The organism is Rhizobium sp. Root1204 (assembly GCF_001424965.1).
Lineage (GTDB): Bacteria > Pseudomonadota > Alphaproteobacteria > Rhizobiales > Rhizobiaceae > Pararhizobium.
Genome location: NZ_LMCZ01000043.1, coordinates 1 through 57275 on the forward strand (window position 1 = coordinate 1; position 57275 = coordinate 57275).

A 57275-nucleotide genomic window follows, 5' to 3' on the forward strand; every position below is an offset into this window, starting at 1 on the left:
CCAAGCGCCGCCAGATGATGGCGGAAGCCTTCGCTATCTCCGAAGAGGAAGTGCACTGAAACGGGGCACATCGCGTGTCACACTGAAACGGGGCACATCGCGTGTCACCTACTTCTACTTACCTGAGGCACCCGATGTGCCCCGGCCGATCCTGCCGACCCCAAAGCCGGCAGACATTGCAGATGCTCCAAGCCACGGGCGAAAAGCTGCCGCGTGACTGAAAAACCGTGTCCATCGTTCCGCACTTCCATCCTCAAAAAGGAGACGACCATGCTGCCGATCTGCGGGCCTGAAGAAATACCGCTCCATCCCGTTCTGTTCGAGGCGCTGTGCCGCGCCACCGCAAAGAGGATGGATATCCCCTCCATCTGTCGCGTCCGTCGCTGCAGCCGCCAGGAGGAATGCACGGGTAAGCTGAAACCGCGCGAAATCCCGCCTTGTTTCCGCGGTCCTGGGGATGTCAATGTGCTCTTGCCTTCCTGCATAGCCGGTGCCGACGATGCCTGGTTCCGCGCGTTCGTCCTTGAGTGAATCCTGTGCCGGGAAGATTATTTCGGCCGCGTCCGCCCGCCCGAGGCGGTTCGCAGCCTGCTTGCCCTTGACGAGCAGTGGCCGGTCTCCATCTATGTCGAGGAGCAGGAGGAAACACCGGCCGCTGCAAGCCCTCGCATGAATGTAACGCGCGATCTGCTCGATGCGATGCATGCCTGCGTGGAACGGCGGCATGCGACACCGGTGAAAAAGGCGGATCTCTAGGAGGAGACTGACATGCCCTATGTCGATGGATTTATCGTTGCCGTCCCGAAGGACAATATCGAGGCCTACAAGGAATTGGCCCGCACAGCGGGTACTGTCTGGAAGGAATATGGAGCGCTCTCCTATGTCGAATGCATCGGCGACGATGTGCCGTATGGAGAGCTCACCTCCTTTCCCCGTGCCGTTCAGGCGGCCGATGACGAGGTGGTGATCTTTTCCTGGATTACCTATCCCTCACGCGAGGAGCGCGACGAGATCAACAAGAAGGTCATGGCCGATCCGCGCCTCAGCATGGACAATTTTTCCATGCCGTTCGATGGCAAGCGGATGATCTATGGAGGCTTCAAAAGTTTTCTGGAACTGTAACGCAGCAAACCGGCAACCCCTCAACCCGCGCGATGCTGCGGCATGGAAAGGATTTTATGCCCCAGACCATCATCAGCCTGCCGACGCGCGGCGCCGGCCTCTACGAGTTTACCGGCGAGGCGCAGGATTTCGTGCGGCGCGCCGGTGTGGAGGAGGGGCTGTTGACCGTGTTCGTGCGCCACACGTCCTGCTCGCTGCTGATCCAGGAAAATGCCGATCCGGATGTTAGGCGCGATCTCACCCAGTTCTTCAAGCGCCTTGTGCCGCCGTCCAGCGATTCGTCGATGGCCTGGATTATCCACACCGCCGAGGGCCCGGACGATATGCCGGCCCATATCAAGGCGGCGCTGACGCAGGTGTCGATCGGCATTCCCGTCGGGCAGGGCCGCCTGATGCTCGGCACCTGGCAGGGCCTTTATCTGTTCGAACACCGCGACCGCCCCCACCGCCGCGAGGTGGTGCTGCATCTGAGCGGATGAAAGCGGTGAAGATGTTGCAATTCCGGGAACAAAAACAGCCGTTTGGGCGTTGCATGGTTTCGATTAAGGCGGGGATCGCACCGCTCATACAGGCAAAGGGAAGAGACATTGACCGACGCGCAGACCATTGCCAGCCGCTTCATGCAGGCCCTCAATGAACGGGACTTCGAGACGATCGGCACATTTCTCGACGAGGACGTGGCGCTCGATACCCTGACGGGCCAGCGCACCATCGGGGCGGGTCCGTTGCGTATGGGGGTGATGACCTATTTCCGCCATTTCGACGAAAGTTTCAGCGACATGGTGCTGATGCACGATGCTCTTGGCCAGCGTGTCGCCGTCGATGCCACTGCGCGCGGCCATTACCGCGAAACGATGCCGGGTTTCCCGCAAGCCAGCGGCCAGTCCTATTCGATCCCGAGCGTCTTCGTGTTCGAGTTCGATAATGGCGCCGTCACTCGGCTCAGCCATTATCGCAATATCCGCGTCTTTGAAGAGATGCTCGCCCGCTAAGGCTGCTTTGCGCCTTCTTCCTGCCATTTCAACACGTTCTTGCTTCGGCTGAACCCCGGATGAACGGCAGATTCGGGTTCCGTTCAGCCGCGCCGGATTAGGGTCTCGTCAATGCCCGGAACAACAGGCGGGCGGACGTCTTACGGTTTTAGACCCATAAGGAGAAACAGTCATGAAACAGATTTTTGCAAAGCTGGCCCTTGCCGGCATGATCGGTCTGACCGGCTTTGGTGCCACCCTCGCACCGGCTGCCGCCGACACCCTGACGCTTGGCATTCATTCCGGCGGTGTCGTCGATGTGCAGTACCGTGATCACGGCCGCTACGGCGACGAGCGTGATTGGGATCGCGATCGCCGCTATCGCCCAGGCTGGGGCCATGAGCGCCGTGGCCGCTGCGACCCCTGGCTTGCCAAGGAAAAGGCCCGTGATTTCGGCATGCGCCGCGCCCGTGTGGTCGACGTTTCGCCCCGCCGGGTTATCGTTGAAGGCATGCGCCGCGGCAATTACCGCAGCATCGTTTTCGCCAATGCCCGCGGTTGCCCGGTGATTGGCCGCTAACCACAGCCGGTCGCTCCAATTCTTTCCGTCATGTCTCCCCCGGCCGGCGGAAAGTTTCACCCCTCGCGGTTTTCCGCGGGGGTGTTTTTGTTTTGGGGGCGAAAACCTTATCTCTTGTTTTCCAAACTATGTGCATAAAAAAACCCCGCCGGAGCGGGGTTCGATTGTCCACGGGCCTTGGCGATACGTTATTATTGCTTGATCGCGAAGGTGACGTTGACGGTGACGTTATAGCTGTTTTCTCCCGTGGCGATCGGCACGGCGTCACCGGCATATTCCTTTGCCATGGCGCGCATCATCGGCATCGGTTCGGGCCGGGATGAGTTCTCTGAAATTTCAACGATACGGCCAATCGAGACGCCGGCTGCTTCCGACAGGACCTTGGCCTTGGCGACGGCATCGGTCACCGCAGACTTGCGGGCTTCGGTGATCGTTGCTTCCGGCTTGTCATTGGAAAACTGGATCGAGCCGCCCTGATTGACGCCGAGCGTCACGGACTGGTCGATGATTTCACCGAGCTTGGCGAGGTCACGCACCTTGATGGTCAGCGAATTGGCGACCTGGTAACCGGTCAAAACCGGCTGGCGATTGCCGCCGTCGCTATTGTCCGGATACTGGTATTGCGGATTGACGGCGAAACCGGAGGTCTGCAGGTCTCGATCGGCAATGCCGCCGGCTTTCAGCGCGTTCAAGACATCGGCCATCGCCTTGTTGTTGGCGTCGAGCGCTTCCATGGCGGTCTTTGCATCCTTGACGACGCTGAACGACAGGATCGCCATATCAGGCGCAATGCTTGCTCGGCCTTCGCCGGAAACGGTGATCACGGCTTCACGCGGCGTGTTGTCCTGCGCAAAGGCGGATGCGCCGGCAATCCCCGCAAAAGCGGCAGCCAGAACGACGGTCTTGAGGCGGCGGGGGAAATAGGTGGATGTCATGGATGGGTTCTCTCCAGTTGTGTTTCGTCCCTGTCACCTTATTGATGATTGATTGTGTAGGGATTGCGGCAACGTCTTGTGGGAAAACCAGTTTTCCGCTAGAGCCAGTCCCACCGCGGTCTGCCATTGGCCCGCGGGATCCGGACATGTCCGGCGGGGCCTGTAGCTCAATGGTTAGAGCCGGCGGCTCATAACCGCTTGGTTGGGGGTTCGAGTCCCTCCGGGCCCACCATTTCTTTGTCGATACCGCGTGCAAGCAAACCGGGCCGCGTTTCTGCGGCACCAGTCGCTGTTTCTCGAATGTCAGATTGCCACCTGCTCGCCGAGTTCCACGACGCGGTTGGCCGGGAGTTTGAAGTAGGCCGATGGATCGATACCGAAGTCTGCCAGCGCGATATAGAGCCGTTCCTGCCAGACGGGCAGGTCCGTGTTCGGCGTGCTGATGAGGTTGCGCCGCCCGAGATAGAACGAGGTCTGCATGATCTCGAACTTGAAGCCCTTCTTTTTACAGAGGACGAGAGCTTTCGCCACGTTCGGCTCGTCCATGAAGCCGAAGTGGATATCGACCCGCAGGAACCGCTCGGAAAGCTGCGTGATGTCCACGCGCTGACTGTCGGGAACATGCGGTTTGTCCTGCGTCCAGATCGTCAGGATGACGTTTTGCTCATGGAGGACATGGTTGTGCTTGATATTATGGAGCAAGACGGCCGGCGTCCTGTCCGGCACGCTTGTCAGGAACACGGCGGTGCCGGGGACGGTGACGGGCGCGTGCTCCGACGGGCGTTCGATCGACTTGATGAAAATGTCCAATGGCATGTCGTTCTTGGCCGTCTTCTCCCGCAGGATGCGCGAGCCGCGTGTCCAGGTCCACATGACCGCCATGATGGCGAGCGCAAGGGCTACGGGAACCCAGCCGCCGTCGTGAATTTTGAGGAGGTTCGCTCCGAGGAATACGGCTTCGAGGATCAGAAGCGGCAAAAGGACAGCGGCTGCCTTGATGGTGGACCAGCCCCAGATGGAGCGAAGAAACTGGAACGACATAAGCGTTGTGACGACCATCGCGCCGGTGACGGATATGCCATAGGCCGTTGCAAGCGATTCTGAATCGCCGAACGAGAAGATCAGCACGATGACGCCGATGAACAGCAGCAGGTTCACGGCCGGGACGTAAATCTGTCCGGTGTTCGTTTCCGAGGTGAACTTGATCGCCAGCCGCGGCAGGAAACCGAGATGGACGGCCTGCCGGGCAAGCGAAAACGCGCCGGTGATGACCGCCTGGCTGGCGATGATGGTCGCCATGGTGGCGAGGATGACAACAGGCAGCAGCGCCCATTTCGGGTACATGAGGTAGAACGGGTTTTCGATGGCTTGCGGGTTGGCCAGCACGAAGGCGCCTTGTCCGAGATAGTTCAGCGCCAGCGCCGGGAAGACCAGGATGAACCAGGCCACCTGGATTGGCTTGCGGCCGAAATGCCCGAGATCGGCGTAGAGGGCTTCGGCCCCCGTCACGGTCAGGAAAACCGCGCCGAGGACGATCAGGCCGGCAAAACCGGCATGGCTGATGAACCACAGAGCGTTGATCGGGTTCAGCGCCTGGAGGATCGTCCAGTCGTCGCCGATATGGATCAGGCCGCCCCACGCCATGACCAGGAACCAGACGGCGGTGATCGGGCCGAAGAGCTTGGAGACTGCGGCCGTGCCCTTGGATTGCACGAGGAACAGACCGGCCATGATCGCCGCCGATACCGGCAGGACGTAACCCGCGAACGCAGGTGTCACCAGTTTCAGGCCTTCCAGCGCCGACATGACTGACAGTGCCGGCGTGATCATGGCATCGCCGATGAACAGCGCCGCACCGATGATGCCCGCGAAAAACAGGATGGGAGTGAAATTGCCGGTTTTCTTCATCAGCAGTGCCAGCAGCGACAGCGTACCGCCTTCGCCATCGTTGTCGGCACGCAGAAGGAAGAGAACGTACTTGAAGGTGACGATGATCGTCAGCGTCCAGACCATCAGTGAGATCAGCCCCAGCACCTCGTTTTCATGGACCCCGTCCGCAGCAAAAGGTCTCAACGCCTCGCGGAAGGCATAGAGCGGACTGGTGCCGATATCGCCGTAGACAACGCCGATCGAGCCGAGCAGCAGAACAAGGAATTTGCGCGTCTCGGAGGTGCCGTCAGGGGCTGCGGTAGACGATGTCATGCGATATTGGCTTTCTGGGCGTTTGCGGGCCTTCTGGCCCTTTGACGGCAATATGGTGCAATGCAGCGTCCGTCGCAAACCCCGGATATGATTGTTCATCGTTTCACGGTTAATTGGGCAGCTTTCTGTGAAAACCGGCAGTTTCGCAGTGCGGTTGATGCCGCGTTCCTCTTGCCGTCTCAAGTCAGATCTCGGCTATGGGCTGATCGCGGTTATCCGCGGTTCGGGTCAAGATCACGATTGAAGTATCCTATCCAGGAGGATAGGATATAGGTATGAGCGAAGATAATCACGAACACAGACACGAGACCCACTCCGATATCGTCAAGCGGCTCAAGCGCGTCGAGGGACATTTGAAAAGCGTGATCGCTATGATCGAAGGCGGCCGCTCTTGCGTGGACATTGCGCAGCAGCTTCATGCGGTAGAAAAGGCGATCACCAATGCCAAACGGACGCTGATCCACGATCATCTTGATCACTGTCTCGAAGATACCGTCGGCTCGCTCGGCCGCGAGCAGAGGCAGGCAATGGCCGAGTTCAAGACCATCGCCAAGTATCTTTGAGGATGATTCGTCACCGCAATTTTCAATCCTGATCGAAGCGCGACCGGTGCAGGCATGGGCGGCAGCGGCGATCCAACACGAGATGCAGGGATGACCTGATGCTTTCCGTTCTGAAGAACCGCACCTACCGCCATCTCTTCCTCGCCCAGGTCATTGCCCTGCTCGGCACGGGGCTCGCCACCGTTGCCCTCGGTCTGCAGGCCTTCGAATTCGCAGACGGCAACGCGGGCGCCGTCCTTGGCACGGCGCTGGCGATCAAGATGATCGCCTATGTCGTGGTCGCGCCGGTCGCCACGGCGTTTACCGAGCAACTTCCGCGACGTGCGATGCTGGTCACGCTCGATCTGATCCGCGCCGGGGTGGCCGTCTGTCTTCCGTTCATCACCGGGGTGTGGCAAGCCTATCTGCTAATTTTCGTGCTGCAGGCGGCATCGGCAGCCTTCACGCCGACATTCCAGGCGACCATCCCCGACGTGCTGCCGGACGAAGATGATTACACAAATGCGCTCTCGCTTTCGCGGCTGGCCTACGATCTTGAAAAAGTCGGAAGTCCGCTACTGGCAGCTGCGCTGCTGATGCTGATGAACTATCACAATCTCTATCTTGGGACCGTCGTCGGCTTTTTGGCCTCGGCAAGCCTTGTCGTCTCGGTTCTGTTGCCCGATCCGAAGCCCGCGGAGCCGCGCAGCATCTATGAGCGGACGACGCGTGGTATTCGCCTCTACTTGACAGTCCCACGCTTGAAGGGCCTTTTCGCGCTCAACCTTGCGGTTGCTGCGGGTGGCTCAATGGTGTTTGTCAATACGGTCGTTCTGGTCCAGAGCGTGCTGGCGCTCGGGGAGCGTTACACAGCGATCGCGTTGGCGGCCTTCGGGCTGGGATCGATGCTTGCCGCGTTGCTTCTGCCGCGCCTGCTGAAAAAGGCCGACGACCGTCGGACGATGCTGGCGGGAACGGTGGTGCTCGTCGCCGCCCTCGTGGTTGGGATGTTGACGACGTCCTATGCCGGTATTGTCGTCGTGTGGGCCGTGATCGGCATCGGCTATTCTCTCGTTTTGACACCGTCAGGGCGGATCCTTCGGCGTTCCGCGTCGCCCGAGGATCGGCCTGCATTGTTTGCGGCACAATTCGCCCTTTCCCATGGATGCTGGCTGATTACCTATCCATTGGCGGGATGGCTGGGAGCGACGGCAGGCCTCACAGCAACATACGCGGCCCTTGCCGTCCTAACGGGATTTGGAGCCGTTCTCGCCGCTTGGCTTTGGCCGGCCGCAGAGGAAGACGAACGGCACCTTCATTCGGACCTCCACGCCGACCATCCGCATATCGCGGGAGCGAAGATTGTTGTGGGCGGGCACGAACACGCCCACCCTACGCGCAAGGACCGATATCACGGCTGACCGCGTCTTGCGGACAGTTCACGACCTCTTTTCCATCACAAATGCCGCGACGTATTCGGCGCGGCAGGCCATCGGCTGACGCGATGCTGATACATCCGTTTCAGGTCGGACGTGCATCGAGCGCGTGCAGGATGCCACGTAATTCGGCCAGGCCCCGCAGGCGGCCGATCGAGGGGTAGCCGGGAGTGACGGTCTTTTCGAGGTCGTCGAGCATGCGGTGGCCGTGGTCGGAGCGGAAGACGATGGTGTTTTCCGCTGAGCGGCGGCGGTCCTCCGCGACGAGTTCCTTCAGCACCGCCACCATATCGACGTCGCCGTCGAGATGGGCGCTTTCGTGGAAGCTGCGGCCGTCTCCCTCGCGGGTGGTGGCGCGCAGATGGGTGAAATGGATGCGCGCGGCGAAACGGCGGGCAATGGCTGGCAGGTCGTTGTCGGCGCGCACGCCGAGGCTGCCGGTGCAAAAGCACATGCCGTTGGCTGGCGAGGGTACCGCATCGAACAGGGCGGCGTAGTCGTCAGCGGTCGAGGCGATGCGCGGCAGGCCGAAGAGCGGGCGTGGCGGATCGTCCGGATGCAGGGTCAGTTTGACGCCCCGTGCTTCGGCCGCAGGTGTGACGGCTTCCAGGAACTCGATCAGGTGCTGGCGAAAACGGTTTGCATCGACGCCGCTATAGGCGGCGAGCCGTTCGCGAAAGCCGGGGACCGTCATCGGTTCGGTGGTTGAGCCGGGCAGGGCGGAGGTGATGATGCGGGTGATCTCGGCCATTTCGGCTTCGGGCATCGCATCAAACACGGTTTTGGCGCGCAGGCGGTCTTCTTCTGAATAATCGTTTTCAGCGCCGGGGCGCTTGAGGACGAACAGATCGAAGGCGGCGAAGCGTTCATGATCGAAGCGCATGGCGGTGGCGCCGGTGGGGGTGATGAAATCAAGCTCCGTGCGCGTCCAGTCGACCACCGGCATGAAATTGTAGCAGATGATCTTGATGCCGCAGGCAGCGACGGCCTCGAGGCTGGCAATCCATGCTTCGATTTCGGCCTTGGCCTTGGCCCCGGTGCGCTTGACGGCATCGGGGATGGGGATGCTCTCGACCACGGACCACGTGAGCGGCGAGCGCCCAGGGGGCGTGGTTTCGATCAAAGTCTGGCGCTCGCGGACTTCGCTTTCCGTCCAGGCGCGGCCGATCGGTACCTGATGCAACGCCGAGACGATATTTGTCGCCCCGGTCTGGCGCACATCGTCCAGCGTTACCGGCGCATCCGGCCCGAACCATCTCCATCCCTGACGCATGCCTGCTTCTTCCTCCGGTTCATTCAGTCGTTTTGTTCAGCAAAAATAATTGGGGTGCATGACCCGCAATTCGGCAACGTCGGGAATGACGGCGCTCAAATGGTGCATCATGGCGGCCCGGGCGCTTTCGACGTCATGGGCGGCGATGGCATTGCGGATCGTCACATGCTCTTCGATCACGCTCTCCATGCGGCCGAGCGCCGGCAGGGTCAGACGCCGGGCACGGTCGATCTGGATTTTGACGGTTTTCAGAATGGCCCAGATACCGGGATAGCCGGCAATACCGGCGATCGCCTCGTGAAAGGCTTCGTCCTGTTCGTGAAACAGGGACGTTTCGTTATGGGCGGCATGGACGCGTTGACGGGCGATGATGGCGTCGAGCTTGGCAATGTCGGCGAGGGTCGCAATTGCTGTTGCCGATTCCACCGTTGTTCCCTCCAGCGACTTGCGGATGACCACAGCCTCGGGAATGGCGGCGACCGGAACCAGCGACACGAAGGTGCCGGACTGGGGGAATATGTCGACAAGTCCGGCTTCCGCCAATCGCAGCAGCGCCTCGCGCACCGGTGTGCGGCTGACGCCGAATTCCTCGGCGATCTTTTTCTCCTGCAACGGCATGCCGGGCGGCATCTGCAGCGATGTGATCGCTAAATGCAGCCGCTCATAGATTGCCGAACCGGCCGTGACGCGCCGGAGCTTTGCAGTTGCCGGTTCTGCAAGGAAGGGCGCGACGGCGGTGTTTCGTGGCGATGATGGCATGAGGTTTCTCGAGGCGTTGACACTGTCGTGAATACTAGTATATCAGTTTGCTCACGTTGCCAAGACGTGAAGCGGGAGGAGCGACAAGGAATGGCATTGCACCCCGACAGGCTGTTTCCTGCCGATCCCGGTATACGGGCTATCGCAAGGCAGCTTTACGAAACCGTTGCAGGACTGCCGATCGTATCGCCGCATGGCCATACGGACCCGTCCTGGTATGCGGAAGACAAGCCGTTTCCAGACCCGGCAGCACTGTTCATCACCCCGGACCATTATGCGACGCGCATGCTTTATTCGCAGGGTGTGCGGCTGGAGGATCTGGGTGTCCCCCGGCGTGACGGGGCGGCGGTCGAGACGGATCCCCGCAAAATATGGCGGTTGTTTGCCGCGCATTTTCATCTTTTTGCCGGAACGCCGACGCGCATCTGGTTCGAGCATTCGATGGAGACTGTGTTCGGGATCACCGAGCGCCTGTCGCCAAAGACGGCAGACGCCTTGTTCGACCGGATCGAGGCGGCGATCCCGACGCCGGAGATGCGGCCGCGCGCCCTGTTTGATCGGTTCGGTATTGAGGTGATTGCAACAACGGACGGTGCGCTGGAAGATCTCAGGCATCACGACGCCGTGCGCAATTCGGGATGGCATGGCCGCGTGGTGCCGACATACAGGCCGGATGCGGTGGTCGATCCGCAGGTGCTCGGATTTGCCGGAAACCTCGACCGATTTTTGGCGATGACCGGTGAGGCCGCGACGTGGTCAGGTTACCTGAATGCGCACCGGGCGCGGCGTGAATTCTTCAAACGGCGCGGAGCAACGGCGACGGATCACGGTCATGCCACCGCGCGGACCGAGAATCTGTCTTCCGACGATGCGGCCCGGCTGTTTGATAAAGTGCTTGCCGGCAAGGCGGATGCCGGCGAGGCGGACGCCTTCCGTGGCCAGATGCTGACGGAAATGGCGCGGATGAGCAGGGATGACGGGCTGGTCATGCAGATCCATCCGGGCTCCTACCGCAACCACAATCCGTCGCTATTTGCGGATTTCGGTCCCGACAAGGGCGCGGATATTCCGCAGTCAACCAACTATGTGCAGGCGTTGAAGCCGCTGCTCGACGCTGTTGGTAACGACCCGGCGCTGACGGTGATCCTCTTCACGCTCGACGAAACCGCCTATTCGCGCGAACTGGCGCCACTTGCCGGCCATTATCCAGCCCTGAAGCTCGGACCCGCCTGGTGGTTCTTCGACAGCCCGGAAGGCATGCGCCGCTACCGCGAGACGACGACCGAAACCGCCGGGTTCTACAATACGGTTGGCTTCAACGACGACACTCGCGCCTATCTGTCGATCCCGGCCCGCCACGACATGGCGCGGCGGGTGGACTGCGCCTATCTCGCCCGTCTCGTGGCGGACCACCGCATCGATGAAGACGAGGCTTCCACTCTGGCGCATGAACTCGCCTACGGGTTGGCAAAGAGGGCCTACCGACTGTGACCATCTGGCAGACGGGCGGCTGAGGAGGCGTCCGCTGCACAACAAGGGAGGAGAACGACATGAACGTTACACGCAGGACCTTTGTCGGCGGAGTTGCCGGCCTGACCGGCCTGGGGCTTTTGCCCGGCCGTCTTTTTGCGCAGCTGAAGGCTCCGGCAAGCCCCGTCACCATCACGGTGGTGGATGTCGCCGGCAATCTTGCCCTGACGCAGGGCATGCTCGAGGCCTATGCCGCGGCAAAGCCGGAATGGGTATCGAGCTTCGCCTTCACCAAGGCACCGGCACCGGAACTGCCGGCCAAGATCAAGGCGCAGCAGGCCGCCGGCAAGGTCGATATCGATCTCGTTCTGACGGGCACCGACGTGCTCGCGGCCGGTCTCGACCAGAGCCTTTGGGTCGATCTTGCCGCCCATAAGGGCGACCTGCCCAATCTGGAAAGTATCCTCCTGCCGCAAGCGTTCAAGATGCAGGCGCTCGCCAAGGAGCAGGGCGTCGTCGTCACCTATTATCCATCGGGCCCGCTGATCGAATATATGCCGAACCGGGTTCCGGCACCGCCGAAGACAGCGGCGGAACTGCTGGAATGGTCGAAGGCCAATCCGAAGAAGTTCATGTATGCTCGCCCGGCCAATTCCGGCCCCGGCCGCACGTTCCTGATGGGGCTTCCCTATATTCTCGGCGACAGCGATCCGCGCGATCCGGTCAAGGGCTGGACGAAGACCTGGGAATATCTGAAGGCTCTGGGTGAAAACGTCGAATATTATGGTACCGGCACGACCCAGACAATGAAGGAACTCGGCGAAGGCACCCGCGATATCGTCGTCTCGACGACCGGCTGGGATATCAACCCGCGCGCGCTCGGCATCGTTCCGGCCGAGGCCAAGGTCGGCAAGCTCGATGGCTTTCATTGGGTGACGGATGCGCATTATGCGGTCATTCCGAAGGGCGTTTCGGATGAGAAGGTCGCCGTTCTGCTCGACATCATCAACTTCATGCTGCAACCGCAGCAGCAGGCGATCGCCTACGACCAGGGCTATTTCTATCCGGGCCCGGCAGTCAAGGACGTGACGATCGAGATGGCGCCGCAGGAAAGCCAGGATGCCATCAAGGAATTCGGCCGCCCGGAATATGCCGACTGGATCGCCAACAATCCGCTGGAAGTGCCGCTTGAGCCGGCGCAGATCGTCGATGCGTTCCGTATCTGGGACGAACAGATCGGCGCATCCAAGGGCTGAGCCTGACAGAGCCTGAAACGGCGGCGGTTTTGCCGCCGTTTCAAATTGCCTATCGACGTGGAGGAACGACCTTGAATTTGCCGGTTCAGAACGCAGCGGCGGTGCTTTCGCCCAAACAGTCGGCCCGCCTCGAGCTGGATGGCCTGCGCCGATCGTTCGGTGCCTATACCGCGCTCGATGGCATCGATCTTGCAATCGAGCCTGGCGAGTTCATCGCGCTTCTCGGGCCGTCCGGTTGCGGCAAATCGACGGCGCTGAATTGCGTGGCCGGGCTTCTTGCCCTGTCGGGCGGCGAAATAAGGCTGGGCGGCTACCGCATCGATCAGCTGGAGCCGGAAAAGCGCGGGTTCGGAATGGTGTTCCAGAGCTACGCGCTGTTTCCGCATATGAGTGTGCGCCGCAATGTCGGGTTCGGGCTGACCATGCAGGGCATTCGCGGCAGCGAGGCCGACCGGCGCATCGAGCAGGCCTTGGCGCTGGTGAGGCTGGAAAGCCAGATCGACAAGCTGCCGGGGCAACTCTCCGGCGGACAACAGCAGCGTGTGGCGATTGCCCGCGCCATCGTCATCCGGCCGCCGGTCGTGCTGATGGACGAGCCGCTATCCAATCTTGATGCCAAGCTGAGGCTGGAGATGCGCGCCGAAATCCGCGGCATCCATGACCAGATCGGCTCGACAACCATTTATGTGACGCACGACCAGGACGAGGCGCTGTCGCTTGCCGACCGGATCGTCGTCATGAGCCAGGGGCGGATCATGCAGATCGGCTCGCCGCAGGATCTCTACCAGCGGCCCAATCATATCGACGTCGCCGATTTCATGGGTTTTCGCACGCGCATTGCCGGTCGGGTGACTGGCATATCCGGTGACGAAGCCCGCATCGAGGTGGCCGGGGCGCAGCTGACGGGCACGATGCGCGAGCCGCTTGCCGTTGGGGATCAGGCCGTGCTGTCGGTGCGGCCGGAGGATCTTGTTGCCGTCGAGGATGGCAACGGCATGCCCGCTACGGTCGTCAACATGGAATATCGCGGCCGTGCCTTTTTCGGGCTGGCCAAGTCGGCTGACGGTTCCGATCTCTATTTCCGCGCCGAACAGGCTCTGCCACGCGGTGCATCCGCAACCCTGCAACCAGCGCAAGGCCGGGCGCTATTGTTCAAGGGGAAGGGCGCATGAGCACGCCGTCGCTTCGCTATCGGCTTGCCGCGCGCGGTTTCGATGGCACGACACTGCTGGTCCTGCCGGGGCTCGCCGTCATGCTCGGGCTGTTCATCTACCCGTTTTTCTATGGCCTTGCCGATTCGGTGATGCCGAAGGAGGGCGCCTGGTATGCCAATTATGTGGCCTTCTTCAGCGACCCCTTCCAGTACCGCACGATTGCCTCGACGCTCTGGCTGGCGCTGCCGGTGACGATCGTCAATCTCGCCTTTGCCGTGCCGATTGCCTTCAGGGTCCGGCTGATGACGCGGCAACGGCTGTTGACGACAATCCTCGTCCTGCCGATCACGCTTGGCACGGTATTCGTTGCCGACGGACTTCTGACGTTTCTCGGGCCGCAGGGCTGGTTCAACCGCGTGCTGGTACTTGTCGGCTTGCTGGATGCGCCGGTGAAGCTCACCAACAACTATTGGGGTGTGTTTGCCTCGCTGGTGATCACCGGTTTCCCCTTCGCTTTCCTGTTGACGCTGTCCTACGTGACGGGCATTGACCCGGCGATCGAACAGGCGGCGGCAACGCTTGGTGCCAATGCCCGCCAGCGGTTCATGAAAGTCTTCCTGCCGCTGCTGGTGCCGGGGCTGGCGGTGACCTTCTGCCTGGCCTTTGTCCAGGCCTTCGCCGTCTTTCCCTCAGCCGTCCTGCTCGGAGCGCCAGCCGGCCCGACGCGGGTGATCTCTATTGCCGCCTATCAGGCCGCCTTCGAGCAATATGATCATTCGCTGGGAACGGCGATCGCCATGGTCATGGGCGCGGTGGAACTGGTCGTCGTGCTGATCGTGCTCGGCGCACGCTCGATGTTTTATCGCGGCCCGACCGGGGGGACAAAGGGATGATGACCATGACAAAGCCTGTGCCTCATCACGCATTTTTCCGGGAGATGCCGCTATGATCCGCGATCAGGGCCTCGTGTCGAAAATCTGGCGTTTTGCCGTCTGGGCAGTCGCGGGGCTGTTCATTATCAACCTTATCGGCGTAATCGCCGCCGTGGTGGTCAATTCCTTTGCCACCCGCTGGCTTGGCACCTGGCTGCCGGTTGGCCTGACGACGAAATGGTATTTTAGCGCCTGGAAGGAATTCCAGCTGTCGAGCGTCGTGTTCGTGACATTCCAGATCGTCTTCACCGTGGTCCTCATCTCCGGAATCCTCGGCGTCACCACGGCTTACGCGCTGGCGCGGCGGGACTTTCCGGGCAAGCGTCTTGTCGTGCTGCTATTTCTGCTGCCCTTGCTCATTCCGCCGCTAACCTATGGCATCCCATTGGCGACGGTGCTCTACCAGATCGGCCTCGGCGGTTCCTTCTGGGGCGTCGTGCTGATCAATCTCGTGCCCTCGCTGCCCTTCGTCGTTCTGGTGATGATCCCGTTCATCGAGCAGATCGACCCGCGCATCGAGGCCGCGGCCCGTGTCTTTGGCGCAGGCACCGGCAGCCTGTTTCTGCGCATCCTCCTGCCGCTTCTGTTGCCCGGCATGCTGGCGGCATTGCTTCTGGTTCTGGTGCGGACCATCGCCATGTTCGAGCTGACCTTCCTGATTGCCGGACCGACAAGCCAGACGCTGGTCGTGTCGCTCTACTACGCGGTCTTTGCCGCCGGTGTCCGGGCCGGGCAATCGATCGACGCCATGGCGGTGATCTATATGGTGACGACCCTGTTCTGGCTGATCCTCGCCTTGCAGTTCGTCAACCCGTCGCAGATTGTCGCCCGTGCCAAACAGCAGCCTGCATCATGACCAGATTGTCGAACCAAACACTTCCGGACCTGCCGGCTGCTATTGTAAAGCCCGGGTATGACCGGGCGAAGGTATCCATCGGCATTGTCCATCTCGGGATAGGTGCTTTCCACCGGGCGCATCAGGCGGTGTTTACCGATGACGTTTTGGCACGCGATCCATCCTGGGGAATTTGCGGGGTTTCGTTGCGCAGTGCGGAGACCCGTGACGCGCTGACGCCGCAGGACGGGCTCTATACGTTGAAGGTTCAGGACGGTGAGGGCGAAACGCTGCGCATCATCGGCAGTGTCCTCGAGACCCTTGTCGCGCCGGAGGACCCGCAGGCCGTTCTGCAACGGATGGCTGACCCGGCGACCCGCATTGTCTCGCTGACGGTCACGGAAAAAGGCTATTGCCACAATCCGGCGACCGGCACGCTGGATGAAAACCATCCCGATATTCAGCATGACCTGCAACATCCGGAAAAACCGAAATCGGCTATCGGCTTCATCGTCGAGGCTTTGGCCCGACGGCGGGCGGCAGGCGTGGAGGCCTTTACGCTTCTGTCCTGCGATAATCTTCCATCGAACGGTCATGTGCTGAAATGTGTTGTCCGCCGCTTCGCCGAACTGCGGGATACGGAACTGGGCGCTTTCGTCGCCGGTATTGCCTCTCCATCCACGATGATCGACCGGATCGTGCCGGCAACGACGGAGGCCGATCGCGCTGCCATTGCAACTGCTCTGGGTGTTGATGATGCCTGGCCGGTGGTGACCGAACCGTTCCGGCAATGGGTGGTGGAGGATCATTTTCCGCTCGAGCGTCCGGCATGGGAGGAAGCCGGCGCTATCTTCATTCCCGAGGTTTCCGCCTTCGAGACTATGAAGCTGCGGCTTCTCAACGGCAGCCACTCGACGCTTGCTTATCTGGGGCTTCTCGCCGGGGCCGAAACGGTTGCCGAGGCCATGGCCTTGCCGGGCATGGAGGCGCTGATCGAGGGCTTGATGCGTGAAGAGGTGTCTCCGACGCTGCCGCCGCTCGCCGGGTTTGATCTGGCGGCCTATCGAGGCGATCTCATTCAGCGCTTCAAAAACCCGGCGCTGCGCCACCGCACCTGGCAGATCGCCATGGATGGGTCGCAAAAGCTGCCGCAACGGTTGCTTGGCACGATCCGCGCCCGTAGGCGGGCAGGGACGTCCTGTGACCGGCTGGTGCTCGGAGTTGCCGCGTGGATGTATTACGCGCGTGGCGTCGATGAAGCCGGAAAGGCGATCGATGTCCGTGATCCGCTGGCTGGGCGCATCAGGGCTTTGTCGCAGGGACTGGATGATCCAGAAGAGATCGTTGCGGCGTTTCTCGGTTTGACTGAGGTCTTCGCCGACGATCTCGGCGGCGACGCTAATTTCCGGGTGGGGCTTGTCGATGGCTTGTCGCGGTTGCTCTCAACAGGGGCGGCGGCGGAGCTGGCTAGATGGCAAAGACCACGCGGGTGAGCTTGTTCTTTGCAGCCGTTGCCACGGCGGGCTGCCATCGGCATCCGGCCTGAGCCTGATCGGTGTGCGAGTGATTCACGAAATAGAGAGTAAATTCAGGGTTGAGTCCTGATTTTTATGTTTACTTTTTGTTGTGTTCTCCGAATTGCTATACTTGATTGCCGCGGTTCTTTGTCATCACAAGTCAGATATTGCGTTTTTCTTCACAATGGATCGGTTCCGTCGAAACTTTAATGAAATAACGCTCTGCTGAATTACGTTTCGGTTAACTACTGCTTTTTACCGCCATTTAGAATTTCGCAGCTACTGTCCATTGCCTGGGGAATACATTTACGCCGGGAAGTACCTGGTGCGGGGCAGGGGATCACTGTGCGTCTATTGAAGAAGCTATTTGCCGACCGGGCGGGCAATTTTGCCGTCATCGGGGCCATCGCCATCGTTCCTATCCTTGGCGCTGCCGGGATGGCTGTGGATTTCAGCCGCGCCATGGAACTCAAGTCGCGCTTGCAGAATGCCGCTGATGCAGCGGTGCTCGGCTCGATCGCCGAAAGATCCGCAGGTGTTGCACAAGCTGTCGGCATGACCAGCGATGGTCCCGTGCCCCTCAGTGAGGCGGAGGCGGAGGCTCTTTTTAAGGCTCAAAGCCAAGCCAAAACCAACTCTATAAAAGAGGATGGCATCGAAAAAGAGAAGATCGAATCCGAGGATATGAAGCTCGATCTCGTCAAGGCAACGGTCGTCAAGGACGGCAAAGATATCAAGGCCAAGCTGGCCTATCAGGCAACGTTGAAGACATCTTTCCTGCGTATTCTCGGCAAGGACAGCCTCTCGGTATCCGGTGGCGCCACCGCCGTTTACCAAACACAGTCCTTCATGGATTTCTACATGCTGCTCGACAACACCCCGTCGATGGGCGTGGCAGCGACACCTGCCGATGTCTTAAAGATGGAAGCCGCGACCAAGAACGTCTCGGATGCTGGCTCTAGAAGCTGCGCTTTCGCCTGCCACATCGTCGCAGAAAACGGCACCATCAATACCAACAGCAACTATTTCGTTGCCAAAAACAACGGTATCGAGATTCGCATCGACGTGGTTGCGAAGGCGGTCAAGGCATTGACAAGCGAGGCAGAGCGCCAGCAGAGCTATCCCAATCAGTTTCGGATGGCCGCGTACACATTCGGTGAAAAAGCGGAGGACGTCAAACTGCTGAAGGTGGCGGACCTGACCAGCGACCTGTCCAAGGTGAGGACAGGAACGAAGGATATCAAGCTGATGAGTATTCCCAAACAGGGGTACAACAATGACCAGCAGACGAGCTTCGACGATGCACTGACCGAGATCAATAAGGAAATCAGTGCGCCGGGCAATGGTACGACGTCTACCAATCCCGAGAAAGTCGTGTTCTTCGTTTCCGACGGGGTAGGCGACAGCAAGAAGCCGCAGGGGTGCACGAAAAGGCTCACGGGTACCCGCTGTCAGGAGCCGATCGACATCACCTACTGTCAGACCTTGAAGGATCGCGGCATCAAGATCGCCGTGCTCTATACGACCTATCTGCCTCTGCCCACCAACTCATGGTACAATAGCTGGATCAAGCCATTCCAGTCGGAAATCGGTACGCGGATGGAGGCCTGTGCCTCGCCGGGTTATTATTTCGAGGTGAGCCCGACCGAAGGAATCGAAAAGGCGATGAAGGCACTGTTCAACAAGATTATACGGACGCCGCGGCTGACAAGCTGAGTGTAGCACTATTCCGGATCGCTAACGAATGGCCATGAGTCCTCGGACCGCGTGGCCATTCTGCATTTCAGCGTGTGCCGCAGACCGAAATGCCGCGTTTTTGCAGTGCAGCATCGCGACACCCTGTACAATTGCGCTCAGGCGCAGTATGAGGCGCGCATGTATTGGCTGGCGACGTGCCGGCCGCGGACTGTGCTTACCCTCATCGACCGAGGCGCGCATGACATCCGAATTCCGAAAGATAAACATATGGTAGAGTTAGACGGCATCGCTCCGGCGATCGCTCAGGCATTGAGCAAGCGCGGTTATTCAGAGTTGACGCCGGTTCAGAAGGCTGTTCTGGGGCCTGAACTCGAGGGTCGCGATGCGCTGGTTTCGGCGCAGACCGGTTCGGGCAAGACCGTTGCCTTCGGCCTGGCGCTCGCCTCGACGCTGCTGGATGGCAAGGACCGGTTCGGCCAGGCAGGCGCGCCGTTGGCGCTCGCCGTCGCTCCGACCCGGGAACTCGCCTTGCAGGTCAAGCGCGAACTGGAATGGCTCTATGAACTCACCGGCGCAACCGTTGCTTCCTGTGTTGGCGGCATGGACATGCGCAGCGAACGGCGCGCGCTCGATCGCGGCGCCCATATCGTTGTCGGCACGCCCGGCCGTCTCTGCGACCATATCCGCCGTAGCGGCCTCGATATGTCGCGCCTGAAGGCCGTCGTTCTCGACGAAGCCGACGAAATGCTCGATCTCGGATTCCGCGAGGACCTCGAGTTCATTCTCGAAGCAGCACCGGCTGAACGCCGTACCTTGATGTTCTCTGCGACCGTGCCGCGCTCGATCGCCAATCTGGCCAAAAGCTACCAGCGTGATGCCGTGCGTATTTCGACGCAGGCCGAGCAGAAGCAGCATCTGGATATCGAATACCGGGCGCTGACCGTTGCTCCGTCCGACCGCGAAAATGCGATCATCAACGTTCTGCGTTTCTACGAGGCGAAGAATGCGCTGGTGTTCTGCTCGACTCGCGCTGCCGTCAATCATCTGACTGCGCGCTTCAACAATCGCGGGTTCTCCGTTGTCGCCATGTCCGGTGAACTCAGCCAGAACGAACGGACGCACGCGCTGCAGGCGATGCGCGATGGACGCGCCCGCGTCTGCATCGCCACCGACGTTGCCGCCCGTGGTATCGATCTGCCCGGCCTCGAACTCGTGGTTCACGCCGATCTGCCGACCAACCCGGAAACCCTGCTGCACCGGTCTGGCCGTACCGGCCGTGCCGGACGCAAGGGTGTGAGCGCACTCATCGTGCCGAACAGCGCGCGCCGCAAGGCTGAACGTCTGCTGCGCGATGCCAATATCAATGCCGACTGGGCAAGGCCGCCATCGGCGGACGAGGTTAGCCGCCGTGACGACGAGCGCGTTCTGGCCGATCCGGCGCTGACCGATCCGGTCACGCCGGATGAGGCCGATTTCATCCGCGAACTTTTGGAAAAGCACGGTGCCGAACAAGTGGCAGCCGCCTTCCTGCGGCAGGCGCGTGCCGGCCGCTCTGCGCCGGAAGATCTGATGGACACGCCGTCCTACACACCATCCGGTGATCGTGGCGATCGTCCGGACCGCGGCGAGCCGCGGGCTCCGCGTGGCGATTTTGGCGACAGCGCCTGGTTTTCGCTGTCGGCAGGCCGCAAGCAGAATGTCGAGCCGCGCTGGCTGATCCCGATGCTGTGCCGCATCGGCAAGATCACCAAGCAGGAAATCGGCGCCATCAAGATGCAGACCGAAGAAACCTATGTCGAGATTGCGCGCGAGTGGGTGGATCGTTTCGTCGAGGCGATCGGTCCGAAGCGGGCGCTGGAAAAAGGCATTACCGTAACGCAGCTCGATGGCGCGCCGGACCTATCCGGCCCGCGTGGTGGATTTGCAGGCAAGAAGCCTTACCCGGCCAAGAACGACTGGAAGGGTGAGGGCAAGCCGAAGCGCAAGTTTGAAGGCAAGCCGGATTTTGCTGGTGCTGACAACCGTTCGGCTGAAAAGACCGACAGCAAGCCCTGGACGAAGAAGGCCGGCAAGCCAGGCTTCGACAAGCCCAAGTTTGATAAACCCAAGTTTGACAAGCCGAAGTTTGACAAGCCGGGCACCGAAGGCGCCAAACGCAAGCCGCACAAGAACAAGGCGAACTGAGGTTCGCTCCCTCTTCTCCCCAGCGGGGAGAAGGTGCCCGAAGGGCGGATGAGGGGGCGGCACCCTCAGAATTCGCGGCCCCCTCATCGCCTCGCATCCGCTCGGCTCTTCTCCCCGCCGGGGAGAAGAGGGGCTTCCTGATTTGCTCCCGTTTATTGACGGGAGTAGATGCCGGATGGGGCGAGGTGGACCCGAGCCCGGGCGCAAACCTGAAGACGTTCAGCCTCCAAGTCGCTCAATCTGCCCCACCAGCGTCGAAGCCAGCCGCGTGCTCGCGCCACAGGCGATCACCAATTGCGGCAGGATCATCCATTCCAGGGTCCAGGCTGCGCCCGAGCGTTCCTGTTCATGCACCATCGATTGATGAATGGCGGACAGCTGCACCGCGTTGAAGCGGGCAAGCGACACCAGCGTTTCGGCAGCCACCGGGTTTTGCTTATGCGGCATGGCCGAGGAGCCGCCGCCGCCGGACAGCGCGATTTCGTCTCCGGCTTGAGCGAGCAGGGCGATATCCTGGCCGAATTTTCCAAGACTGCCCGAGATCAATGACAGGAGATGGGCGAGGTCGGCTATGATTGCGCGCTGGCTCTGCCATTGCGGGGTATCGGACAGTTCGAGGTTTCCAGCCAGAGCCGCCCGAACGGCATCGGCTTTGTCACCAAGCTTATCGAGAGTACCGGCGGCGCCGCCGAACTGGAGGGGAAATGCCGTTGCGTTCAGCCTCTTGCGATAATCGGCAAGCGGCCTTGACCACGCGGCGAGGCGATCGGCGACGGTGATCGGGATCGCTGCCTGCATCCGCGTGTGGGCCATCAGGTGGTTGCTGCCGTAATCGGTGTCGAGCTTGCCGAACATATCCAAGAGTTGCGACAACCGATCAGAAAGGACGGCGCTGGCCGCCTTTAGCCGCAGCATCAGGCTGGTGTCGATGACATCCTGGCTGGTGGCGCCGAAATGGACTTTTTCGGCCGCGTCCCCACCAACAGCCTTGCGCAATTGCCGGACAAGTTCCGGGATCACCACGCCATCGGCGGCGACCGCGTGGCGAAGGGCAAGGACATCAGGCTGGAATGTGGCGCAGGTTCCGGCAATACGGGCGGCTGATTGCTTTGAGACAATCCCGTGTTCGGCTTCTGCCTGCGCCAAGGCTGTCTCGAAGGCCAGCATGGCACGGATATCCGTCTCCGCCGAGAAGAAGGCGGATATTTCTTCGTCGCCGAGATGGCCTGAGAGATAGGGGTGGTCGAAAACCGAGGCGGTCATATCTGTCCTTGGTCCCGGGGTTTTGGCAGGCTGCTGAAAAACCCTGAAGATTGATTTGACGAAAGCGGTACCTCACTCTCCGTCTTCCTCGCCCTTGTGGAGGGGGATTCGGCGACCCGACGCCTGTCGGGTCAAAAGACGCTTTCAGCCCAAGGGCTTGGGCTGACTGGTTCCCTGTGACACCCCTCGGGTCAAGCCCGAGGGTAGGGATGACGGAGGATTTGGCAAACGTATAATTTCCAAAATGATCTGCAAATGCCGAGAAAATGACTTTATCAGCAGCCTGCTAGATGTCGAGGAACACGGTTTCCTTCTCACCCTGCAAATGGATGTCGAACGTATAGACCGATCCTTCGCGTGGCGCGACCAGGGTCGCAACACGGTGACGGTGTTCGATGCGTGCAAGCAGCGGGTCTTCAGCGTTGGCCTCAGCCTCGTCGGCAAAATACATGCGGGTATGCAGGCCGATATTGATGCCGCGGGCAACGATCCAGACAGTGATGTGCGGCGCCATCTTGCGCCCATCCTTGTAGGGCGCGCGGCCGGGCTTGATGGTCTCGAACGTGAACATACCGTCGTCGGCACTGGTCGGGCAGCGGCCCCAGCCGGTGAAATTGGGATCTGCGGTGCCGCGCAGTTCCGAGGGGCTGTTGTAGAGGCCAGCGGCATCGGCCTGCCAGATTTCGACGAGTGCATCCTTCAACGGCACACCGGCGCCGTCGATGACGCAGCCGCGCATGGTGATGCGTTCGCCGAGCGTCTTGTCGTTGACCATCGTGCTGCCGAGATCGGTGTCGTAAACGCCGGTGATGCCGGCAAAGTTCGGGGTGCAGCCGATGTGGACATAGGGGCCGGCCGTTTGCGACGGTGATTCTTTCAGGTAGCCGAGATCCTGGACCATCAGTTGCCCTCCATCCGGTTTTCAAACAGCGTCGAGCGGCGTCCACGCAGGACGATGTCGAATTTGTAGGCGCGTGCATCCATCGGGATGGTGTTGGCCCAGTCGAGCGGTGCGATCAACTGTTCGATGGCGCTTTTGTCGGGAATGGTGGTGACGATCGGACACTTCCAGATCATCGGGTCGCCTTCGAAATACATCTGAGTGATCAGGCGCTGGGCAAAGCCGTGGCCGAAGATCGAGAAATGGATATGGGCCGGACGCCAGTCGTTGACGCCGTTCGGCCAAGGGTATGCGCCCGGCCGGATGGTACGGAAGCGGTAGCTGCCGTCATCAGCCGTGATGGTGCGGCCGCAGCCGCCGAAATTCGGGTCGACCGCGGCGAGATAGCTTTCCTTCTTGTGGCGGTAGCGCCCGCCGGCATTGGCCTGCCAGAATTCAAGCAGCGCGCCGGGTACTGGCTTGCCGCGCTCGTCGAGGACGCGGCCATGGACGATGATGCGCTCGCCGATGGCGCTTTCGCCCGGCTTGGCAAAATTGTGAATGAGATCGTTGTCGAGTTCACCAAGCAGGGAATGGCCAAACACTGGCCCGGTGATTTCGGACATCGTGCCGTCAAGCGATAGCAGCGCCTTTTGCGGCGAGCGCAGTACCGAGGTTTTGTAGCCGGGCGTCAGCGCCGGAGCGTGCCAGGCGCGGTCGCGCTGGAAGAAGGCGCCGGTCTCAGGTTTTTTGTTGGAAAGATCAGACATCGTCCTGCCTCATACCGCCTGTCCGGCGTCCATCTGTTCGAAAACCTGCTTGGCGATCTTGATGGCGCGGTTGGCGGCGGGAACGCCGGCGTAGATCGCCACATGCAACAGCGCTTCGCCGATATCCTCGCGGCTGGCGCCGGTATTGGCGGTGGCACGTACATGCATCGCCACTTCCTCATCATGGCCAAGGGCGGCAAGCAGGGCAATGGTGACCATCGAACGCTCGCGTTTTGTCCAGGTTGGCCGGGACCAGACGTTGCCCCAGGCGGCCTCGGTGATCAGTTCCTGAAACGGCTGGTCGAAATCAGTGGTCGTGGACTGCGCCCGGTCGACGTGACGATCGCCCAGCACGGTGCGGCGGGTGGCGAGGCCCTGGCGGTAACGTTCAGTGGGCGCAGTGGCGTCACTCATGGGCTTTCTCTCCAGACAGGACGGTATCGATAAAGGCGCGCAGCACGGCGGTCAGCATTTCCGGTTGTTCAACGCAGGGGATATGGCCTGCATCCTTGATGACCTCGTAGCGGGCACCGGGGATCAGTTTGGCGGTCGACAGGACAACATCGGGCGGTGTCGAGCCATCCTGATCGCCGACGATGCAGATCGTCGGAACGGCGATGCGCTTGGCTGCCTCGGTGAAATCCGCATCGCGGATCGCGGCACAGGTGCCGGTGTAGCCTGCCACTGGCTGGCGGACCAGCATGTTGCGATAGCCGTGCAACGCGTTGTTTTCCGGGCGCCGGAAGGCGGGGGTGAACCAGCGCTCAAGAATGCTGTCGGTAATGCTGGCGATGCCGTTCTCTTCGATGGCGGCAATGCGGGTGTTCCAAAGGTCCGCCGTGCCGATCCTGTGGGCGGTGTCGCAAAGCGCCAAAGCCCGCACGAGATCAGGCCGGGCAGCATAGAGGCCCTGCGCAATCAGGCCGCCGACCGAGAGGCCGCAAATGACAGCCTGCTTGACGGCGAGGAGATCGAGAAGGCCGGTGAGATCCGCAACATGCAGGTCCATCGAATAGGGCATGTCGCCGACATCCGACAGGCCATGGCCGCGCTTGTCATAGAGAACCATGGCAAAGTCACCCGCGAAACGCACGATCACGTCGCGCCAGATGCGAAAATCCGTGCCGAGCGAATTTGCAAAGACCAGCACCGGTTTGTCATTGGCTGCACCAATGATCTGATAGTGAAGCGTGACGTCGTTGATGCGGGCAAACTGCACGGAAATTCTCCTCGGAAACAGATTGGAACTTTAATCTGGTTCGGTAAAATGACATTTTATTGCCTATCATTAACTCTCAGGTTATGAGTTGTCATGATCGACGCCCGTGTGAAATTCCGCCATTTGCAAACCTTTGTCGAGGTTGCCCGCCAGAAGAGCGTAATGAAGGCGGCCGACCTTCTGCATGTCAGCCAGCCGGCGGTGACCAAGACCATCCGCGAACTGGAAGAGGTTCTCGGCGTGTCCGTGTTCGAGCGCGACGGCCGTGGCATCAAGATCACCCGATATGGCGAGGCCTTTCTGCGGCATGCAGGGGCGGCGCTGACGGCGTTGCGCCAAGGGCTGGATTCCGTCTCGCAGGAACGCTCGGGCGATGGACCGCCGGTGCGGATCGGTGCGCTGCCAACAGTCTCGACGCGGATCATGCCGAAGGCGATGGCGAATTTCCTCAAGGAGGAAACCGGCAGCCGCATCAAGATCGTCACCGGTGAAAACGCGGTGCTTCTGGAGCAGTTGCGCGTCGGCGATCTCGATCTGGTCGTCGGGCGGCTTGCGGCACCTGAACAGATGACCGGGTTCTCCTTCGAACACCTCTATTCCGAGCAGGTCGTCTTCGTGGTGCGCGCCGGTCACCCGCTGTTGTCGGCAAAGCAGTCGGTGTTCGACAATCTTGGCGTCTATCCGGTGCTGATGCCGACGCGTGCCTCGATCATCCGGCCGTTCGTCGAACGGTTCTTGATCACCAACGGCATCGCCAGCCTGCCCAACCAGATCGAAACCGTCTCCGATTCCTTCGGGCGGGCCTTCGTGCGGGCAAGCGATGCCATCTGGATCATTTCGACCGGCGTGGTGGCCGGCGATATCGAGGACGGAATGCTGGCGGCACTACCGATCGATACCAGCGAGACCAAGGGGCCGGTCGGGCTGACCATGCGGGCCAACGCCATTCCCTCGATGCCGCTGGCCATCTTGATGCAGACGATCCGCGAGGCGGCGGCTGAGATTTCCGCTGTTTCGGCTGACCATGCAGAGCGGCGGTAAAACTCCACTGCGATGGGTATTCACTTGATGGTTTTCCTGTACGAAATTACCACCGGCTGATAGTCTGCGTTCAACTTCAAGTTTTGGATTTTATTGGCGTATTAGGGGTCAGAGGCAAAGCATGTCGGAAGTAACGGTAGAGCCTGCCGCAAAAGGCCGGCCGACGGTCTGGACCAAGCCGCTGAGATCGCTTTTGGGGCTTGCCATGGCAGCCCTGCTGATCGCCGTTTCGGGTACGCTTATCACCCTTGGCTATGTGCGGGCGCGCGATTCCGCATTGATCAATGCCGAGGCGGACATGCGGGCCTTTTCCGAGCGTTTGATCGACCGGTTGGGTATTCTTTCCGGCAGGACGACGGCGCTCGTGGGGTTCACTGCTTCGATCGCCAATTCCTTTCTCGTGCCGCCGCCCGAGCGCATGAGCGACAAGATCAAACTGCTGCGCGAAATCATTGCTCAATCGACCAATCTGGATGGCATTTATGCCGGCTATCCCGACGGGGAGTTCATCCAGGCCGTCGACCTGAGCGCCCCGGCGTGGCGCAGAGCGCTCGATGCGCCGGAAACCGCGGCGATTGCGGTTCGCTCCATGCAAACAGAGCCGACGGGTGAGCGCAGCAACCGGCTGATCTTCCTCGACAAAGACGGCAATCAGATGCTGGAGCGGCGCCTCCTGACTACCGGTTTCGATCCAAGAAAACGCCCCTGGTATCAGGCTGCAGTCAATGGCACGAGGCCAGCTGCGATCGGGCCGTATACGATGGTGACAACAGGCGCTCTGGGGATGACCATTTCACAGGCACATCACGGTAATGGCGGTATTGTCATTGGCGCGGATATCGATCTTGGCACAATCACCGAATTCATGGCGCGTGAACGCCTGACCGCGGAAACGGTCGCCTTCGTGATGGACGCCGGTGGAAAGCTGATCATGCATTCCGATCGCGGACTGATGGCCCGCATGACAACGGTGAAGGAAAAGGGGGAAACGGATGTTGCCAAGCCTCTCGATCCGCTGCTTTCAGGCATCAAGGCCAACCTTCCAACAGGCAACGGGGTAAGCTTCGCGGATATCAACGGCCGCACCTACATCATCATGGCGACCTCGGTAAAATCCGTTTTGCTGCTTGCCGGGCACCGGACCGTGGTGGCGGCCCCGCTCGACGAACTGACCGCGACCGCCAACCGCAACCTCTATCAGGGGCTTGCCATCGCGGCTGCCATTGTCGTTCTGGGACTGCTTGCGGCGCTCTTCCTGGCGCGGCTGGTTACACAATCGCTGAGCCAGCTGACCGCTAACGCCAAGCGGTTGCAGGATCTCGATTTCACGGCTCCAAGCAACGTGTTTTCACACGTCACCGAAATCTCGACACTTGGCCGGGCAATGAACCGGGCGCGCGATGCGATCTTCACCTTCGCGCTCTATGTGCCGAAAGAACTGGTGCGCAAGGGCATCGAATCCGGGCAGTTTGCTGGCCGCAGCGCGCGACGCCAGGAGGTGACGGCCTGGTTTACCGATATCTACGACTTCACCACGCTCAGCGAGCAACGCATGCCGGAGGAGGTGGTGGCGCTACTCTCCGACTATTTCGACATCTTCAACGAGACTGTCGGCGAGCATGGGGGCGAGATCATCCAGTTTCTCGGGGACTCGGTCTTTGCCATGTGGAACGCGCCGGTTGCCGATGAGCGCCATGCGGAAAACGCCTGCCGCTGTGCGCTGGCGGTGGAACGAAAACTCAGGGTATTCAATGCTGATCTGAAGGCGCGAGGCCTGCCGGAATTGCGCACCCGCTTTGGCATTCATACAGGCGCGGCGGTTGTGGGGAGTGTCGGCGCCAAAGAGCGGCTGCAATATACCGCGATGGGCGATACCGTGAACGTCGCGTCACGTCTCGAAGGCATGAACAAGGTCTATGGCACGACAATTCTTGCCAGCAGTGCTGTCGTCGCCTTGTGCGACAATACGATTGTCTTTCGTCCGCTGGGGGAGGCGCAAGTAAAAGGCAGGGCGACGGCGCTGCAGTTGTTCGAGGTTGTGGGTGAGAAAACCGAAGCGGACTGTCTGCAGACGCAAGTCGCGCTACAAAGCTGACGATCAATCGTCCGAGTAGCGTTGCTCGCGCCAGGGATCGCCAAGCATGTGGTAGCCGTTCTTCTCCCAGAAGCCGGCCTGATCGCCTACCAGGAATTCAATGCGGCGCAGCCATTTGGCGCTTTTCCAGAAGTAGAGATGCGGGATGACGAGGCGCACCGGGCCGCCATGATTGCGTGTCAGCGGTTCGCCTTCCCAGGCCGTTGCGAGAATTCCGTCTTCGGAGGCGAAATCGGCAAGCGGCAGGTTGGTGGTATAGCCGTCATAGCCGGTCAGCATGACGAAATTGGCCTCCGGTCTAGGCATGACCAGATCGAGCAGATCGTGGGTCGAAACACCTTCCCAACGACTGTCGTAGCGCGACCATGTCGTCACGCAATGAATGTCCGACTGCTTACGGCTTTGTGGTAGCCGCCGGAACGTGTCCCAATCGAGTTTGACAGGATTCTCGACGCCGCCGACGATCTGCAGCGTCCATTCCGCCTCCTGGATACGCGGTTGCTGGCCGAGATCAAGCACCGGCCAGTTGGTGACCAGATGCTGGCCCGGTGGCAGGCGGCCGGTTTCCGGGCGGGTTATCCTGCCGGCCAGAAACTTGCCTTGTTCGGCCCAACGCCGCTTGGAGGCCGTCAGTTTTGTTTCCACGGTTTCATCGGTCATGATCGGACCTCGCAGTTTGCACCCTGCCGGATGGCGTCGCATGGTGGAAGTACAGTTTCAATCTGGAAGCGTGTCAAGCGGGCGGCACAAGCACCGGCGTATTTCGAAACGACGAAGGCCGCGCATCTTTCGATGCGCGGCCTTTGTTAGCCTCTTTCAATCCGGTCAGGCCGGAAGCTGGAAGTAGGCGTTGGCGAACAGCACGACGGCAAGGCCTGCTGCAAGGGCAACATAGGGCAGGATGCCGGCTTTCTTGACGCCGAGATCCTGGCCAACGAGCCCCAGATCTTCCATTGCCCCTGCAGGGAACTTGCCGCCGTCACGGACGAAGTGGCGATAGGCAAAGACCGGCAGGATGAGGGCGGCGAAGATGAAGCCAACCCACAGCGCGTTAGAGTAACCCCAGACCTTGGCACCGGCGCCGAGGAACAGCGCGTTGACGAAGGCGAGAACCGTATTGAGACCGATCAGCCAGGTCGGTGCCTTCCAGGGGCGCGGGATGTGGCTGGAGTCCATGCGGTGGATCCAGCCGGCATTGAGGTTGAGGAAGTTGAAGATGATGTAGCCGACATTGGAGACCGCCAGCACAAAGAAGTAGCCGGCCACGTCGGAGGCGATCGCAAGCAGGATCAGGTTGAAGCCGAAGTCGGTCCACATGGCGCGGGTCGGAGCGCCGTGCTCGTTGACGTGATCGAGGTACTTTGGCAGCCAGCCGTCCTTGGACCCCTGGTAGAGGGTGCGCGACGAACCCGCCATCGCGGTCATGATGGCGAGGAACAGGGCCATGATCATTAGGAGAACGAGGATCTGCGTGATGATCTGGCCGCCATGGACGAGGCTTGCCAGGGCTTCCGCAACACCTGTTCCATCAACGATGCCAGGTGCGAGCATGCCCGCATGGCCAAGAACGCCCTGGAAGGTGAATGGGATGAGGAAGAAAAACAGGCAGCAGAGCAGGCCGGAGTAGAAGATGGCCTTGAACGTGTCAGTCTTCGGGTTCTTTAGTTCACGGGTATAGCAGACGGCCGTTTCGAACCCATAAGTCGACCAGGCGGCGATATAGAGGCCGCCGAGGAACAGTGTCCAGCCGCCATTGCTCCAGACGCCGTCGATACCGGAATAACCGGCCGTCGGCGGCACGAGATTGGTGATATTGGCGCTGTCGATCTGGCCGGAGAAGATGGGATAGAGGCCGATGAGCAGCAGCGGCAAGAGAACGATGATGGCAAGCCATTTCTGGACACTGGCCGTTCCCTGGATGCCGCGATGCTGGATCGCAAAGATGATCAGCATCAGGATACCACCAATGACGAAGGTGGCGTTGAGGTTTGCCTTGGCGAGGAAGGGAATATCGAAGGTGATCAGCGACCAGTTGCGGATCGCCGGGGTGAGGGCGGCGATGGCATCGGTCGACAACAGGGCCGAGATGGCGTCCTGCGGTGTCTTGCCGGCATTGGCAGCCAGCCATTCCGCGACGCGCGGGCTTTCGGCCGTCAGCGTTGCCATGTTGGCGCTGATCCATTCCATCACCGCCGGGCTACCGGCGCCGGGAATGGGGAACAGAGCATTCAGGATATAGCCCGCCGCGATGGCGCAGCCGAGCGACAGAACCGGTGACCAGGCGAACCAGTTGCACCACACCGATAGTGGCGCGATGAATTTCGAATAACGCAGCCAGGCGGTGGCGCCATAGATCGATGCGCCGCCGGATTTGTTGCCGAACATGCCGGCGATTTCGGCATAGGTGAAGGACTGCAGGAAGCCCATGACCATGGAAATGATCCAGACGACGAAGGCGAGTTTGCCCGTCGTGCCGGCAATGCCGCCGATGGAGAAGAGCACCAGCGGCGGTACGCCGGCAGCAACCCAGAATGCCCCTTTCCAGTCCAGCGCGCGGATCAGCCCGGTGCCCGAGGCAGCGGTCGACCCGTCGGTCTCAACGATAGATGCCATAAACAGTCTCCTCGACCAGTTTTGTCTTCAAGCGCGCGTGGCGCGTCCCCTTTATTGATGATGCTGGCTGCGGTTTTTATTGCTTGGCGAAGCCTGCATTGAGCAGTGTCATTCACCGTTCCCGTCACTGAAACTCGTGACCGCAGTTATCTTCATAGTGAATTTTTTTTCTTCTCGGTCAAGTCTCTCTTTACTTTCCAAGGGCTCCCATAGGATAGTTTGGCCATATTGCCGGTGCATAACGTGGCGCTTATAGATCGCTGAACCGACTGTGCCTTCGGGTGGGAGCTGAGATGATTGATTCCGGACGATTTGCCGGCACCTTGATGCCGCCGCGGCCCAGTACGATTCTGCGTCCGGGTATTCCGGCGCTTGCGCCTGGCGTCGAGCGTTACCGGGTCAAGGGACGCGGCACGACCGCGGTCAAGGTGATGGCCGGTGACCGGATCAGCATCAAGGATATCGAGGGCGGCCAGTTGTGCGAGGTGAGCTTCATTGATGCCGCAGGGCGTTTCAATGCGGCCGGTCTCGGGGTTGCGTTTTCGCAGCCTGCCCATGGACTTCAGGAAATCCTTGCTCGGGACGAGGAGAGTGCGCGGCGAACGCTGGGGGCTTTGAAACGGCGCAATGTCGATCCTGCCGGGGCGCAGGCGCTGGTCCTGTTTGGCGAAAGCTCGTCACCCGGGGCCGTGGCGGAATTGACCCTTGTCCTTGATGGATTGCTGATCGTCGCTGCCCCGGCACCGGCGATGGACGCCGAGGCGCAGAATACCGCAACGGCGCTCGAACTGCGCGTGAACCGCTCCAAAATCGAGCGTACCTATGAAGAGATGCTGCCGGAACCGATGGCCGATCCGATCCAGGACCTGCGCATCCAGGCGGCAAGAGCGTCGGCCTATTTCGTGCGCGCCGGCGAGTTCATTCAGGTCATCGACGTTTCCGGCCGGCAATGCACCGATTTCCAGGCGTTTTCGGCCCGCAAGGTCGACAAGGGGCTGGATCTGGCGCTCGACGCGACAGTGACCCGGACGCTGCTTGGCCGCAGCTATCCGACGCCGGGTCTGCCGTCGAAGGCGTTCGACCGGGATTTTGAGCCGCTGGTGGAGATCGTGCAGGATACGGTTGGGCGTCATGACGCCTTCGCGACCGCCTGCAATTCACGCTATTACGACGATATGGGCTATCCGGGGCATGTCAATTGCACCGATAACTTCAACCATGCGCTGGCGCCCTATGGCATTGCACCGCGCAAGGGCTGGGAAGCGCTCAATTATTTCTACAACACCAATGTCGACCACCACAACCAGCTCTATCTTGACGAACCGTGGTCGCGGCCGGGCGATTATGTGCTGATGCGGGCGCTGACCGATCTGGTCTGCGTCTCCTCGTCCTGTCCCGACGATATCGATGCGGCCAATGCCTGGAACCCGACCGATATCCATGTCCGCACCTATGCGGACAAGGAGAAATTCGCCCGCGCCGTCGCCATCCGAATGACCCCCGATGCAGAGCCAGAAATGACCCAGGAAACCGCCTTCCATCCGCGCTTGTCGGCACTGACGCGCAACCATACCGAATATCGCGGCTACTGGCTGCCGAACCGCTTCAACAACGAAGGACCGATCGAGGAATACTGGGCCTGCCGCGAGAAGGCGGTGGTGATGGACCTGTCGCCGCTTCGGAAATTCGAGGTGACCGGCCCGGATGCGGAGGCTCTGCTGCAATATTGCGTCACGCGCGATATCCGCAAACTGTCGCCGGGCCAAGTCGTCTATACGGCGATGTGCTACGAGAATGGCGGCATGATCGACGACGGTACTGTATTCCGGTTGGGCGATAACAATTTCCGCTGGATCGGCGGCGACGATGTCAGCGGCATCTGGCTGCGCGAGCAGGCGGAAAAGAAGGGCTACAAGGCCTGGGTGCGCTCTTCCACCGACCAGATGCATAATCTCGCTGTCCAGGGGCCGAATAGTCGCGACCTTATCAAGGAAATCATCTGGACGGCACCCTCGCAGCCATCGATCGGCGAGCTTGAATGGTTCCGCTTTGCCGTCGGCCGCATCGGCCATTTCGAGGGCGCTCCGGTCGTTGTCTCGCGCACCGGCTATACCGGCGAACTCGGCTATGAAATCTTCTGTCATCCGAAGGATGCGCTCGCCGTCTTCGACGCGGTCTGGGAGGCCGGGCAGAAACATGGCTTGAAGCCGATGGGTCTGGAGGCGCTCGACATGGTACGCATCGAGGCCGGGCTGGTATTTGCCCATTATGATTTCTCCGATCAAACCGACCCGTTCGAGGCCGGTATCGGCTTCACCGTGCCGTTGAAATCAAAGACCGAGGATTTCATCGGGCGTGACGCGCTGATCAAGCGCAAAGAAAACCCGCGCTACAAGCTGGTCGGGCTCGATATCGATGCCAATGACGCCGTTGGCCATGGCGATACCGTGCATATCGGCCGCGCGCAGGTTGGCGTCGTTACCAGTGCAACCCGCTCGCCGCTTCTGAAAAAGACGATCGCGCTGGCGCGGATGGATGTGCTGCATTCAGAGATTGGCACGGATGTCGAGATCGGCAAGCTGGATGGCCAGCAGAAGCGGCTACCGGCGAAGATCGTGCCGTTTGCGCATTATGATCCGCAGAAGCTCAAGCCGCGGTCGTAACGCCGCGGTTCAGCTCGATTTCCCTTGGGCCGTTGCGATCTGCCGGGCGACGGCTTCGGAATCGTTGGCGAGGGTGCGCATTTCCGAGGCGAGAACGGCAAAGCCGGCACCGGCTGTACCGGCACGGGCGGCTTCGATACCGGCATTGACGGCAAGCAGTTTCAGGTAGCGCAGGGAATGCAGGATTTCGGCCGTCCGCGAGGCGGTCGCGCGCATGTCGGCGGTCTGTTCGTCGATGCGCTGGTAGAGGGATTCGATGTTGACGATGCTGCCTTCGAGATAGAGCAATTCGCCGTTTGTGTCCCAGACGCCGCCGCCGGTTTCCGTAACCCAGATGAGGTGACCGCTGTTGTGGCGGATGCGGTATTCGAGCGTCCAGTCGGTACGGTTTTCCAGCGCTTTGCCGACCACGGCATCCATGGCCGGAACATCGTCTTCGCACATGATCGACGTGAAGGTACGCACGCGATTGCCGACGATTTCGTCCGCCTTGTAGCCGAAGATACGCTGGATGCCGTCGGTCATATCCAGCATCGTATAGTGTTCGTCGGCCCGGCATCGGTACAGAAACCCGTTCATGCGGCCGAGAACACTGCTCAGAAAATCCATGGCTGATCCGGTGATGCTGGAGGAGGAAAGGGCAGGTGAACTTATTCTTGAAATTCCGGCAATCTGACATCGGAAAGCCGAAGGCCATCAATTGGCCTCCGGCTCCATTATCGGGGAAACGCGGTCAGTTCTTGAGATAGACTTCCAGCGTGTCGTCCATGGCTTCCAGCCAGGGCGTATGGTGCTTCGGTGCCATGGTGCCGGTCATCAGCGATTTGTAGGCGTTGTCGCGGAAGCCCATGATGTTTTCGGCCTTGTGATGCTCCCATTCCATGAAGGTCTGGTTGGTGCCTTCGACATCGAACTTGGGATAATCGGTGTCTTCGAGAAGCTCGATGACGTAATCGCCCTGGAACCAGATCATCTGTTCGGCATCCTCGAGCGTTTCCTCGCGGGCGCGCCATTTGTCGAAATGCGCCTGCATCTCCGCCTTCGGCGGCAGCTTGATGCGGTTCATAATCACATCGCGGGCATACCAGGCCTGGGCGTCGAACATGTTGAAGGTGTAGAACTGGTCCTGCATGCCGATATACATCAGCTGCGGATTGTCCTCGTAGACGACGCCCTTGTAGAGGCTGTCCGACCACAGGCGGTTGGCGGTCTTCAGGCGCAGGTCGTCGGGCAGGAACGGGAAGTGGTGGAGATAACCGGTGCACAGGATCAGTGCATCGACCTCCTTGGTCGAGCCATCGGCAAAATGCGCCGTCTTGTTGACGAGCTTTTGCAACAGAGGCCGCTCTTCGAAACGCTCCGGCCACTTGAAGCCCATCGGCTTGGAGCGATAGCTGGTGGTCACCGATTTCGCGCCGTATTTCCAGCATTGCGAGCCGATATCCTCGGCCGAATAGGAGCGGCCGACGATCAGCACGTCCTTGTCCTTGAATTCCAAAGCATCGCGGAAATCATGGGCATGCAGGACGCGGCCGCCAAAGGTTTTCACACCTTCGAAATAGGGGACGTTCGGCGTGGAGAAATGGCCGGAGGCGACGACGACATAATCGAAGATCTCGTCATACATGACGTCGTTGACGCGGTCGTGTGCGGTGACGGTAAAGGTCTTGGATTCCTCATCGAAACGGACCATGCGCACCGGCGTGGAGAAGCGCACCCATTTGCGCACATCGGCCTTTTCGACACGGCCCTTGATATAGTCCCAGAGCACGGCGCGGGGCGGGTAGGAGCCGATCGGCTTGCCGAAATGCTCCTCGAACGAGTAGTCGGCGAATTCCAGGCATTCCTTCGGACCGTTCGACCAGAGATAGCGGTACATGCTGCCATGAACCGGCTCGCCATATTCATCAAGCCCGGTGCGCCAGGTGTAGTTCCAAAGGCCGCCCCAGTCGGCCTGTTTTTCGAAGCAGACGATTTCGGGGATTTCTGCGCCCTTCTGGGCGGCGGACTGGAAGGCTCTCAACTGGGCAAGGCCCGAAGGTCCTGCGCCGATCACGGCTACTCTGGTCATGTCTGTTTGTTCCCTTTTTATGTCGTTGTGTGCTTTGTGAAGAACCCCTCCCCAACCCTCCCCACAAGGGGGAGGGAGCAGATCGCGTGTGCCTCGCCCTCATTATCCTGTGACGATGGAGCGGCCGCATGCCGTGTTAACTCCCTCCCCCTTGTGGGGAGGGTTGGGGAGGGGCCTTAAATCTCAATCCGGATAAATCCCTGCACTGGTCGGCGCCCCATCGTCATATTTCGCCAGCCAGTCGATCATGATCGGGCGGTTGCGGGTCAGGCCCTTGTAGTCGACGATTTCCGGTGGCAGGCTTTTGAGCACACGCGGCAGGCGGCGGCCCCATTTGGGGACGGTCACCAGTTCGTCGAGGCTGATCAGGTAGCAGCGGATGACGAAGAGGATGGCGTTGGAGCGTGGCAGGCGCCAGAGGCTCTGCAATTCGACGCGCAGATGCATCTTTTCGCCGACGTTTTCCGGTGTCACCGTCGTGCGGTCTGGTCCCCATTTGTGGTAGTTTTCCGGGGAGGTATCGAGCCGCGGATTGACCGTCATCGTCCAATTGAGGCGGCGGGTCGGCTTTCCCTGTTGCAGGTTCAAGAGGAACTTCAGCGCCCGGTCGAACACGCCGATCTGGTGGGCGAGCGGCACCGGCCCATGCCATTCCATGAAGTTCATGCCGATGTCGAAATCAAGCGACCAGTCGGCCTGGGTGGTGACCATGCCGGCATCCATCCAGAGATTGTTGTCGCGCTGGTCGACGATGCAGAAATCGCCCTGGGCCTGCCGGGTGATATATTCCATCGGCGGATAGGGCAAGGTCGATGGATCGCCGAACGTAAAGGTGTCGTCGATACCCATCGGCCGGTTGATCCAGCGCCAGCGGTCACCGTTCTTCTCCAGCGTGAAGTGCTCGGGATAATCCTGTGCCTGATGCTCCATCAAAAGCTCCAGCACATCCCATTGCGCCGCCATCATATGCGGCAAGGCCTGGCAGCGCAGCGGATCTTCCTTCAAGACCATCGCCCGGTCCTGCATCTCGGCAACATAGTGCTCGTCGACGTCGATCAGGTTTTCAAAGACGCTGTCCGCCTTGCCGCGGATATGCGGCTCCATGTTGACCGAATACATGTATTCGTCGCGGTCGAAGGGGAAGGGGAAACGCCTGATATTGTAGAGGCTGTTACGGAAGGTGAAGTCGTCGCGGAACGTTTCGCTCCTGAACGTGATGGTCATCTGTCCGGTCCCCTTGAGCTAGAGTTGAAGAACGAGTTGCTGGCCCTTGAACCGCGAGACGCAGATCATGACCTTCTTGCCAGACGCCTTTTCCTCGTCCGACAGGTAGATGTCGTTGTGCTGCAGCTTGCCGTCGCAGGAGGAGACTTCAGTCTCACACTGGCCACAGGCGCCGCCACGGCACATGTAGGGAGCGTCGCAGCCATGCGCTTCGGCCGCTTCCAGGATGCTCTGGTGCTCGCCGACAGTCATGTGGATGTTGGATTTTTCCAGGAAGACCTGGAACGGCAGACCAGTCGGCGGCGCCAGGAAACGTTCCGAATGCAGGTTTTCCTTCGGCCATCCTGCTTTCAGCGCGGTCATCAGCACGCCGTCGATCATCCCAGCGGGGCCGCAGACATAGAGATGCGTTCCAAGCGGCTGATTGTCGGCGATTTCGGCGACCGGGATGAAGGACTTCTCCTCGTCGACATAGATCTTGATCCGGCGCGGGCCGTAGCGATCCAGCAATTGCTGCCAATAGGCGCCGTGCGAACGGGAGCGGATGGCGTAGTGCAGTTCAAACGCGATGTTGTCGCGGCTGAACTGTTCCATCATGGCGATGAACGGCGTGATGCCGATGCCGCCGGCAAAGAGAATGTGCTTGCGGCCGCGATGATCCGGCGCGAACAGATTGACCGGTTGGCTGACGGTCAATTGATCGCCGGGCCGGACCTGTTCGTGCATGAAGATCGAGCCGCCGCGCGAATTCGGCACGCGGAGAACGCTGATTTCATAGGCGCTGTTGTCGTCGGGATTCGACATCAGCGAATAGGGATTGCGGCGCAAAAGGCCGTTGTCGTTCATCGAGACGACGACATGGGCGCCGCCGGAGAAGAACGGCATTGGATGTCCGTCCAATCGCTCGAAGCGGAAACGCTTGACCAGATCGGTCACCTGCGTCACCGCAGCGACCCTGACCGGCATATCGGTGTTGAGGCTCATGGGAACATCTCCTCCGGCGCAGGCGCCGTCCCCGGTTCTTCCGCATCGATATTGACGCCCTGGAACGCGCCGAGACGCCGGGAGTAATGATCGCGCACCAGCAGCGGCAGGCCGCAATGGGTGCAGGCGAACGGGCTGGTCGTCACATTATCGGTGATGCCCTTGCAGTGGACACACTGGACGCGCCGTGCTGTCGAGCCGCGATGCTCGGTATGGATCGAGTTGAAATCGATGCCGAATTCCAGCGCTACCTGCATGATCTGGCCAATGAAGCCTTCGGTACCGGCGATGTAGAGCCGCGTTCCCATCTGCGCCTGCTCAAGACAGGCGCGCAGGCGAAACAACAGCGGCTGAAGTGTTGGGGCCTGCCAGAAGACATCGGGTGACAGAGCCGAGAGGACTACGTCGTACGCTTTCGGCGCAGCGCCTGCGGCGAGATAGAGAATTTCTGATTTGGCCAGAAAATCCGTGTCTTTCAGTTCCACCTGAGCGGTGAGGGCCGCTGCCCCTTCGCCCTCGAGGACGAAGAGGTGACGTTTGGCGTGGGGATCGATGTCGAGCCCCTTGTATTCCGGCCGGCTTTTGATCCCTTGTACGAGCATGGCGTCAGCCCTGCGCCGTCCGTTTCGTCTTTTTCGGATCGTCGAAGGTGATCGTATGCGCGATGGCCGGGGCGTTGACGGTCTTTCCCTTCACCTCGAGCTTCGTACCCTGGACGGCATAGGGAACATCGACGCGCATGATCGCCATCGAGCGGTTGGTGAGCTTGGAATAGGACGGGCAGGTGATGACGCCGACCTTCTTGTCGCCGGCCCAGACCTCGTCGCCGAGATCGGTCGGGCCATCGGCTTCGACCAGCAGGCCGAAGATCTTGAAGCGCTCCTTGCCCTTCAGGCGGGCATGTTCCTCGGCGCCGCGGAAGCCGGTCTTGCCGGGGCTGACAGTGAAGTCGAGGCCGAGTTCCCACAGGCTGTCGCCCGGCTGTTCGTTGGCGAAAGGATACATCTGCGAGTTGTCGTAGGGGTAGAACAGCAGGTAGCTTTCGACGCGCAGCATGTCGAGAACGCTGAAGCAGACGGGGATGATGCCCATCGCCTTGCCTTCATCGACGATCCGGTCCCAGACCATGCCGGCATCCTGGCCGCGCACGAAGATTTCATAGCCCCGCTCACCGGTATAACCGGTGCGCGAGATCATCACCGGCGCGCCAAACAGCGTCGTCTGCATATGGTGGAAGTATTTGAGATCGCGAATGCCGGGCACGTATTTTTCGAGATAGTCGACAGCGAGCGGACCTTGCAGGGAGAGGTCGTGCAGGTCGTCATCGAACAGCACGGCGCAATTGCGGCCCTGCGCCTGCTTGACGATTTCCTCAAAGCCCGAGCCCGAGCCATGCACCAGCATCCAGGAGTTCGGGCCAGTGCGGTAGACGATGCAGTCATCGGTGAAATGGCCACGATCGTTGAGCATGCAGGCATAGACCGACTTGCCGGGATAGACCTTCGTCATGTCGCGGGTGGTGATGTATTCCAGGATGGCAATCGCATGCGGGCCAACGAGATGGACCTTCTTCAGGCCGGAGACATCCATGATGCCGGCCTTGGTGCGCACGGCGATGTGTTCTTCATAAATATCCTTGTCATAGGTCCAGGCGGTTCCCATGCCGCTCCAGTCCTCGAGGTTGGATCCCAATGCACGATGTCGGTCGCCCAAGGCGGAGAAACGCCAGCTAAGTGCCATGATTTGTTCCCTTATTTATTTCACTCTGTGGAAATAATTATTCCTGAGTATATTCGCGTTTTTGGGAACGGCAAGCCCGCGATGTGGATTTATCGCCGGAAAGTGCGGTGTCGCGAACGGCGAAAATCATGCCGCATTCGCGCTTCAGTAGGCAGGGCTGTAGGCATTCAACGCCGGAAAACCGCACTTTTCAAGTGGCGCAATCCTGCCGGAGGGCAGAAACGAAAATGCCCGGACAAGCGGTCCGGGCATCATGGGGGCAGGGATAAGGTGAGAATCAGGCAAGCACGCCTTCTTCCTTCATGGCGGCGGTAAACGACGCCCAGGCTTTTTGCGGGCTGAGGATACCATCAAGCGCATCAAGGCAGTGCTGCAGGGCGCGCCGGTAGGCAAGGCCACGGCGTCCCCGCCAACGGCGAAGAAACTCGACGGCATCCCAGGCGGTGGCGATGATATTTTCCTGGCTCTGTTTGATGATCACTCTGACGGGGGTTGGAAAGCGTTTGTAACTCACGTCGTCCTCATGCTGCTTTTAGAAATTGCAGCACCCAAACGCTCCGGATTCGAGAAGGTTCCATGAGGCGATTTATTTTGGAATCTGCTTTCGAAATGATGTTCCGATGCAGCCGATCCTTACCGTGTGCTCAGGAACTGCTCTATCCAGTCCGAGCCGATATTCCAGCGCCGCAAGACATCAAGCGGATCTTCCGCATCCAGCCTCGAACAGATGCGGTAGACCTCCAGAACCTCGGCGCTCATTTCTCCCTGGTGATGCAGGAACGTTGCGGCGGCATAGCGGGTGCGGCCGGACCATTCGATGCCGGGCGGCGTTCGGATCAGCTCCCAATTCCGGCGTGTCTCGTCGTCCATCTTGTGGCCGTCAGAACAGGCCGGGCGGCGCGGCGGCGCGGCGGTCAAGCTTGATGAAGGGACGCGGTACGATGCGGGCGCGTTTCATCATTTTCTGGTATTGCAGCTCGCGCAACGCGTAGATCTCCACCCAAAGGTCTTCGGTGAGGCGCGTGCCATAGGGGCGCGTCAGGCTGGCAATAGCGATATTGCGCTTGGCAAGCGGCGACCAGATGGCAGCGCTGACGAGGCCGGCTTCATGCTTTTTCCGGTGATAGATGATGGCGCCGTCAGCCGGAATATTGCCTTCAATTTCAAGGCCGACGAGCACATGCTTCAGAGTTTGATTCCGCCTTGCTTCAAGTATTGCTTTACGGCCATTGAAGCTGGGTTTCTCAGTATCGACCAGCCATTCCAGCCCGATCTCGTCCGGCATGCGGGCGCGGTCGGCCCGCAGCGCTGTTTCGGCGGTCATGAAATCGGCATTGGCAACGATGAAGCCGGCTTCGATGCGGGCGCGATTGAGCGCCGCATAGCCGATGGCGCGGATGCCATGGAGTTGACCCGCCGTCCAGAGACGATCCCAGAGGCTGAGAGCCGCTTCGGCCGGGACGAAAAGTTCGTAACCGAGGTCACCGGTAAAGCCGGTGCGCGAAATGGTGACCGAGCCATCCTCATGCGGGAAATCGGCAAGCTGGAAAGGTTTTAGCCGTTCGATACAGTCGAAGCCCGCGTTGGACAGGACGGCGAAGGATGTCGGGCCCTGCAAGGCGAGCCCTGCGATCTGCATCGTTTCTTCTTCGATCCCGACATCGAAGCCGATGGCGCTGTCGAGGAGCCAGGGCAGGTGGCGTTCCTGGCAGCAAAGACGGAACGTATCGGCAGACAAGCGGAACAGCGTGCCGTCATCGAGAACGTGGCCGTGGTCGTCGCACCAGGCGGTATAGTGGACGCGGCCGGTGCTGAGCTTGGCGACATTGCGGACGGTCAGGCGGTTGAGGTAACGTTCCGCATCCGGTCCGGCGATGCGGTATTTGACCATTGGCGAAATATCGAACAGCGCTGCCGTCGAGCGTATGGCGAAATATTCGAGTTCCTCGTCGAAAACGGAATGTGGCGCCTTATAGCCTGCCCAGGTGTACCAGTCGCTGGTTTCGCTGATTGCGGCGATGCGCGGATGGAACGGTGTTTCGAAGCGCGGCGTGGCGATATGGCCTTGCAGGGCGCGGCGGGTGTTCATCTCCAGCATCATGGTCTCTCCGAAAGGATGTGGCGAGCGGCCAGAAGTCCCGGCAGGCCGGAAATCCCGCCGCCCGGATGCGATCCGGCGCTGGCCAGATAGAGGCCGGACAATGGAGTCGCATAACCGGCAGCCGCGTTGACGGGGCGGTTTATCAGCAGCTGGTCAGCCTGCAATTCGCCGTGATGCCAGTGGCCGCCGGGAAGATTGTACTGTGTTTCCATATCGGCTGGCGTCATGAGATTGCTGGCGACAACGCTTTTCGACAGGCCGGGTGCATAGCGCTCCAGCGTTTCGAGGATGATCGCTTCGAAAGCCGGTTTGCCGCTCTCCCAGCCACCCTTGAGATCATAAGGTGCGAACTCGGCCAAAGCCGACAGCGTCGCCCCACCGGAGGGTGCGAGATCGGGGTTGGCGAGACTTGGCAGCGTGATCTCCAACACCGGATCGGTTGAGAATTCGCCATATTTGGCCGGATTGAAGGCGTCTTCGACATGGGCGATGGAGCGGGCGATAACGAGGCGGCCGCGATGATCGGCGCTTGAGACACCGGTAAAAGTCGGTGGCCGTTCCAGCGCCAGATCGAGCTTGGCGACATTGCCTTTGGAGCGGACGTTGCTGATCGAGCGCACGAAGCCGGTGCCGAGTTCGGCGGTGTCGCAGAGGCTGAGGAATGTCGCCTGCGGGTGGATGGCCGAGACGATGGCGGAAGCATTCAGTTGTTCGCCGGTGGAGAGAATGACGCCGGTTGCCGCGCCTCGGTCGGCGACAATGCGTGTGACATGGACACCGGTGCGGATGGTGACGCCTGCCGCTGCCGCCGCGTTTTCGAAGGCGGGGGCAAGCGTGGCCATACCGCCTTGCGGCACGTGTTGTGCGCCCGTTGCCCCATCGGTTTCGCCGGTCAGGCGATAATAGAGGCCAAGCAGCGAGGTCGGTGAGCGCGGCCCGAGGTGAATGCCAAGGGTGGCATCGAAGGCAACCAGGCCTTTCAACCGGTCGTCGCTCAGATATTCGTCGGCAACATCGGCGACGTTCATCAACAGCATGCGCAGGAAGTCGCGGCCTTCCTCGCGCCCCTTGGTGATGAGGCTGAAGCCCGCGCCGGCAAAGGTGCTGAGATCGCTCATTCCCACCTTGCCGATTTCCGGCGGACGGCGCTTGAGGAAACGCTTGAGAATTCCGGCCTGAAACACCAGCTTCTTGCGCATCGCCGCAAAGGCTTTCATTTCGACCTGGCTGATGCCGTCGATGGTTTCGCCATAACCGCCGCGCAGCACGGCGTGTTTGCCGTCTGGCGAGAGCGCCACGGTCGGCAATGTTTCTGCTCTCCGGCCCTTGCTGTCGAGCTTGAGCAGCTTGGCGACATCCGGGTCGAGCCGGTTGACGATGTGGGCCAGGCCGGCGGAGCAGTAGCCCGGGTGGAATTCGAAGCCGCGCATCGCGCCGCCAGTGCTTTCGGCAGCCTCGAGCACAATGACCTTGCGGCCGTTCTGGGCGAGCAGGGTTGCGGCCGTCAGGCCGTTATGGCCGCCACCGATGACGATAGCGTCGAAGTTTGGGGCCTCGAAGGATGCCGGGCTGGTGGAGGCGGATGTCCGGGCTGGATCAGATGACGTCATGGGCCGGGCTCATTTCAGCGGGTTTCAGTTTCAGGTCACGCAGGATTTCAGCGGCGGCATTGCGGCCGGGTGCACCCATGACGCCGCCACCGGGATGGGTGGAGGAGCCGCAGAGATAGAGCCCGGGCACTGGCGAGCGGTATTGCGCGTAGCCAGGCACGGGGCGATTGAACAGCAGCTGGTCGAAGGTGAGTTCGCCCTGGAAGATATTGCCTTCCGTCAGGCCGACTTCCGTCTCGATTTCGTGGGGTGTGCGCACTTCCATGTGCAGGATGCGGTCGCGGAAGCCCGGGGAATAATCGGCGATCTGGCTGACGACCGTATCGGCAAAGGCATCGCGATCGGCGTCCGTCCAGTCGCGGCCTTCGATCTGCGGCGGACAATATTGCACGAAACAGCTCATGAAATGTTTGCCAGGCGGCGCCATGGTCGGATCAAGTGTTGTGGGGATCACCATGTCGACGAAGGGATCGGCGGAATAGCGTCCGGCTTTCCAGTCGTCGTAGGCGCGTTCCATCCGCTCCATCGAATCGGTGAAATGCAGGTCGCCGCGGATGCAGGACGAATTCTTCGGCAGGGCCGGAAATTCCGGCAGGCTGTCGAGCGCGATGTTGAGCTTGCCCGACGAGCCGCGCATCTTGAAATGCTTGACGCGGTGGACGAAGGTTTCGGGCAGGGCGTCTTCTTCGACCAGCTTCAAGAAGGTGCGCTTGACGTCGGCATTGGAGACCACGAGGTTGCCGCGCACTTCCTCGCCATCGGCAAGCACGACGCCGGTGGCGCGGCCGCTGCGGGTCATGACCCTTGCCACATCGGCGCCGGTGCGGATCGTGCCGCCGGATGCCTGGAAGGAGGAGGCGAGCGCTTGCGTCACCGCACCCATGCCGCCGCGGGCATAGCCCCAGGCGCCGACGGAGCCATCGACTTCGCCCATGTAATGATGCAGCAGCACATAGGCCGTGCCGGGCGACATCGCCCCAAGCGCGGTGCCGATGATGCCGGACAGGGCGAGATAGGCCTTGATCACATCGGTTTCGAAATACTCGTCGAGAAAATCGGAGATCGACATCGTCCAGAACCGCAAGGTCTGTGCCATGTCATGGGCCGAAAACTCGCCGAATTTCTTGCCGAGATAAAGCAGTTCGGAAATGTCCCGCGGCTTGAAGGAAAACGGATCGGGGGCTGTGCGCATCAACAGTGGCTGGATGAAGCGGCACTGGCGGGTGACGTCGCGGGCGTAGCGGTCATAGGCCTCCGCATCGCGCTTGGAATATCGGGCGAATTCGCGGCGATGGCTGTCATGATCGCGATAGGAGGCGATGTAATCGCCATCGCGGGTGAAGACGGCGCCGCCCTCATAGGCGATGACCTGCAGGCCATGTTTCGGCAATTCGAGATCGCGCATGATCTCCGGGCGGAACAGCGAGCAGACGTAGGAACAGTTCGAATAGAGGAAACCCGGCGTCAGTTCGCGGCTGGTGGCGGCGCCGCCGACCCAATCGTTCTTTTCAAGCACCAGCACATCGAGGCCGGCGCGCTGCAGATAGCAGGCTGCAACCAGGCCGTTATGGCCGCCTCCGATCATCACCACGTCGCATTTCTTCATAATGCCGTCTCCTTCGCAATGAAAAATCTGGCATGAAAAGCAGAATGTTGTCCAGATATATTGAATGAATATTCAGCAAGTATGTTGCAATCCTCTGATAATGCGATAGGATTTCGTGCCAGAGGTCGGGTAGCGGGAAGTGGGTATGCAGAAGGTTCTTGACATGGGGCGGCATTGTCCCGCTCATCGGTCCGATGAAAAACCGGGTGGGAGCATGTCATGACCGTTGCTCTCAGTCTGAAGGGCGAAAAGGTAACAGTCAGAATGAAGGTAGTGTCTGCGGCGGTGCAAGCTGGAGAGGGCGACAAGCGGGGCCGCAAGGCATCCAAGGAAACACGGCGCCAGCAGCTGGTCGAGGCGACCATCGATTCGCTTGCAAAGCGCGGCTATTCCGAGACGACACTTGCCGATGTTGCCGATGGCGCGGGCCTGTCGCGCGGCATCGTCAATTTTCATTTCGAAAGCAAGGAAAAGCTGCTGATCGCCACGCTGCAGTTCATGGCCGACGAATATGCGGCACATTGGGGTGCGGCGCTCGACAAGGCCGGTGAGGGGGCATCATCGCAGCTCTGGGCGCTGGTGGCGGCCGATTTCGACCGCAAGATCTGCACCAAGCGTAAGCTTGCCGCCTGGTGCGCCTTCTGGGGCGAGGCGAAATCGCGCCCGACCTATCAGGCGCTCTGCGGCGCTCGCGACACCAAGTATCAGGAACTGTTCATCGCGCTCTGCGCGAAACTGAAGGCTGAAGCTTCCTACACCTATGACGCCGAGACCATCGCGCTGGCTCTGAGTGCCATGATGGAGGGCCTGTGGTTCCGGCTGATGATGGGCGACGGGCTGACGCGCGAAAAGGCCCATGCCGCCGCGATCGAATATCTTGTCTCGGTGTTTCCGGGCCATATGACCCATGAGGGTCCGAAATAGGGAACAGCTGAAAACGGCGAAGGAGAACGGCATGCGGATAATGGGAATGGTCAGACATTTGGGCAGGGCCGCGGTGTTGGCTTCGCTACTTTCCGGCACGGCTGCACGCGCCGCCGACAATATAACCGTTTTCGACTGGTCCGGTTATGAAGATCCGGCCTTCCATCCGGCCTACACCGCCAAGCACGGTACGGAGCCGGATTTCAGCTTCTTCGGCGACGAGGAGGAGGCATTCCAGAAGCTTCGGTCCGGTTTCAAGGCGGATCTGGCCCATCCCTGTTCGCAGAGCGTCAACAAGTGGCGCGAGGCAGGTCTGCTGGAGCCGCTCGATACCTCGAAGCTGACCGGCTGGAACGATATCCTGCCCCGCATCAAGGACATGAAAGGGCTGATGACCTCGGACGATGGCAAGGCCTGGTTTCTGCCATTCGAGTGGGGCAACTCGGTCCTGACCTATCGCACCGATACCGTGAAGCCGGAGGAGATCCAGTCGCTGAAGGCATTCGCCGACCCGAAATTCAAGGACCGGGTGTCGATTGGCGACAGTGTTGATGATGCCTATGCACTGGCGAGCCTCGTCATCGGGCTGAAGGACTGGACGAAGATGACGGATGCGCAGTTCGCCGAGGCCTCCGCCTTCCTGCGCGAGGTTCACAAGAATGTCCGGCTCTACTGGACCGATTATACCGAGGTCAATCAGGCGATGGCGAGCGGCGAGGTGGATCTGGCCTGGGCCTGGAACGACACGGCGACCGTGCTGCAGAAGGATGGCATACCCGTGGAGATGAAGCGGGATACGGACGAGGGAATGTCGACCTGGGTCTGCGGCTATGTGCGGCTGAAGGGGGCTGAGGGCGACGAGGCCAAGGAATATGATTTCCTCAACGCGATCAGCGATCCCGCTGTCAGCGCCTATCTGGTGAATGACTGGGGTTACGGCCATGCCAATGCCAAGGGCATGGCGGCGATGGACCCACAAGTGCTGACGGCGAAGGGCTATGCCGATGTCGATAAATTCGTCGACAAGACGCTGTTCCAGTCGCCGATGCCGACCGAGCTTCATCAGAAGATGATTGCCGAATTCGAGAAGATCAAGGCGGGCTATTGAGCGGCTATGATGCAGATGTGATCGTCGCCGGGGCCGGTTTTTCCGGCCTTTCGGCGGCGGATGCGCTGGTTTCGGCCGGGCTCGACGTGATCGTTCTCGAGGCCCGCGATCGTGTCGGCGGCAGGGTCGAGGCGATGGCTTTTGCCGATGGTGTGGCGATCGATACCGGCGGTCAGTTCATCTGTGATGAAATGCCGAACGTGATGGCGCTGACGCGGCGGTTCAGTTTACCCCTGGTGGAAACGCCGCTGGAGGGCAATTTCCTGGTCCAGCCACAGGCTTTCGCCGAGACCGGTTCGTCCTTTGCTGAATCCGGCCGTATCCGCGCCCGGGCCAACCGGATCGACCCACGTGATCCGGGTATTGCCGGGTTGACGGCGGGTGAGTGGCTTGCCCGCCAGAATGATCCTCCGGGTGCGAAGGCCAGCTATCAGGCGATGGTCGAAGGACTCTGGTGCCGGGCGATTGGGGAGATCCCGCTGTGGTACCTGATCGACAATGACCGGCGCACGATCAGCAATGGCAACGAGCTGCAGTATTTCGCTGAGGGTACGATCCATGCGGCAGCCGAGGCTTTGGCCGTTACACTCGGCCAGCGTCTGCGGCTGGAAACGCCTGTGGTTGGCGTGGCGCGCAGAGATGGGGCGGTTTCGGTGACAACCGGTAAGGGCGACGTGCTGACGGCGCGGCAGGTGATCATTGCGGTGCCGCCGGTGATGGCATCGCGTATCGCACATGAACCCGATCTGCCGCAACCGTTGGCCGGGGCTTTGGGTGTTTGGCAGAGCGGCACGGTGATCAAGGCGCTGGTGCGCTATAAGCGGCCGTTCTGGCGGGAGCGCGGTTTGAGCGGCATGATCATGTGGCGCGATACGCTCGGGCTTTTTGCCTGCGATGTCAGCAGCGTGCAGGCAACGGCTCTGGTGATCTTCGCAGGCGGTCCGCTTGCCGCCGCATGGAGTGCGAAAGGGCGGGCGTTCATCGAGGCTGAAATCCGCCGGCGGCTGGTGGAGGCGCTGGGGGCGGAGGCGGCTGATGTAGCGGGCCTGTTGATCCGTGACTGGGTGGACGACCCGTGGAGCGGCGGCGGTTACAGCGATGTGATCAGCGATCTCCAAGCTTATGATGCCGAGGATATTCTCCGCGCCGGTCTGCCGCCGGTGCATTTTGCCTCGTCGGAACTCGCATCGTCATTTCCCGCCTATATTGAGGGCGCGATTGTCGCCGGGCGCGAAGCGGCGGCGCGGGTCATCGCCGCGCTCTAACTGGCCATTGCCACCAACGCATCCGGATCGTAGGCGAGCCGGATGGGCGCGCCGACTGGAATGTCGTCGGCGCCGAAATTGTTGGTCTCCGAAACCGACAACGGTTTTTCCAGCCCGGGTACCTCGACGATCAGGTGGGTGATCTCGCCGAAATAATGCCGGTCGACCACATGGCCGGTGACCTCGCAATCCGCCTTGGCGTCGTCCCAGAGAACCCGCAGGCGTTCCGGCCGGATGCCGATGGTTGCCTGGCCGTTGCTGGCGGTAAAACCCTTGGGCTTGGCGATGGTGACATTGCCGAAGCGGGTGGTTTCGACGGAGAGATTGACGGCGCTTTCACTGGTGATTTTCGCCTGCATGAAATTCATACCGCCCAGGAAGTCGGCGACCTGCCGGGTGAGGGGATGCTGGTAGATCTCCTTCGGCGTCGCCACCTGCGCGATCCGGCCGCCGAACATAACAGCGATCCGGTCCGACATCGCAAGGGCTTCATATTGATCGTGCGTGACCAGGACGAAGGTAATGCCGACGGCCTTTTGCAGGGTACGCAGTTCGACCTGCATTTCCTCGCGCAGCTTCTTGTCGAGCGCAGACAGCGGCTCATCGAGCAAAAGCACTTTTGGCCGCATCACCAGTGCTCTGGCAAGGGCGACACGCTGGCGCTGGCCGCCTGAAAGCTCGTGGGCCTTGCGCTTGCCAAGATGGGCAAGCCGCACCTGTTCCAGTGCATTGCCGATGCGTCGGCGCTCGTCGTCGGCGTCCAGCTTCAGACGCTTCAAACCGTAGCCGACATTTTCCTCGACATTCAAATGCGGAAAGATCGCGTAATTCTGGAAGACCATATTGGTCGGCCGCTTGTTGGGTGGCAGGCCGATGGCCGATTGGCCGTCGATGCGGATATCGCCGGATGTCGGTGTATCGAAACCGGCGATCGAGCGTAAGAGCGTGGTCTTGCCGCAGCCCGAAGGGCCGAGCAGCGAGAAAAATTCGCCAGCGGCAATATCGAGGCTGACATCATCGAGCGCCCGGTAGATGCCGTAGTAGCGGCTGACGGCATCGATCTCTATCATGGGTGTATCAGCCATGGACGGAGGCTCCAGCTTTGAGGCGGTTTTCCGCGCGGCGGCGCAGGATTTCAGCGATGGTGATGAGGATGATTGATAGTGCGATCATCAGGCTTCCAAGCGCCAGAACGCCCGGCAGCTTGGCGGCGAAACGCAGCTGCCCCCAGATATAGACCGGCAGTGTCGGCTCGGTGCCGGACAGGAAGAAGGCGAGGATGAACTCGTCCAGCGAGATGGTGAAAGAGACCAGCAGGCTGGAAATGATCGCCGGCGCCACCACCGGCAGCGTCACCCGGCGGAAGGTGCCGATGGCGGTTTCGCCGAGATCGAGCGAGGCTTCTTCCAGCGAGCGGTCGAAGCCATCGAAGCCGGAGATCAGCACCGACAGCGCATAGGGCAGACAGAAAACGGTCTGGCCGAGAATGACGGTCGCCAGCGATAATTCGATGCCGAGTTGCAGCACGATCATCAGCAGGGATACCGCGACGATGATTTCCGGCAGGAACAGCGGCGCCATCAACAGGCCTGTTGCCGCGTGTTGTCCGCGGAATTTGTAGCGGGTGACGGCGCGGGCGGCGCAGATGGCAAGGCCGGTCGAGAGGACGGAAACGCAGATGCCGACGATCAGGCTGTTGCGCGCCGCCACAAGCATGGCCGTATTGCCCCAGAGCGAGGCGTACCATTTGGTGGTGAAACCGGCGAGCGGGAAAGTGGTGGACGCCGCATCATTGAACGAGAAGATCGGCAGAAGCAGGATCGGCAGATAGAGAAAGCCGAGGTAAACCGTCACGTAAGCCGGGAGCCAGCGGGATTTTCGAATGCCGTGACGACCGCTCATTTGATCCGCCTCACGAAGAGTTTCAATGCCAGCACCATGCAGCCGGCCATCGCCGAGACAATGACCATGGTGGTGACGGACAGGGCGGCGCCGAGCGGCCAGTTGGCGCCCTTGCCGAACTGCGCCTGGATGGCGGTTGCGATCATCACGCCATCCTTGCCGCCCACCAGTTTTGGCGTGACGTAATCGCCGACTGTCGGGATCATCACGATCAGAAAGGCTGAAATGACGCCGGGCAGCGACAGCGGAAGCGTGACGCGCAAGAAGCTCCAGAGCTTGTTGTCGCCGAGATCATGCGCCGCTTCGATCAGCGAACGGTCGATCTTCTCCAGCGACACATAGATCGGGAGGATGGCAAACGCCGCCCAGCTGTGGACAAGCGTGATGATCACGGCGTTGGAATTGTAGAGCAGGGAGGCAACCGGCTTGTCGATGAGTCCGGTTGACATCAGCCCGGTGTTGAGCACGCCCTGATAGCCAAGAATGACCTTCCACGACATGACGCGCAGCAGATAGCTGGTCCAACAGGGCACGGTGATCAGGAAGAGCCAGAGGTTCTTGTGAACACCGCCATGGAAGGAAATGAACCAGGCGACCGGGTAGGAGAAGACAACCGTGATGACGCTGACGGCAAGCGAGATGGTGAGGGAGCGCCAGAGCAGGTCGCGGTAGATCGGCTCCGTCAGCGCGATGCGGTAATTTTCAAGAGTGAAGCTGCGGTCGATGGTGAGATAATCTTGCGACCAGAAACTGTAGGCGATGACGATGAGAACCGGCAGGAAGAGCAGCGCCAGCGCATAGAGCAGGGTTGGTGAGATCAGCGTCAGGCCCTTTGCCTCGTCGCTGGATGTCCATCGGCGGCGGCCGGCAACGGATCGTCTGTTCTCCGTTTCAATGGAGCCCGGCAACGCCACCATCAGCGCCGCCTTTCCGGCGCGATGCCGGTACAACAGTGAAAAGTGAGGGATCGTATCATGCTGTCCGTCCCTGGCGGTTTTCCGCCTGTTCTTTGTTCCCGCTGACAGAATGAGCGCAAAACAGGATTGAACGCAAGTGTTTTTTCTGCCAATATTGATTGAACGGACATTCAAAATAAATGTAATTGATATTTTATATCAGTTACTTGTTTTGAAAATCTCTTTTAAATATTTATGTGGAGATGGCGAATGGCGGCGAAGCGCGAAGACGTGATCAGCTCTTTGGAAGCATCAGAAAGCATGGTTGCGCTGGCCAGGGATCATCTCGTGCAACCCTGGCCGACGGCCGGTGAGATCGGCGCCGAGGCGCGTGGCGGCATCGTCAGCGGCGATGGTATCTATGTCGTCGACAGCGAAGGGCGAAAGCTGATCGATGGCCCGGCGGGCATGTGGTGCGTCAATGCCGGGCATCGGCGCAAGGAGCTTGCCGATGTGCTCTACCGGCAGGCGATGGACCTGTCCTACAATTCGCCCTGGTACACGATGAACGAACCGTCGGTGACGTTGTCGGCGCGGCTTGCCGCGCATGCCCCCGGCGATCTCAGCCACGTGTTCTATACGACGGGCGGTTCGTCGGCGGTCGAGACGGCGCTCCGCTTCATGCAGTTTGCCAACAATGTGAAAGGGCGCCCGGACAAGAAGCTGATCGTGTCGCGCCAGGGCGGCTATCACGGCTCGACCTATCTTTCGGCCTCACTGAACGGCCGGCCGCGTGATCACGACTGGATGGACAGCGCCGGCGAGCAGGTCGTCAAGTTAACCTGCCCCAATCCGTTCCGCCGGCCGGATGGAGTGAGCGAGGCGGAATTCTGTGACGTTCTTGTCGAAGAATTCCGTACAGTCATCGAGGCAAGGGGGGCGGAGCACATCGGGGCGTTCATCGCCGAGCCAGTGATGGCGTCCGGTGGCGTCATCGTGCCGCCGGAAAGTTATCTGCGCCGGATGCGGCAGCTCTGCACCGAAAACGATATCCTGTTCATCGCCGATGAGGTGGTGACGGCCTTCGGGCGGCTTGGGCAGGTTTTCGCGTCCGGCGATGTTTTCGGCATCGAGCCCGATATGATCACCTTTGCCAAGGGCGTGACGTCCGGTTACTTCCCGCTCGGCGGCGTGATGATCTCGTCGCGTTTGTTCGAGGAGTTGCGCCGGTCAAACCATCCGGATGCGATGTTTGCGCATGGGCTGACCTATTCCAGCCATCCAATCGGCTGCGCCGTGGCGCTGAAAAATCTCGACATCCTGGAAGGTGGGTTGCTGGATCATGCGCGCGCTGTTTCCGGACACTTCCAGGCGAGCTTGAAGACGCTCGAGGATCTGCCGCTTGTCGGCGAGGTGCGTGGTGTCGGGTTGATGGCGTGCGTCGAGTGCGTTGCCGACCGGGTGCATAACAATCCGCTGACGCTGGATCTCGAGGTCGGCAAGCGCATTGACAGGCATTGCCAGGAACTGGGCTTGCTGGTGCGGCCGCTGATCCACATGTGCGTGATGTCGCCGCCGCTGACCATTTCCGTGTCGCAGATCGATGAGATGACGGCGATCCTGCGCGCAAGTATCCGCCGGACGATGGATGAGCTGGTGCGCGAAGGGCTCTGGCGCGGCTGAGCATTCTTTTGAGCAGGGCATCCATTCCCCGTCATGCTCAATATTAAAGGGCCGGTTTTCCCGGCCCTTTCTTTTGGCTGGTCAGGAGGTGGCAGACCGCAGCCGGTTGTTCATTCCGGCCATTTCCCGCTCGTCCGGGGCGGCGGGGAGATTCATCACCGGCAATATGCTGCGCAGGTGGTCGTGATGGGTGCGCACGCCATATTCGAGATCGGAGAGGTAAAAGCCGGTGAAGGCCTTCGAGGTCATCGATTCGTTCGACCAGATGGTCAGTTGCACATCCTCGGCCTGCGTGTCGCGATCGATGCGGTGGGCGAGATAGCGGGCGGCACGCTGCTGCCGGTTTTCGTCGCGATGGCGGTAGATGCTGCCCCGCAGGATCGTTTCACCGGTCGAGAGTGGAAACTCCTGATAGAACTGCACCGCTTCCGGCGTCACCGCAATTACCGCATTGGCGAAGATGCCGTAGTAGATCCAGGCCTTGCGCAGGCGCTCCGGCAGATGGGTGGCCTCCGGGGCGATCTTGATATAGTTGCGTACGCTCCAGCGCCGTCCGGCATGCGGATTGTAGGTGGCAAACGAGCGGCAAAGCCCGTTGACGAAGGGTTCGTCGTAATAGGTCGAGCCATAGAGATCCTGAAGTGCTGGATGCGCCATCGCCACGTGGTAGCCTTCGTTGTCGACGTCGCGGACTGATTTCCAGTTGACCGGCGAGGTCTGGGTCCAGATATCGGCGGCGGGGACCATGTCCTGCGTCTTGTATTCGCCGAGTTCGCCCGCAAACGGCTGCATGAGTTCCGCGACGGAAGCTTGAGGTCCGGGGGCAAAGCGGATGAAGACGAAGCCCATCCAGATTTCGAGATCGAGCCCGATCAGTCCAAATTCCTGCTTGTCGAGCGGCGGGAAGGAGCGGGGGCGGGCAGCGCCCCTCAGCGTGCCGTCGAGATTGTAGACCCAGCCGTGAAACGGACAGACAAGCGCGTTGCGGCAAGTTCCCTTGTTGTCGGCGACGACGCGCGAGCCACGATGGCGGCAGATATTTTGGAAGCCGCGCACGGTCCCTTCCTGATCGCGCAGGATCAGCGCACGCTCGCCGACGACATCCATGGTGATGTAGTTGCCTGGCTCCGGAATATCGGAGACATGGCAGGCGATTTGCCAGTGCTCGCGGAAGACATGCTGTTTTTCAAGCTCCAGAAGCGCGTCGCTGTGATAGCACCAACCGGGCAGGCCGCTCCGGTCCCAGTCATTGGGAATGCTGATATTGCGGGTCATTTCGTTCATGAATTCCCCATTTCTTGCTGAACGTTCATTCAATATAACCACATTTTTCTATAAATAGGAATAGTTTGGATTATGAATGAGTCAGCGAAACTTCGCAGAGAGGCTGGCTCTCGCAGACGCGTAACGAGACATTGCCAATGCCCGGTATGTGCTCAAGGCAATCGCGTGCGAGAAACTATTTATCCAGTTCCGGATAGACCCGGTCGAGAAAGCCGGGACGCAGCTTCTCGCCCATCATGCAATCGGTCAGCGGTGCGATTTGCACGGGGATAATCCGCGCCGCCGTCTTCGATCCGCTGACCTCCATGACCAGTTTCTGCCGGATGGCGACGGCAAAGTCTTCGGGCTGGTGGACCGGCAGAACGAACGAGCCGGGACCGCCGATAACGCAATCGGCATAGTAACGGTCAAGCGAAACAGTGCCGCCCGAGGGGCGGATGAGGATGGCCAGGCCGTTTATGATAATGCCGCTGGCAACGGCTGCGTTGCGCATCGGATCGACCGGAGGGCCGAGATTGTTCGGGCCGTCACCGGAGATATCGACCACCCGGCGCATCGCATCGTAGGGGCTCGCCGCAATCAGTTTCGATGCGAAGGCGATAGCATTGGAAATGGAAGTGCCCCGGCGGGTGAAGACCGGGCGGGCGGCAAGATGTTCGGCCAGAATTGCGGCGTCCTGCGCATCATCGATCAATTGCCAGTTGATGACGGAGGTCTCGTTGACGCTGCCGGCCCATTCGAAATAGCTGATGGCGATGCGGCCGTTGAGGCCGGCCGTGACCGCATTGATGAAGTCTGGATGACGCAGGGCTTCGACATATCCCAAGCGCTGCACCTGTGCCTCTTCAATGTCCATCGATCCCGACATATCGACGGCGAGCACCAGCGCGACATCGACCGGGACTGCATCAGCGACCGGTGTGGCAATCGGCGCGCTCGAAATCGTGAGAAACATCGCAAGTGTTGTGAACATCCAGTCATCCAATCGCTGCTAAGGATCGTATGAAACTAAAATGTAACACAGATCGTAGGTGAGGCGACCGTTCCGGATGCGGGCGTCTTCAACAATCGGTGATTTGTACTGACTGCCATTTTAGTGAATTTCGATCGACTGGAGTAAGCCTGCAATGCTTCTGAAAAACGAAACCGACACGGTCATTCTCGACCGGTTGCAGCAAGCGGCGTTCGGATACTTTCTAGAGTTCGTCAATCCCGAAAACGGCTTGATTGCAGATACCTCGCTGCCCGGCGCTCCGTCGAGCATCGCTGCGACCGGTTTTGGCCTTTCTGCCTATCCTACCGGCGTCGAGAGAGGCTGGATGAGCCGTCAGGACGCTGCGGCAAGAACACTGGTGACATTGAGGTTCTTTGCCGAAAGCCCGCAAAGCCGCAACAAGGACGCCACCGGCTACAAGGGGCTCTACTACCACTTTCTCGATATGAAGACCGGTCTGCGGACATGGCGCAGCGAGCTTTCGCTGATCGACAGCGCGCTTCTGATCGCCGGCATGATCACGGCGGCGGCTTATTTTAATCAGGACAATGAGGTCGAGACAGAGATCCGGTCGCAGGTCGATATGCTCTACGCCCGGGCAAACTGGGCCTGGGCGCTGGACGGAGAGGGGGCTTTGTGGCTCGGATGGAAGCCCCGGACAGGCTTTCTGCCCTATCGCTGGGAATCCTACAGCGAGGCGATCATCCTCTATGCGCTTGCTCTGGCTTCGCCATCCTATCCGATCGGCAAGGAAAGCTATGATGCTTTTGCCAGCAAATTCGATTGGATGACGGTGAAGAACAAGCCGTTCCTCTACGCCGGACCTCTGTTCATCCACCTGTTTTCACATGCATGGATCGATTTCCGTGGCATCCAGGATGAGGCTGTGGCAGCGCACGGCACGGATTATTTTGAAAATACCCGCCGGGCGATCGCCGTCCAGCGGGACTATGCGAGCACCAATCCGGGCGGTTTTACCGGCTACGGTGCCGACGCATGGGGGCTGACATCCTGCGATGGCCCCTTACGCCCCCGCCGGCTGCAGGATGGTCGGCGCCAGCAGTTTGCCGGTTATGCCGCGCGCGGAGCGCCGCTCGGGCCGGACGATGGCACGATCGCGCCCTGGGCGCCGCTCGCATGTCTGCCGTTCGAGCCACAGGCCGCGATGTCGGCGACACGGCATATCCTGTCGAGCTATCCCGACGTTATCGACACAGGGCGTTTTATCGGCAGTTTCAACCCGAGCGTTCCGGGCAAGACGGCGGAAGGTTGGCTCAACGACCGTAGCGTTGGCCTTGATCAGGGGTTGCTGGTGATGATGATCGAGAACCATCGCAGTGGTCTTTACTGGAACATGCTGCGCGAAACGCCGGTTATCCGGCGTGGCCTCCGGCGGGCAGGCTTTTCCGGCGGCTGGCTTTAAGCTAAACCGGCTGCCAGGTGATAACAGGCGGCCCCATTGAGCGAGAACCGGGTTTCAAGCAGCTTTCGACCGGATGATGTGCGGCACGCAAAAGCCGCCATAGCCTGGCAGGCGGAGCATTTTCCGCAGGTAGCTGTGTCCCTGGGGCGGGAGGGCGGCGATTTTCTGCCGGTCAATGAGGCATGGCATCTCGGTGGCGATATGGTCGAGCGCCTGCTGGACTACCAGAATTGTTTTGCTGCCGGCATGGACGACCGCGTCAGAGGCGCCCATCTAATTTCCTTCTACAGCCACCATCTCGGCATCGCGGCAGCAGCTGTCTATTTACAGACGGGGCTGGTGCCCAATCTGCATCCGGATCGCCTTGCGTTCCGGTTCGAACCTGTCGTTCAGCATGGCAGGGGGACGCCTTCGGACACTTATCCCTCCGGTATCAGCCGCCTTCATTTTCGTTTCCGGAGCTTTGCACGCGGGGATGATTGGGTGGCAGCATTTCATGGTGGCTTCGTCGAGAGCTTCAATCCGGTGATCGGCTTGCTGCAAGGCCGCACTGGCCTATCCCCCGTCGCGCAGTGGCGGCTGGTGGGTGACGGCATTGCGGGGGCTTTTCTGGAGATCGGTGCCGCCTTGGGCGAAGCGGATCGCGCAATGGCCGCAGCGCTTGCCATCATCAAGAGGGCCGGTTCACCGGTATTTTCCGAGACGGCGCACTACGCCAAGGTCGGCGCTGTTTGCGATGGCATCCCCGTCGAGCGAATCTTCCGGCTGCGAAGCGGCTGCTGTCTCTACTATCGAACAGAGGGTGGGGATTTTTGCGATGTCTGCGTGCTTCTCGATGACGAGACACAAAAAAGCCGCCTGCAGGCCCTTGTCGAGCGCACAGGCGGCCTTTGATGTACTTGCGGCGCAAGCAATGCTAGCGCCGCAACGATAGGGCTTAAGCCGATTTCAGAAACCGGTCGTTCAGGTATCCCGAAATCACGCCGAGCACGATCCAGAACGCCAGTGTCGTTGCCAAGGCGGCGACCGCGAATTCCGCGCCGAGAACTG

At 60.4% G+C, this 57275-nt stretch carries 52 protein-coding genes and 1 tRNA gene (1 of these 53 running past the window's edge); 25 read left to right on the top strand and 28 right to left on the bottom strand.

What is annotated here, in order from left to right; translation table 11 throughout:
• The first annotated feature begins 270 nt into the window (after positions 1 to 270).
• From ASC96_RS33110 to ASC96_RS29450, 5 genes are all read left to right on the top strand, one after another.
• Entirely contained in the window at positions 271 to 531 is a 261-nt protein-coding gene (locus ASC96_RS33110) for a hypothetical protein (RefSeq protein ID WP_156393890.1), read from the top strand.
• A gap of 237 nt (positions 532 to 768) precedes the next feature.
• Positions 769 to 1122 (top strand): DUF1428 family protein, encoded by a 354-nt coding sequence (locus ASC96_RS29435; protein WP_060506617.1) that lies wholly within the window; start codon positions 769 to 771, stop codon positions 1120 to 1122.
• Positions 1123 to 1178: 56 nt separating this feature from the next.
• A complete protein-coding gene (locus tag ASC96_RS29440; RefSeq protein WP_060506785.1) occupies positions 1179 to 1601 on the top strand; it encodes a secondary thiamine-phosphate synthase enzyme YjbQ in 423 nt (140 codons plus the stop codon).
• 108 nt (positions 1602 to 1709) lie between these two features.
• Entirely contained in the window at positions 1710 to 2114 is a 405-nt protein-coding gene (locus ASC96_RS29445; RefSeq protein WP_060506618.1) for a ketosteroid isomerase-related protein, read from the top strand.
• A gap of 172 nt (positions 2115 to 2286) precedes the next feature.
• Complete coding sequence (locus ASC96_RS29450; RefSeq protein WP_060506619.1) at positions 2287 to 2673, top strand: hypothetical protein; 387 nt, start codon at positions 2287 to 2289, stop codon at positions 2671 to 2673.
• A 191-nt stretch (positions 2674 to 2864) separates the two neighbouring features.
• Here ASC96_RS29450 and ASC96_RS29455 read toward each other — a convergent pair whose 3' ends face one another.
• Positions 2865 to 3608 carry an SIMPL domain-containing protein gene (locus ASC96_RS29455; RefSeq protein ID WP_060506620.1) on the bottom strand — a complete coding sequence of 248 codons (744 nt, stop codon included), beginning with the start codon at positions 3606 to 3608 and terminating at the stop codon, positions 2865 to 2867.
• Positions 3609 to 3764: 156 nt separating this feature from the next.
• On the opposite strand from ASC96_RS29455, the gene ASC96_RS29460 reads away from it, so the two are divergent.
• Positions 3765 to 3840 (top strand) — tRNA-Ile (locus tag ASC96_RS29460).
• Positions 3841 to 3911: 71 nt separating this feature from the next.
• Here ASC96_RS29460 and ASC96_RS29465 read toward each other — a convergent pair.
• A complete protein-coding gene (locus ASC96_RS29465) occupies positions 3912 to 5810 on the bottom strand; it encodes a potassium transporter Kup (protein WP_060506786.1) in 1899 nt (632 codons plus the stop codon).
• A 275-nt stretch (positions 5811 to 6085) separates the two neighbouring features.
• Between ASC96_RS29465 and ASC96_RS29470 the strand changes: the two genes are divergently transcribed.
• Both ASC96_RS29470 and ASC96_RS29475 read left to right on the top strand, forming a co-directional pair.
• Positions 6086 to 6373: a metal-sensing transcriptional repressor gene (locus ASC96_RS29470; protein WP_060506621.1), complete on the top strand. Its 288-nt coding sequence runs from the start codon at positions 6086 to 6088 to the stop codon at positions 6371 to 6373.
• A 98-nt stretch (positions 6374 to 6471) separates the two neighbouring features.
• A complete protein-coding gene (locus ASC96_RS29475; protein WP_060506622.1) occupies positions 6472 to 7773 on the top strand; it encodes an MFS transporter in 1302 nt (433 codons plus the stop codon).
• Positions 7774 to 7873: 100 nt separating this feature from the next.
• On the opposite strand, the gene uxuA is transcribed toward ASC96_RS29475, so the two are convergent.
• Together uxuA and ASC96_RS29485 are read right to left on the bottom strand one after the other, a co-directional pair.
• Positions 7874 to 9061 (bottom strand): mannonate dehydratase, encoded by a 1188-nt coding sequence (uxuA, locus tag ASC96_RS29480; RefSeq protein ID WP_060506623.1) that lies wholly within the window; start codon positions 9059 to 9061, stop codon positions 7874 to 7876.
• Positions 9062 to 9097: 36 nt separating this feature from the next.
• Entirely contained in the window at positions 9098 to 9820 is a 723-nt protein-coding gene (locus tag ASC96_RS29485; protein WP_060506624.1) for a GntR family transcriptional regulator, read from the bottom strand.
• A 90-nt stretch (positions 9821 to 9910) separates the two neighbouring features.
• On the opposite strand from ASC96_RS29485, the gene uxaC reads away from it, so the two are divergent.
• The 8 genes from uxaC to ASC96_RS29525 all read left to right on the top strand — a co-directional run bounded on the left by uxaC (position 9911) and on the right by ASC96_RS29525 (position 20866).
• Positions 9911 to 11311: a glucuronate isomerase gene (gene uxaC, locus ASC96_RS29490; protein WP_060506625.1), complete on the top strand. Its 1401-nt coding sequence runs from the start codon at positions 9911 to 9913 to the stop codon at positions 11309 to 11311.
• Between the two features lie 59 nt (positions 11312 to 11370).
• Positions 11371 to 12546, top strand: a complete 1176-nt coding sequence (locus tag ASC96_RS29495) for an extracellular solute-binding protein (protein ID WP_060506626.1) — start codon at positions 11371 to 11373, stop codon at positions 12544 to 12546.
• A gap of 71 nt (positions 12547 to 12617) precedes the next feature.
• Complete coding sequence (locus tag ASC96_RS29500) at positions 12618 to 13718, top strand: ABC transporter ATP-binding protein (protein WP_060506627.1); 1101 nt, start codon at positions 12618 to 12620, stop codon at positions 13716 to 13718.
• Positions 13715 to 14593: a sugar ABC transporter permease gene (locus ASC96_RS29505; RefSeq protein ID WP_060506628.1), complete on the top strand. Its 879-nt coding sequence runs from the start codon at positions 13715 to 13717 to the stop codon at positions 14591 to 14593. Before ASC96_RS29500 ends, ASC96_RS29505 begins: the two co-directional genes overlap by 4 nt.
• 52 nt (positions 14594 to 14645) lie before the next feature.
• On the top strand, positions 14646 to 15488 hold the full coding sequence (locus ASC96_RS29510; protein ID WP_060506629.1) for an ABC transporter permease subunit: 843 nt from the start codon (positions 14646 to 14648) through the stop codon (positions 15486 to 15488).
• Positions 15485 to 16960, top strand: a complete 1476-nt coding sequence (locus ASC96_RS29515) for a mannitol dehydrogenase family protein (RefSeq protein ID WP_060506630.1) — start codon at positions 15485 to 15487, stop codon at positions 16958 to 16960. The genes ASC96_RS29510 and ASC96_RS29515 overlap by 4 nt, the downstream gene beginning before the upstream one ends.
• A gap of 378 nt (positions 16961 to 17338) precedes the next feature.
• Entirely contained in the window at positions 17339 to 18700 is a 1362-nt protein-coding gene (locus ASC96_RS29520) for a Tad domain-containing protein (protein WP_112834585.1), read from the top strand.
• A 249-nt stretch (positions 18701 to 18949) separates the two neighbouring features.
• Positions 18950 to 20866, top strand: coding sequence for a DEAD/DEAH box helicase (locus tag ASC96_RS29525; RefSeq protein ID WP_060506787.1), 1917 nt, complete (start codon positions 18950 to 18952; stop codon positions 20864 to 20866).
• A gap of 219 nt (positions 20867 to 21085) precedes the next feature.
• Here ASC96_RS29525 and ASC96_RS29530 read toward each other — a convergent pair whose 3' ends face one another.
• The 5 genes from ASC96_RS29530 to pcaD form a co-directional block, all read right to left on the bottom strand.
• Entirely contained in the window at positions 21086 to 22129 is a 1044-nt protein-coding gene (locus ASC96_RS29530) for a 3-carboxy-cis,cis-muconate cycloisomerase (protein ID WP_060506632.1), read from the bottom strand.
• Positions 22130 to 22415: 286 nt separating this feature from the next.
• The gene (gene pcaG, locus ASC96_RS29535) at positions 22416 to 23030 is read right to left on the bottom strand and encodes a protocatechuate 3,4-dioxygenase subunit alpha (RefSeq protein ID WP_060506633.1); all 615 of its coding nucleotides are present in this window, start codon (positions 23028 to 23030) and stop codon (positions 22416 to 22418) included.
• On the bottom strand, positions 23030 to 23779 hold the full coding sequence (gene pcaH, locus ASC96_RS29540; RefSeq protein WP_060506634.1) for a protocatechuate 3,4-dioxygenase subunit beta: 750 nt from the start codon (positions 23777 to 23779) through the stop codon (positions 23030 to 23032). Before pcaH ends, pcaG begins: the two co-directional genes overlap by 1 nt.
• Positions 23780 to 23788: 9 nt before the next feature.
• Positions 23789 to 24193, bottom strand: a complete 405-nt coding sequence (gene pcaC, locus ASC96_RS29545; protein WP_060506635.1) for a 4-carboxymuconolactone decarboxylase — start codon at positions 24191 to 24193, stop codon at positions 23789 to 23791.
• Positions 24186 to 24998: a 3-oxoadipate enol-lactonase gene (pcaD, locus tag ASC96_RS29550; RefSeq protein WP_060506636.1), complete on the bottom strand. Its 813-nt coding sequence runs from the start codon at positions 24996 to 24998 to the stop codon at positions 24186 to 24188. The genes pcaC and pcaD overlap by 8 nt, the downstream gene beginning before the upstream one ends.
• 93 nt (positions 24999 to 25091) lie before the next feature.
• Between pcaD and pcaQ the strand changes: the two genes are divergently transcribed.
• On the top strand, positions 25092 to 26039 hold the full coding sequence (pcaQ, locus tag ASC96_RS29555) for a pca operon transcription factor PcaQ (protein WP_060506637.1): 948 nt from the start codon (positions 25092 to 25094) through the stop codon (positions 26037 to 26039).
• A 121-nt stretch (positions 26040 to 26160) separates the two neighbouring features.
• A complete protein-coding gene (locus ASC96_RS29560; RefSeq protein ID WP_060506638.1) occupies positions 26161 to 28134 on the top strand; it encodes an adenylate/guanylate cyclase domain-containing protein in 1974 nt (657 codons plus the stop codon).
• Between the two features lie 3 nt (positions 28135 to 28137).
• On the opposite strand, the gene ASC96_RS29565 is transcribed toward ASC96_RS29560, so the two are convergent.
• Together ASC96_RS29565 and ASC96_RS29570 are read right to left on the bottom strand one after the other, a co-directional pair.
• Positions 28138 to 28794, bottom strand: coding sequence for a sulfite oxidase-like oxidoreductase (locus tag ASC96_RS29565; protein ID WP_060506639.1), 657 nt, complete (start codon positions 28792 to 28794; stop codon positions 28138 to 28140).
• A gap of 165 nt (positions 28795 to 28959) precedes the next feature.
• Entirely contained in the window at positions 28960 to 30747 is a 1788-nt protein-coding gene (locus ASC96_RS29570; RefSeq protein WP_060506640.1) for an APC family permease, read from the bottom strand.
• A gap of 326 nt (positions 30748 to 31073) precedes the next feature.
• Between ASC96_RS29570 and ASC96_RS29575 the strand changes: the two genes are divergently transcribed.
• Positions 31074 to 33410 (top strand): aminomethyltransferase family protein, encoded by a 2337-nt coding sequence (locus tag ASC96_RS29575; protein ID WP_244482384.1) that lies wholly within the window; start codon positions 31074 to 31076, stop codon positions 33408 to 33410.
• 9 nt (positions 33411 to 33419) lie between these two features.
• Here ASC96_RS29575 and ASC96_RS29580 read toward each other — a convergent pair whose 3' ends face one another.
• The 11 genes from ASC96_RS29580 to ASC96_RS29630 form a co-directional block, all read right to left on the bottom strand.
• Positions 33420 to 34019 carry a PAS domain-containing protein gene (locus ASC96_RS29580; RefSeq protein ID WP_060506642.1) on the bottom strand — a complete coding sequence of 200 codons (600 nt, stop codon included), beginning with the start codon at positions 34017 to 34019 and terminating at the stop codon, positions 33420 to 33422.
• A 124-nt stretch (positions 34020 to 34143) separates the two neighbouring features.
• Positions 34144 to 35481 (bottom strand): NAD(P)/FAD-dependent oxidoreductase, encoded by a 1338-nt coding sequence (locus ASC96_RS29585; protein WP_060506643.1) that lies wholly within the window; start codon positions 35479 to 35481, stop codon positions 34144 to 34146.
• A gap of 183 nt (positions 35482 to 35664) precedes the next feature.
• A complete protein-coding gene (locus tag ASC96_RS29590) occupies positions 35665 to 36705 on the bottom strand; it encodes a DUF3445 domain-containing protein (RefSeq protein ID WP_060506644.1) in 1041 nt (346 codons plus the stop codon).
• Between the two features lie 18 nt (positions 36706 to 36723).
• The gene (locus ASC96_RS29595) at positions 36724 to 37689 is read right to left on the bottom strand and encodes a PDR/VanB family oxidoreductase (protein WP_060506645.1); all 966 of its coding nucleotides are present in this window, start codon (positions 37687 to 37689) and stop codon (positions 36724 to 36726) included.
• Positions 37686 to 38291 carry a dimethylamine monooxygenase subunit DmmA family protein gene (locus ASC96_RS29600; protein WP_060506646.1) on the bottom strand — a complete coding sequence of 202 codons (606 nt, stop codon included), beginning with the start codon at positions 38289 to 38291 and terminating at the stop codon, positions 37686 to 37688. Before ASC96_RS29600 ends, ASC96_RS29595 begins: the two co-directional genes overlap by 4 nt.
• 4 nt (positions 38292 to 38295) lie before the next feature.
• Positions 38296 to 39429, bottom strand: coding sequence for an aminomethyltransferase family protein (locus tag ASC96_RS29605; RefSeq protein WP_060506647.1), 1134 nt, complete (start codon positions 39427 to 39429; stop codon positions 38296 to 38298).
• Positions 39430 to 39706: 277 nt separating this feature from the next.
• Positions 39707 to 39943 carry a DUF982 domain-containing protein gene (locus ASC96_RS29610; protein WP_060506648.1) on the bottom strand — a complete coding sequence of 79 codons (237 nt, stop codon included), beginning with the start codon at positions 39941 to 39943 and terminating at the stop codon, positions 39707 to 39709.
• A 119-nt stretch (positions 39944 to 40062) separates the two neighbouring features.
• The gene (locus ASC96_RS29615) at positions 40063 to 40299 is read right to left on the bottom strand and encodes a hypothetical protein (protein ID WP_060506789.1); all 237 of its coding nucleotides are present in this window, start codon (positions 40297 to 40299) and stop codon (positions 40063 to 40065) included.
• A 10-nt stretch (positions 40300 to 40309) separates the two neighbouring features.
• Entirely contained in the window at positions 40310 to 41527 is a 1218-nt protein-coding gene (locus ASC96_RS29620; protein WP_244482386.1) for an aminomethyltransferase family protein, read from the bottom strand.
• On the bottom strand, positions 41527 to 43140 hold the full coding sequence (locus ASC96_RS29625; protein ID WP_082512315.1) for an NAD(P)/FAD-dependent oxidoreductase: 1614 nt from the start codon (positions 43138 to 43140) through the stop codon (positions 41527 to 41529). Before ASC96_RS29625 ends, ASC96_RS29620 begins: the two co-directional genes overlap by 1 nt.
• Positions 43127 to 44746: an NAD(P)/FAD-dependent oxidoreductase gene (locus ASC96_RS29630; RefSeq protein ID WP_060506650.1), complete on the bottom strand. Its 1620-nt coding sequence runs from the start codon at positions 44744 to 44746 to the stop codon at positions 43127 to 43129. The genes ASC96_RS29625 and ASC96_RS29630 overlap by 14 nt, the downstream gene beginning before the upstream one ends.
• A gap of 264 nt (positions 44747 to 45010) precedes the next feature.
• Between ASC96_RS29630 and ASC96_RS29635 the strand changes: the two genes are divergently transcribed.
• The 3 genes from ASC96_RS29635 to ASC96_RS29645 are packed head-to-tail and all read left to right on the top strand — an operon-like array spanning position 45011 to position 48043.
• Complete coding sequence (locus ASC96_RS29635; protein ID WP_060506790.1) at positions 45011 to 45670, top strand: TetR family transcriptional regulator C-terminal domain-containing protein; 660 nt, start codon at positions 45011 to 45013, stop codon at positions 45668 to 45670.
• A gap of 46 nt (positions 45671 to 45716) precedes the next feature.
• Entirely contained in the window at positions 45717 to 46778 is a 1062-nt protein-coding gene (locus ASC96_RS29640; protein WP_156397735.1) for an ABC transporter substrate-binding protein, read from the top strand.
• Entirely contained in the window at positions 46775 to 48043 is a 1269-nt protein-coding gene (locus ASC96_RS29645; protein WP_060506652.1) for an FAD-dependent oxidoreductase, read from the top strand. Before ASC96_RS29640 ends, ASC96_RS29645 begins: the two co-directional genes overlap by 4 nt.
• Here ASC96_RS29645 and ASC96_RS29650 read toward each other — a convergent pair.
• The 3 genes from ASC96_RS29650 to ASC96_RS29660 are packed head-to-tail and all read right to left on the bottom strand — an operon-like array spanning position 48040 to position 50862.
• Positions 48040 to 49113, bottom strand: a complete 1074-nt coding sequence (locus ASC96_RS29650; protein ID WP_060506791.1) for an ABC transporter ATP-binding protein — start codon at positions 49111 to 49113, stop codon at positions 48040 to 48042. The two genes, ASC96_RS29645 and ASC96_RS29650, sit on opposite strands and share 4 nt — an antisense overlap.
• Before the next feature lie 7 nt (positions 49114 to 49120).
• Positions 49121 to 49945, bottom strand: coding sequence for an ABC transporter permease (locus ASC96_RS29655; RefSeq protein WP_060506653.1), 825 nt, complete (start codon positions 49943 to 49945; stop codon positions 49121 to 49123).
• Positions 49942 to 50862: an ABC transporter permease gene (locus ASC96_RS29660; protein ID WP_082512316.1), complete on the bottom strand. Its 921-nt coding sequence runs from the start codon at positions 50860 to 50862 to the stop codon at positions 49942 to 49944. Before ASC96_RS29660 ends, ASC96_RS29655 begins: the two co-directional genes overlap by 4 nt.
• Positions 50863 to 51111: 249 nt before the next feature.
• Between ASC96_RS29660 and ASC96_RS29665 the strand changes: the two genes are divergently transcribed.
• Complete coding sequence (locus ASC96_RS29665) at positions 51112 to 52524, top strand: aminotransferase (protein ID WP_060506654.1); 1413 nt, start codon at positions 51112 to 51114, stop codon at positions 52522 to 52524.
• Positions 52525 to 52605: 81 nt separating this feature from the next.
• Here the strand turns inward: ASC96_RS29665 and ASC96_RS29670 are convergent, their stop codons facing one another.
• Together ASC96_RS29670 and ASC96_RS29675 are read right to left on the bottom strand one after the other, a co-directional pair.
• On the bottom strand, positions 52606 to 53808 hold the full coding sequence (locus ASC96_RS29670; protein WP_060506655.1) for an aromatic ring-hydroxylating dioxygenase subunit alpha: 1203 nt from the start codon (positions 53806 to 53808) through the stop codon (positions 52606 to 52608).
• A gap of 175 nt (positions 53809 to 53983) precedes the next feature.
• Positions 53984 to 54781, bottom strand: a complete 798-nt coding sequence (locus ASC96_RS29675) for a DUF1194 domain-containing protein (protein ID WP_060506656.1) — start codon at positions 54779 to 54781, stop codon at positions 53984 to 53986.
• Positions 54782 to 54935: 154 nt separating this feature from the next.
• Here ASC96_RS29675 and ASC96_RS29680 point away from each other — a divergent pair, with 154 nt between their 5' ends.
• Both ASC96_RS29680 and ASC96_RS29685 read left to right on the top strand, forming a co-directional pair.
• A complete protein-coding gene (locus tag ASC96_RS29680; protein ID WP_060506657.1) occupies positions 54936 to 56225 on the top strand; it encodes a glucoamylase family protein in 1290 nt (429 codons plus the stop codon).
• Between the two features lie 36 nt (positions 56226 to 56261).
• Positions 56262 to 57119, top strand: a complete 858-nt coding sequence (locus ASC96_RS29685) for a (2Fe-2S)-binding protein (RefSeq protein WP_060506658.1) — start codon at positions 56262 to 56264, stop codon at positions 57117 to 57119.
• 43 nt (positions 57120 to 57162) lie between these two features.
• On the opposite strand, the gene ASC96_RS29690 is transcribed toward ASC96_RS29685, so the two are convergent.
• Positions 57163 to 57275, bottom strand: partial view of a CbtA family protein gene (locus ASC96_RS29690; RefSeq protein ID WP_060506659.1) — the end only. The gene runs 661 nt beyond the window's last position; only the last 113 of its 774 coding nucleotides appear in the window; its start codon lies off the right edge, out of view; its stop codon occupies positions 57163 to 57165.

Excerpts from the sequence above, each read along its gene's own strand:
- ASC96_RS29670 (WP_060506655.1), bottom strand. The coding sequence starts at position 53,808 with ATGAACGAAATGACCCGCAATATCAGCATTCCCAATGACTGGGACCGG.
- ASC96_RS29675 (WP_060506656.1), bottom strand. The coding sequence starts at position 54,781 with ATGTTCACAACACTTGCGATGTTTCTCACGATTTCGAGCGCGCCGATT.
- ASC96_RS29665 (WP_060506654.1), top strand. The coding sequence starts at position 51,112 with ATGGCGGCGAAGCGCGAAGACGTGATCAGCTCTTTGGAAGCATCAGAA.
- ASC96_RS29495 (WP_060506626.1), top strand. The coding sequence starts at position 11,371 with ATGAACGTTACACGCAGGACCTTTGTCGGCGGAGTTGCCGGCCTGACC.
- uxuA (WP_060506623.1), bottom strand. The coding sequence starts at position 9,061 with ATGCGTCAGGGATGGAGATGGTTCGGGCCGGATGCGCCGGTAACGCTG.
- ASC96_RS29575 (WP_244482384.1), top strand. The coding sequence starts at position 31,074 with ATGCCGCCGCGGCCCAGTACGATTCTGCGTCCGGGTATTCCGGCGCTT.
- ASC96_RS29580 (WP_060506642.1), bottom strand. The coding sequence starts at position 34,019 with ATGGATTTTCTGAGCAGTGTTCTCGGCCGCATGAACGGGTTTCTGTAC.
- ASC96_RS29680 (WP_060506657.1), top strand. The coding sequence starts at position 54,936 with ATGCTTCTGAAAAACGAAACCGACACGGTCATTCTCGACCGGTTGCAG.
- ASC96_RS33110 (WP_156393890.1), top strand. The coding sequence starts at position 271 with ATGCTGCCGATCTGCGGGCCTGAAGAAATACCGCTCCATCCCGTTCTG.
- ASC96_RS29440 (WP_060506785.1), top strand. The coding sequence starts at position 1,179 with ATGCCCCAGACCATCATCAGCCTGCCGACGCGCGGCGCCGGCCTCTAC.
- ASC96_RS29455 (WP_060506620.1), bottom strand. The coding sequence starts at position 3,608 with ATGACATCCACCTATTTCCCCCGCCGCCTCAAGACCGTCGTTCTGGCT.
- ASC96_RS29530 (WP_060506632.1), bottom strand. The coding sequence starts at position 22,129 with ATGACCGCCTCGGTTTTCGACCACCCCTATCTCTCAGGCCATCTCGGC.
- ASC96_RS29625 (WP_082512315.1), bottom strand. The coding sequence starts at position 43,140 with ATGACGTCATCTGATCCAGCCCGGACATCCGCCTCCACCAGCCCGGCA.
- ASC96_RS29475 (WP_060506622.1), top strand. The coding sequence starts at position 6,472 with ATGCTTTCCGTTCTGAAGAACCGCACCTACCGCCATCTCTTCCTCGCC.
- ASC96_RS29465 (WP_060506786.1), bottom strand. The coding sequence starts at position 5,810 with ATGACATCGTCTACCGCAGCCCCTGACGGCACCTCCGAGACGCGCAAA.
- ASC96_RS29510 (WP_060506629.1), top strand. The coding sequence starts at position 14,646 with ATGATCCGCGATCAGGGCCTCGTGTCGAAAATCTGGCGTTTTGCCGTC.
- ASC96_RS29635 (WP_060506790.1), top strand. The coding sequence starts at position 45,011 with ATGAAGGTAGTGTCTGCGGCGGTGCAAGCTGGAGAGGGCGACAAGCGG.
- ASC96_RS29485 (WP_060506624.1), bottom strand. The coding sequence starts at position 9,820 with ATGCCATCATCGCCACGAAACACCGCCGTCGCGCCCTTCCTTGCAGAA.
- uxaC (WP_060506625.1), top strand. The coding sequence starts at position 9,911 with ATGGCATTGCACCCCGACAGGCTGTTTCCTGCCGATCCCGGTATACGG.
- ASC96_RS29590 (WP_060506644.1), bottom strand. The coding sequence starts at position 36,705 with ATGACCATCACGTTCAGGAGCGAAACGTTCCGCGACGACTTCACCTTC.
- ASC96_RS29615 (WP_060506789.1), bottom strand. The coding sequence starts at position 40,299 with ATGGACGACGAGACACGCCGGAATTGGGAGCTGATCCGAACGCCGCCC.
- pcaC (WP_060506635.1), bottom strand. The coding sequence starts at position 24,193 with ATGAGTGACGCCACTGCGCCCACTGAACGTTACCGCCAGGGCCTCGCC.
- ASC96_RS29565 (WP_060506639.1), bottom strand. The coding sequence starts at position 28,794 with ATGACCGATGAAACCGTGGAAACAAAACTGACGGCCTCCAAGCGGCGT.
- ASC96_RS29655 (WP_060506653.1), bottom strand. The coding sequence starts at position 49,945 with ATGAGCGGTCGTCACGGCATTCGAAAATCCCGCTGGCTCCCGGCTTAC.
- ASC96_RS29620 (WP_244482386.1), bottom strand. The coding sequence starts at position 41,527 with ATGCTGGAGATGAACACCCGCCGCGCCCTGCAAGGCCATATCGCCACG.
- ASC96_RS29525 (WP_060506787.1), top strand. The coding sequence starts at position 18,950 with ATGGTAGAGTTAGACGGCATCGCTCCGGCGATCGCTCAGGCATTGAGC.
- pcaG (WP_060506633.1), bottom strand. The coding sequence starts at position 23,030 with ATGGTCCAGGATCTCGGCTACCTGAAAGAATCACCGTCGCAAACGGCC.
- ASC96_RS29435 (WP_060506617.1), top strand. The coding sequence starts at position 769 with ATGCCCTATGTCGATGGATTTATCGTTGCCGTCCCGAAGGACAATATC.
- ASC96_RS29650 (WP_060506791.1), bottom strand. The coding sequence starts at position 49,113 with ATGATAGAGATCGATGCCGTCAGCCGCTACTACGGCATCTACCGGGCG.
- ASC96_RS29600 (WP_060506646.1), bottom strand. The coding sequence starts at position 38,291 with ATGCTCGTACAAGGGATCAAAAGCCGGCCGGAATACAAGGGGCTCGAC.
- ASC96_RS29470 (WP_060506621.1), top strand. The coding sequence starts at position 6,086 with ATGAGCGAAGATAATCACGAACACAGACACGAGACCCACTCCGATATC.
- pcaH (WP_060506634.1), bottom strand. The coding sequence starts at position 23,779 with ATGTCTGATCTTTCCAACAAAAAACCTGAGACCGGCGCCTTCTTCCAG.
- ASC96_RS29560 (WP_060506638.1), top strand. The coding sequence starts at position 26,161 with ATGTCGGAAGTAACGGTAGAGCCTGCCGCAAAAGGCCGGCCGACGGTC.
- ASC96_RS29515 (WP_060506630.1), top strand. The coding sequence starts at position 15,485 with ATGACCAGATTGTCGAACCAAACACTTCCGGACCTGCCGGCTGCTATT.
- ASC96_RS29630 (WP_060506650.1), bottom strand. The coding sequence starts at position 44,746 with ATGAAGAAATGCGACGTGGTGATGATCGGAGGCGGCCATAACGGCCTG.
- ASC96_RS29585 (WP_060506643.1), bottom strand. The coding sequence starts at position 35,481 with ATGACCAGAGTAGCCGTGATCGGCGCAGGACCTTCGGGCCTTGCCCAG.
- ASC96_RS29640 (WP_156397735.1), top strand. The coding sequence starts at position 45,717 with ATGGTCAGACATTTGGGCAGGGCCGCGGTGTTGGCTTCGCTACTTTCC.
- ASC96_RS29570 (WP_060506640.1), bottom strand. The coding sequence starts at position 30,747 with ATGGCATCTATCGTTGAGACCGACGGGTCGACCGCTGCCTCGGGCACC.
- ASC96_RS29605 (WP_060506647.1), bottom strand. The coding sequence starts at position 39,429 with ATGGCACTTAGCTGGCGTTTCTCCGCCTTGGGCGACCGACATCGTGCA.
- ASC96_RS29505 (WP_060506628.1), top strand. The coding sequence starts at position 13,715 with ATGAGCACGCCGTCGCTTCGCTATCGGCTTGCCGCGCGCGGTTTCGAT.
- ASC96_RS29595 (WP_060506645.1), bottom strand. The coding sequence starts at position 37,689 with ATGAGCCTCAACACCGATATGCCGGTCAGGGTCGCTGCGGTGACGCAG.
- pcaQ (WP_060506637.1), top strand. The coding sequence starts at position 25,092 with ATGATCGACGCCCGTGTGAAATTCCGCCATTTGCAAACCTTTGTCGAG.
- ASC96_RS29450 (WP_060506619.1), top strand. The coding sequence starts at position 2,287 with ATGAAACAGATTTTTGCAAAGCTGGCCCTTGCCGGCATGATCGGTCTG.
- ASC96_RS29660 (WP_082512316.1), bottom strand. The coding sequence starts at position 50,862 with ATGGTGGCGTTGCCGGGCTCCATTGAAACGGAGAACAGACGATCCGTT.